General features: G+C 72.6%; 54 protein-coding genes and 6 tRNA genes (2 of these 60 running past the window's edge). 21 read left to right on the top strand and 39 right to left on the bottom strand.

Features of this window, described 5'->3' with window-relative positions; all coding sequences use genetic code 11:
- Positions 1-459: the start of a VWA domain-containing protein gene (locus AC2YHB_RS19680; protein ID WP_257027393.1), read on the bottom strand. 933 nt of this gene lie to the left of the window's left edge; the window shows 459 of its 1392 coding nt (coding positions 1-459); the start codon lies at positions 457-459; its stop codon lies beyond the left edge, outside the window.
- A gap of 32 nt (positions 460-491) precedes the next feature.
- A complete protein-coding gene (locus tag AC2YHB_RS19675) occupies positions 492-1328 on the bottom strand; it encodes an SDR family NAD(P)-dependent oxidoreductase (protein ID WP_179649024.1) in 837 nt (278 codons plus the stop codon).
- A gap of 76 nt (positions 1329-1404) precedes the next feature.
- On the opposite strand from AC2YHB_RS19675, the gene AC2YHB_RS19670 reads away from it, so the two are divergent.
- The 3 genes from AC2YHB_RS19670 to AC2YHB_RS19660 all read left to right on the top strand — a co-directional run bounded on the left by AC2YHB_RS19670 (position 1405) and on the right by AC2YHB_RS19660 (position 3278).
- The gene (locus tag AC2YHB_RS19670; protein WP_218864689.1) at positions 1405-2448 is read left to right on the top strand and encodes an enoyl-CoA hydratase/isomerase family protein; all 1044 of its coding nucleotides are present in this window, start codon (positions 1405-1407) and stop codon (positions 2446-2448) included.
- A gap of 75 nt (positions 2449-2523) precedes the next feature.
- Complete coding sequence (locus tag AC2YHB_RS19665) at positions 2524-2724, top strand: hypothetical protein (protein ID WP_487354503.1); 201 nt, start codon at positions 2524-2526, stop codon at positions 2722-2724.
- Between the two features lie 26 nt (positions 2725-2750).
- Complete coding sequence (locus AC2YHB_RS19660) at positions 2751-3278, top strand: gamma carbonic anhydrase family protein (protein ID WP_179649023.1); 528 nt, start codon at positions 2751-2753, stop codon at positions 3276-3278.
- Here the strand turns inward: AC2YHB_RS19660 and AC2YHB_RS19655 are convergent.
- The gene (locus AC2YHB_RS19655) at positions 3262-4176 is read right to left on the bottom strand and encodes an LLM class flavin-dependent oxidoreductase (RefSeq protein ID WP_218864688.1); all 915 of its coding nucleotides are present in this window, start codon (positions 4174-4176) and stop codon (positions 3262-3264) included. The two genes, AC2YHB_RS19660 and AC2YHB_RS19655, sit on opposite strands and share 17 nt — an antisense overlap.
- A gap of 7 nt (positions 4177-4183) precedes the next feature.
- Positions 4184-4918 (bottom strand): SDR family NAD(P)-dependent oxidoreductase, encoded by a 735-nt coding sequence (locus tag AC2YHB_RS19650; protein ID WP_179649022.1) that lies wholly within the window; start codon positions 4916-4918, stop codon positions 4184-4186.
- Between the two features lie 71 nt (positions 4919-4989).
- Between AC2YHB_RS19650 and AC2YHB_RS19645 the strand changes: the two genes are divergently transcribed.
- Entirely contained in the window at positions 4990-5808 is an 819-nt protein-coding gene (locus tag AC2YHB_RS19645) for an arylamine N-acetyltransferase family protein (protein ID WP_179649021.1), read from the top strand.
- On the opposite strand, the gene AC2YHB_RS19640 is transcribed toward AC2YHB_RS19645, so the two are convergent.
- Positions 5765-6586, bottom strand: a complete 822-nt coding sequence (locus AC2YHB_RS19640) for an IclR family transcriptional regulator (protein ID WP_308645553.1) — start codon at positions 6584-6586, stop codon at positions 5765-5767. The two genes, AC2YHB_RS19645 and AC2YHB_RS19640, sit on opposite strands and share 44 nt — an antisense overlap.
- 128 nt (positions 6587-6714) lie before the next feature.
- Between AC2YHB_RS19640 and AC2YHB_RS19635 the strand changes: the two genes are divergently transcribed.
- Both AC2YHB_RS19635 and AC2YHB_RS19630 read left to right on the top strand, forming a co-directional pair.
- Entirely contained in the window at positions 6715-7479 is a 765-nt protein-coding gene (locus AC2YHB_RS19635; RefSeq protein ID WP_036549897.1) for a CoA transferase subunit A, read from the top strand.
- A 1-nt stretch (position 7480) separates the two neighbouring features.
- Positions 7481-8113 carry a CoA transferase subunit B gene (locus tag AC2YHB_RS19630; protein ID WP_179649020.1) on the top strand — a complete coding sequence of 211 codons (633 nt, stop codon included), beginning with the start codon at positions 7481-7483 and terminating at the stop codon, positions 8111-8113.
- 2 nt (positions 8114-8115) lie between these two features.
- Here AC2YHB_RS19630 and AC2YHB_RS19625 read toward each other — a convergent pair whose 3' ends face one another.
- Positions 8116-8745, bottom strand: coding sequence for a GTP pyrophosphokinase (locus AC2YHB_RS19625; RefSeq protein ID WP_179649019.1), 630 nt, complete (start codon positions 8743-8745; stop codon positions 8116-8118).
- 112 nt (positions 8746-8857) lie between these two features.
- Here AC2YHB_RS19625 and AC2YHB_RS19620 point away from each other — a divergent pair, with 112 nt between their 5' ends.
- The 6 genes from AC2YHB_RS19620 to AC2YHB_RS19595 all read left to right on the top strand — a co-directional run bounded on the left by AC2YHB_RS19620 (position 8858) and on the right by AC2YHB_RS19595 (position 15814).
- Positions 8858-9538 (top strand): type 1 glutamine amidotransferase family protein, encoded by a 681-nt coding sequence (locus tag AC2YHB_RS19620; RefSeq protein WP_179649018.1) that lies wholly within the window; start codon positions 8858-8860, stop codon positions 9536-9538.
- 112 nt (positions 9539-9650) lie between these two features.
- On the top strand, positions 9651-10382 hold the full coding sequence (locus AC2YHB_RS19615; protein WP_179652227.1) for a prolyl oligopeptidase family serine peptidase: 732 nt from the start codon (positions 9651-9653) through the stop codon (positions 10380-10382).
- Entirely contained in the window at positions 10379-11557 is a 1179-nt protein-coding gene (locus AC2YHB_RS19610; protein ID WP_179649017.1) for an MFS transporter, read from the top strand. Before AC2YHB_RS19615 ends, AC2YHB_RS19610 begins: the two co-directional genes overlap by 4 nt.
- A gap of 4 nt (positions 11558-11561) precedes the next feature.
- Positions 11562-12749 carry a GAF domain-containing sensor histidine kinase gene (locus tag AC2YHB_RS19605; protein WP_179649016.1) on the top strand — a complete coding sequence of 396 codons (1188 nt, stop codon included), beginning with the start codon at positions 11562-11564 and terminating at the stop codon, positions 12747-12749.
- Between the two features lie 38 nt (positions 12750-12787).
- Positions 12788-14212: a pyruvate kinase gene (gene pyk, locus AC2YHB_RS19600; protein ID WP_308645552.1), complete on the top strand. Its 1425-nt coding sequence runs from the start codon at positions 12788-12790 to the stop codon at positions 14210-14212.
- Positions 14213-14572: 360 nt separating this feature from the next.
- Positions 14573-15814 carry an HNH endonuclease signature motif containing protein gene (locus AC2YHB_RS19595; protein ID WP_179649014.1) on the top strand — a complete coding sequence of 414 codons (1242 nt, stop codon included), beginning with the start codon at positions 14573-14575 and terminating at the stop codon, positions 15812-15814.
- Here the strand turns inward: AC2YHB_RS19595 and AC2YHB_RS19590 are convergent.
- Entirely contained in the window at positions 15801-16517 is a 717-nt protein-coding gene (locus AC2YHB_RS19590) for a hypothetical protein (protein WP_179649013.1), read from the bottom strand. The two genes, AC2YHB_RS19595 and AC2YHB_RS19590, sit on opposite strands and share 14 nt — an antisense overlap.
- A gap of 4 nt (positions 16518-16521) precedes the next feature.
- Positions 16522-16791: a hypothetical protein gene (locus tag AC2YHB_RS19585; protein ID WP_179649012.1), complete on the bottom strand. Its 270-nt coding sequence runs from the start codon at positions 16789-16791 to the stop codon at positions 16522-16524.
- Positions 16792-16940: 149 nt separating this feature from the next.
- Here AC2YHB_RS19585 and AC2YHB_RS19580 point away from each other — a divergent pair, with 149 nt between their 5' ends.
- Positions 16941-17960: a phosphatase PAP2 family protein gene (locus AC2YHB_RS19580; RefSeq protein ID WP_179649011.1), complete on the top strand. Its 1020-nt coding sequence runs from the start codon at positions 16941-16943 to the stop codon at positions 17958-17960.
- Here AC2YHB_RS19580 and AC2YHB_RS19575 read toward each other — a convergent pair.
- The 10 genes from AC2YHB_RS19575 to AC2YHB_RS19530 form a co-directional block, all read right to left on the bottom strand.
- Entirely contained in the window at positions 17902-18645 is a 744-nt protein-coding gene (locus AC2YHB_RS19575; protein ID WP_179649010.1) for an SDR family oxidoreductase, read from the bottom strand. The genes AC2YHB_RS19580 and AC2YHB_RS19575 overlap by 59 nt on opposite strands.
- A 24-nt stretch (positions 18646-18669) precedes the next feature.
- Positions 18670-19506, bottom strand: coding sequence for a bifunctional allantoicase/(S)-ureidoglycine aminohydrolase (locus tag AC2YHB_RS19570; RefSeq protein WP_179649009.1), 837 nt, complete (start codon positions 19504-19506; stop codon positions 18670-18672).
- A gap of 2 nt (positions 19507-19508) precedes the next feature.
- Complete coding sequence (allB, locus tag AC2YHB_RS19565) at positions 19509-20852, bottom strand: allantoinase AllB (protein ID WP_242530459.1); 1344 nt, start codon at positions 20850-20852, stop codon at positions 19509-19511.
- A 69-nt stretch (positions 20853-20921) separates the two neighbouring features.
- Positions 20922-21791, bottom strand: a complete 870-nt coding sequence (locus tag AC2YHB_RS19560; protein ID WP_487354502.1) for a fumarylacetoacetate hydrolase family protein — start codon at positions 21789-21791, stop codon at positions 20922-20924.
- A complete protein-coding gene (locus AC2YHB_RS19555) occupies positions 21788-22936 on the bottom strand; it encodes a glycerate kinase (RefSeq protein WP_487354501.1) in 1149 nt (382 codons plus the stop codon). Before AC2YHB_RS19555 ends, AC2YHB_RS19560 begins: the two co-directional genes overlap by 4 nt.
- Positions 22937-22947: 11 nt before the next feature.
- On the bottom strand, positions 22948-24723 hold the full coding sequence (gene gcl, locus AC2YHB_RS19550) for a glyoxylate carboligase (protein ID WP_487354500.1): 1776 nt from the start codon (positions 24721-24723) through the stop codon (positions 22948-22950).
- Position 24724: 1 nt separating this feature from the next.
- Positions 24725-25621 carry a 2-hydroxy-3-oxopropionate reductase gene (locus tag AC2YHB_RS19545; RefSeq protein WP_179649005.1) on the bottom strand — a complete coding sequence of 299 codons (897 nt, stop codon included), beginning with the start codon at positions 25619-25621 and terminating at the stop codon, positions 24725-24727.
- 25 nt (positions 25622-25646) lie between these two features.
- Positions 25647-26483, bottom strand: a complete 837-nt coding sequence (locus AC2YHB_RS19540; protein WP_179649004.1) for a hydroxypyruvate isomerase family protein — start codon at positions 26481-26483, stop codon at positions 25647-25649.
- A 140-nt stretch (positions 26484-26623) separates the two neighbouring features.
- Entirely contained in the window at positions 26624-28156 is a 1533-nt protein-coding gene (locus AC2YHB_RS19535; protein WP_487354499.1) for an NCS1 family nucleobase:cation symporter-1, read from the bottom strand.
- A 36-nt stretch (positions 28157-28192) separates the two neighbouring features.
- Positions 28193-28918 carry an aspartate/glutamate racemase family protein gene (locus AC2YHB_RS19530; protein WP_179649002.1) on the bottom strand — a complete coding sequence of 242 codons (726 nt, stop codon included), beginning with the start codon at positions 28916-28918 and terminating at the stop codon, positions 28193-28195.
- Between the two features lie 158 nt (positions 28919-29076).
- Here AC2YHB_RS19530 and AC2YHB_RS19525 point away from each other — a divergent pair, with 158 nt between their 5' ends.
- The 6 genes from AC2YHB_RS19525 (at position 29077) to AC2YHB_RS19500 (ending at position 38714) form a co-directional block, all read left to right on the top strand.
- Positions 29077-30609 carry a PucR family transcriptional regulator gene (locus AC2YHB_RS19525; RefSeq protein WP_179649001.1) on the top strand — a complete coding sequence of 511 codons (1533 nt, stop codon included), beginning with the start codon at positions 29077-29079 and terminating at the stop codon, positions 30607-30609.
- 147 nt (positions 30610-30756) lie between these two features.
- Complete coding sequence (uraD, locus tag AC2YHB_RS19520) at positions 30757-32697, top strand: 2-oxo-4-hydroxy-4-carboxy-5-ureidoimidazoline decarboxylase (protein WP_179649000.1); 1941 nt, start codon at positions 30757-30759, stop codon at positions 32695-32697.
- The gene (locus AC2YHB_RS19515; protein WP_179648999.1) at positions 32694-34160 is read left to right on the top strand and encodes a xanthine dehydrogenase small subunit; all 1467 of its coding nucleotides are present in this window, start codon (positions 32694-32696) and stop codon (positions 34158-34160) included. Before uraD (AC2YHB_RS19520) ends, AC2YHB_RS19515 begins: the two co-directional genes overlap by 4 nt.
- Positions 34157-36547, top strand: coding sequence for a xanthine dehydrogenase molybdopterin binding subunit (gene xdhB / locus AC2YHB_RS19510; RefSeq protein WP_487354498.1), 2391 nt, complete (start codon positions 34157-34159; stop codon positions 36545-36547). The genes AC2YHB_RS19515 and xdhB overlap by 4 nt, the downstream gene beginning before the upstream one ends.
- Before the next feature lie 5 nt (positions 36548-36552).
- Complete coding sequence (gene xdhC / locus AC2YHB_RS19505; RefSeq protein WP_051931956.1) at positions 36553-37401, top strand: xanthine dehydrogenase accessory protein XdhC; 849 nt, start codon at positions 36553-36555, stop codon at positions 37399-37401.
- A complete protein-coding gene (locus tag AC2YHB_RS19500; protein ID WP_487354497.1) occupies positions 37398-38714 on the top strand; it encodes a guanine deaminase in 1317 nt (438 codons plus the stop codon). The genes xdhC and AC2YHB_RS19500 overlap by 4 nt, the downstream gene beginning before the upstream one ends.
- Here the strand turns inward: AC2YHB_RS19500 and AC2YHB_RS19495 are convergent, their stop codons facing one another.
- The 9 genes from AC2YHB_RS19495 to AC2YHB_RS19455 form a co-directional block, all read right to left on the bottom strand.
- Positions 38715-39440, bottom strand: coding sequence for an IclR family transcriptional regulator (locus AC2YHB_RS19495; RefSeq protein ID WP_051931958.1), 726 nt, complete (start codon positions 39438-39440; stop codon positions 38715-38717).
- 21 nt (positions 39441-39461) lie between these two features.
- Positions 39462-40910 carry a nucleobase:cation symporter-2 family protein gene (locus AC2YHB_RS19490; protein ID WP_487354496.1) on the bottom strand — a complete coding sequence of 483 codons (1449 nt, stop codon included), beginning with the start codon at positions 40908-40910 and terminating at the stop codon, positions 39462-39464.
- 10 nt (positions 40911-40920) lie between these two features.
- Complete coding sequence (gene pucL / locus AC2YHB_RS19485; RefSeq protein ID WP_207008334.1) at positions 40921-41826, bottom strand: factor-independent urate hydroxylase; 906 nt, start codon at positions 41824-41826, stop codon at positions 40921-40923.
- A 1-nt stretch (position 41827) separates the two neighbouring features.
- Entirely contained in the window at positions 41828-42166 is a 339-nt protein-coding gene (uraH, locus tag AC2YHB_RS19480; protein ID WP_036543403.1) for a hydroxyisourate hydrolase, read from the bottom strand.
- Positions 42163-42675 carry a 2-oxo-4-hydroxy-4-carboxy-5-ureidoimidazoline decarboxylase gene (uraD, locus tag AC2YHB_RS19475; RefSeq protein WP_179648994.1) on the bottom strand — a complete coding sequence of 171 codons (513 nt, stop codon included), beginning with the start codon at positions 42673-42675 and terminating at the stop codon, positions 42163-42165. Before uraD (AC2YHB_RS19475) ends, uraH begins: the two co-directional genes overlap by 4 nt.
- A 125-nt stretch (positions 42676-42800) precedes the next feature.
- Positions 42801-43268 (bottom strand): helix-turn-helix domain-containing protein, encoded by a 468-nt coding sequence (locus tag AC2YHB_RS19470; RefSeq protein ID WP_036543408.1) that lies wholly within the window; start codon positions 43266-43268, stop codon positions 42801-42803.
- 61 nt (positions 43269-43329) lie between these two features.
- On the bottom strand, positions 43330-44583 hold the full coding sequence (locus tag AC2YHB_RS19465; protein ID WP_179648993.1) for a DUF6986 family protein: 1254 nt from the start codon (positions 44581-44583) through the stop codon (positions 43330-43332).
- Positions 44580-46178, bottom strand: coding sequence for a malate synthase A (gene aceB / locus AC2YHB_RS19460; RefSeq protein ID WP_179652225.1), 1599 nt, complete (start codon positions 46176-46178; stop codon positions 44580-44582). Before aceB ends, AC2YHB_RS19465 begins: the two co-directional genes overlap by 4 nt.
- A gap of 14 nt (positions 46179-46192) precedes the next feature.
- Positions 46193-47575 carry an NAD-dependent malic enzyme gene (locus AC2YHB_RS19455; protein ID WP_242530656.1) on the bottom strand — a complete coding sequence of 461 codons (1383 nt, stop codon included), beginning with the start codon at positions 47573-47575 and terminating at the stop codon, positions 46193-46195.
- Between the two features lie 140 nt (positions 47576-47715).
- Here AC2YHB_RS19455 and AC2YHB_RS19450 point away from each other — a divergent pair, with 140 nt between their 5' ends.
- Positions 47716-48504, top strand: coding sequence for an IclR family transcriptional regulator (locus AC2YHB_RS19450; RefSeq protein WP_036543420.1), 789 nt, complete (start codon positions 47716-47718; stop codon positions 48502-48504).
- A 37-nt stretch (positions 48505-48541) separates the two neighbouring features.
- Here the strand turns inward: AC2YHB_RS19450 and AC2YHB_RS19445 are convergent.
- The 12 genes from AC2YHB_RS19445 to gabT form a co-directional block, all read right to left on the bottom strand.
- Positions 48542-48612, bottom strand: a tRNA-Cys gene (locus tag AC2YHB_RS19445).
- 35 nt (positions 48613-48647) lie between these two features.
- Positions 48648-49097 (bottom strand): HNH endonuclease, encoded by a 450-nt coding sequence (locus AC2YHB_RS19440; RefSeq protein WP_179648991.1) that lies wholly within the window; start codon positions 49095-49097, stop codon positions 48648-48650.
- A 46-nt stretch (positions 49098-49143) separates the two neighbouring features.
- Positions 49144-49217 (bottom strand) — tRNA-Gly (locus AC2YHB_RS19435).
- 115 nt (positions 49218-49332) lie between these two features.
- A tRNA-Arg gene (locus AC2YHB_RS19430) sits at positions 49333-49404 on the bottom strand.
- A gap of 65 nt (positions 49405-49469) precedes the next feature.
- On the bottom strand, positions 49470-49832 hold the full coding sequence (locus AC2YHB_RS19425; RefSeq protein ID WP_179648990.1) for a WhiB family transcriptional regulator: 363 nt from the start codon (positions 49830-49832) through the stop codon (positions 49470-49472).
- Between the two features lie 158 nt (positions 49833-49990).
- Positions 49991-50073 (bottom strand) — tRNA-Leu (locus tag AC2YHB_RS19420).
- Between the two features lies 1 nt (position 50074).
- A tRNA-Leu gene (locus tag AC2YHB_RS19415) sits at positions 50075-50161 on the bottom strand.
- A gap of 167 nt (positions 50162-50328) precedes the next feature.
- A tRNA-Trp gene (locus tag AC2YHB_RS19410) sits at positions 50329-50401 on the bottom strand.
- A 123-nt stretch (positions 50402-50524) separates the two neighbouring features.
- On the bottom strand, positions 50525-50647 hold the full coding sequence (locus tag AC2YHB_RS19405) for a hypothetical protein (RefSeq protein ID WP_257026867.1): 123 nt from the start codon (positions 50645-50647) through the stop codon (positions 50525-50527).
- 237 nt (positions 50648-50884) lie between these two features.
- Positions 50885-52351 (bottom strand): NAD-dependent succinate-semialdehyde dehydrogenase, encoded by a 1467-nt coding sequence (locus AC2YHB_RS19400; protein WP_036543424.1) that lies wholly within the window; start codon positions 52349-52351, stop codon positions 50885-50887.
- Positions 52348-53634 (bottom strand): Glu/Leu/Phe/Val family dehydrogenase, encoded by a 1287-nt coding sequence (locus AC2YHB_RS19395; RefSeq protein ID WP_218864686.1) that lies wholly within the window; start codon positions 53632-53634, stop codon positions 52348-52350. Before AC2YHB_RS19395 ends, AC2YHB_RS19400 begins: the two co-directional genes overlap by 4 nt.
- Entirely contained in the window at positions 53631-54977 is a 1347-nt protein-coding gene (gene gabT / locus AC2YHB_RS19390; protein WP_308645551.1) for a 4-aminobutyrate--2-oxoglutarate transaminase, read from the bottom strand. The genes AC2YHB_RS19395 and gabT overlap by 4 nt, the downstream gene beginning before the upstream one ends.
- A gap of 83 nt (positions 54978-55060) precedes the next feature.
- Between gabT and AC2YHB_RS19385 the strand changes: the two genes are divergently transcribed.
- A protein-coding gene (locus AC2YHB_RS19385) for a LysR family transcriptional regulator (protein WP_179648989.1) crosses the window boundary here: on the top strand, positions 55061-55431 show its beginning. The gene runs 517 nt beyond the window's last position; the window shows 371 of its 888 coding nt (coding positions 1-371); the start codon lies at positions 55061-55063; its stop codon lies beyond the right edge, outside the window.

Genomic DNA, 55431 nt, shown 5'->3' with positions numbered 1-55431 from the left:
GATCTTCCACTCCCCGCCCCGGCGGTAGACCTCGGCGAAGACCATCGCGGTCTCGCTCGTGGCCGGGATCTCGCAGCGGACGGCGGCGGGCGCGCTCTCGTCGGCGGCGACCTCCACACCCAGGCCGGTCAGCGCGCCGAAGCTGCCGCTGCCGTCGAGGGAGGCGCCGATGACGACCTTGTCGACGTCGGCCGGCAGGGCGGACATGTCGACCTGGACGCGGTCGACCGTGCCGGACCCGCGAGGCCCCTTGCCGAGGTGGGTGACCGCACCACCGGCGCCGCGGGGCTGGTTGTAGAAGATGAAGTCGTCGTCGGAGCGGACCTTCCCGGCGGCGGTGCAGAGGAAGGCCGAGAGGTCGGCGTCGACCCCGTCCTTCGTGTCCCAGGTCAGGGTCACCACCACGCGGGCCGACAGCCCGGCCTGGGTCACTCCGACATTGCCGCCCCGGGTCAACATGTGGGTCACGGGTCACATCGTACGGACGGCGCCTACCCGAGCCACGAGGCCGTCGTACGGGCCAGCTCGGCCCGCGCGACCAGGTCGCCGGCCGCCTCCGAGGGCTCCGTCGCGTGCGCCTTGTGGTGGTACGACGACGGGGTGGCCGGGTCCGTCGCCAGCCCCACCAGCACCCGGGCCGAGGCGGTCGGCGTCATCAGGACGCGACGCTCGAGCGGCCGGGCGAGGTTGCGCAGCCGCCGCAGCACGGGCCGGGTCTCGAGGCCGCGGTTCGCGATATTGGTCGACACCGCGCCGGGGTGCACGGGGATCGCGCGCAGCCCCCGGTCGCCGTACTCCTCGACGAGGGAGGCGGCGTGGTGGACCAGCGCCAGCTTGGACGTGCCGTAGGCCGCCCACGAGTCGTAGTCGACCGGCCGGCCGAGCATCGCGTCGACCGTCCCCCGCTCGTGCAGCTGCGAGACGACGTGCAGCACGCGGGCGTCGCCGGTCGCGTCGGCGGCGGTCAGCAGGGCCGGCAGCAGCGCGGTCGTCAGGTCGACGGTGCCGAGGTAGTTGGTCCGCCAGTGGATCTCGTGGCCGTCGAGGAGCTGCGGCTCGGTCCAGCGCGACCCGAGGTCGAGATGGATCCCGGCGCTGTTGACGAGCAGGTCGAGGCGGTCCGACCGGTCGGCGTACCACCCGGCGAAGGCGGCGACGGAGGCCCGGTCGGCGAGGTCGAGCGGGTGCCAATCGCGGCCCGCGACGGGCGTGGCGCGGGTCGTCACCACGACGTCCCAGCCGTCGGTGGCGAGCCGGGCGGCGACGGCCTCGCCGATGGAGCCGGGACCGGCGCCGGTGACGACGGCACGACGGGCGGGAGCAGGCATGGCCCCACAGTAGAACCAGTTCTATTCGGTGGCCACGATGTCCGCCGCCGCCGGCGGCCTCGGCACAATGACCGCCATGACGAGCGAGCCCCCCGTCCTGCTGCGACGCGACGGCCACGCGGCCCACATCGTCCTCAACCGGCCGCGGGCCATCAACGCCCTCACCCACGAGATGGTCGGCATCATCACCGCCGCCCTCGAGGAGTGGAGGGACGACGACACGGTGCGGACCGTCGTGCTCACGGGCGCCGGTGAGCGGGGGCTCTGCGCGGGTGGCGACATCGTCGCGATGTGGCGTGACGCGAAGGCGGGAGGCACCGAGAGTGCGGGCTTCTGGGCCGACGAGTACCGCCTGAACGCGACCATCGCCGCCTACCCCAAGCCCTACGTCGCGGTCATGGACGGCATCGTCCTCGGCGGCGGGATCGGCCTGTCGGCGCACGCGCCGCAGCGGGTGGTGACCGAGCGTTCGTCGATCGGCATGCCGGAGACCGGCATCGGCTTCCTGCCGGACGTCGGCGGCACCTTCCTGCTCTCCCACGCGCCCGGCGAGACCGGCACCCATCTCGGCCTCACCGCAGGCTCGATCGGCGCGGGCGACGCGATCGCGATCGGCTTCGCCGACCACTACGTGCCCACCGACCGCCTGCCCGCACTGCTCGCGGCGCTGGCGACCGACGATGCCGACGAGGCGATCGCGGCGCTCGAGCAGCCGGCGCCGCCGTCCCCGCTGGCGGCGGCACGGACCTGGCTGGACGACGCCTACGCCGGCGACGACGTGCTCGTGATCCTCGACCGGCTGCGGGCGCTCGGCACCGAGGAGGCGACCAGGGCCGCCGCGACGATCGAGGCGAAGTCGCCGACGTCGGTCCGGGTCACCCTGCGCGCGCTGCGCGAGGCCGCCCGCTTCGAGACGCTGCCGCCCGCCCTCGACCTGGAGTACCGGCTCGCCCTTCGCTTCCACACCTCCCACGACTTCGTCGAGGGCGTGCGCGCGCAGGTGGTCGACAAGGACCGCAACCCGCGGTGGCAGCCGCCGCACGTGCGCGACGTCGACGACGCCACCGTGGCGTCGTACTTCGCGTCGGCCGGGGAGCGGGAGCTGGGGCTCTCGGGCTGAGCCCCTCCGGACGGAGGGGACCTTGGTCCCCCGAACGGACTATCCCGTCCACCGGTACGGGGGAGGTGGAACGGCGTGCGCGAGGTGCACCATCGAAGTGTGCTCGACGGCGAGCACAGGGACCGGAAGGAGGGGTGGGCGATGACCTGGCACACCTCGACGACGACCCGGGACCAGCTCCAGCTGCTGATCACCCACATCCGCCACTGCGGTGGGACCGTGGCCAGCTGCCAGCGCTGCTCCGAGGGCCTGCTCGTCACCTGGTTCACGCTGTGAAGACGCTCTGACCTAGCCTGCTGGGCGTGTTCGCGTACGAGTTCGAGGGCAAGTCCCCGCAGGTCCACCCCGAGGCGTTCGTCGCCCCGACCGCCACGCTGATCGGCGACGTACGGATCGAGAAGGGCGCCAGCGTCTGGTACGGCGCCGTCCTCCGCGGCGACATCTGCACGATCATCGTGCGCGAGGGCGCGAACATCCAGGACAACTCGGTCGTGCACGGCGGACCCGACGTCACCGTCGAGATCGGGGCCCACTCCACGGTCGCCCACGCGTGCGTCTTCCACGGCGACTCGCTCGGCGAGAAGGGCCTGATCGGCAACGACACCACAGTCCTCGACGGCGCCCGCATCGGCGCCGGCACCCTCGTGGCGGCAGGCTCGCTCGTCGCGCCCGGCACCGAGATCCCCGACGGCGTCCTGGCGGCGGGCAGCCCGGCGCAGGTCAAGAAGCCGATCGAGGGCACCGGAGCGGCCTTCTGGGTCGAGACGAACGCGCCCTACTACGCCGAGCTGGCGAAGCGGCACCGCGAGGGCATCACGCCCGTCGACTGAGCCGACCGGCGACGAGATCGGCGACCAGGTCCACCTGGCGCGGGTCGCCCCCGGTCGGGATCAGTTGCACCTCGTCGGTGCCGATCTCCGCGAACCGGTCCAGGAGCTCGTCGAGCTCGGCCAGCGTCCCGGCGAAGCCGGCCGTCGGCGCCAGGGCGTCGACCAGCTCGACGGGCAGCCAGTTCATGTAGTGCCGCAGGTGCGCGTGCACCTGCGCCCGCGGGTCGTCGCTCGCCTCGGCGAGCGCGAACCAGAAGGACGTCGTCAGCCGCGGCGCCGGTCGTCCGGCGTCCGCCCACGCGGCCCGGGCGACGTCGAAGAGCGCCGCCGTCTCGTCCACGTCGGCGCCGAGGGTCATCCCGGCCAGCCCGTCGGCCCATCGCGCCGCGTGCTGCGTCGTACGCTGCCCGAGCGTGCCGACCAGCAGCTCCGGCCCGTTCGGGCGGTGCGGCCGTGGGCCGACGGGGCGCGTGGCTCCGGTGAGGTTCTCGCCGGCCCAGACACGGCGCAGCACCGCGGCCCGCTCGGCCAGCCCGGCCATCGTGCGGGTGCCCCAGTCGGCGCCGACGGCGGCGTAGTCCTCCTCGCGCCCGCCGACGCCGAGGCCGACCGAGAGCCGGCCGCCGCACAGCCGGTCGGCGGTGGCGAGCGCCTTGGCGAGGTGCACCGGGTCGTGCAGCTGCGGTACGACGACCGTGGCGCTCAGCCGCACCCGCGAGGTCCACGCCGCGACCGCGCCGAGCAGGGTGAGGATGTCGGGGTTGTCGAAGGCGATCCGCTCGCCGAAGCACAGCGAGCCGTAGGGACCCGCGTCGATCCGCTCGGCCCACTCGCGCAGCAGCGCCGGGTCGACGTCCGGCTCCATCACCGGCAGCGTCATCCCGACGTCCATCGTCATCGCGGCGTCACCAGACCACGCCGCGGTCGACGACCAGGTTGGCGCCGGTGATCGACGCGGCCGCGTCGGAGGCGAGGAAGAGCAGCGACTCCGCGACGTCGGCGGGCGGCATGAAGCCCGGGATGACCGAGGTGCTCTTGGCGATCAGGTCCCAGTTCACGTCCTGCGGCAGGCCGGCCGCGGCCGCCTCGACCATCGGGGTCGCGATGCCGCCGGGCGAGACGCAGTTGACCCGCACGCCCTTGGTGCCGAGCTCGACGGCGAGCGAGCGCATGCCGAGGAGCAGTGCGGCCTTCGAGGCGCAGTACTGCGCGTTGTAGGGCTGCCCCATCACCGACGAGATCGACGCGACCGACACGACATTGCCCTTGCTCTCGACGAGCGCGTCGGCGAACGACTGCGCGAGCAGCAGCGGCGCGACGGCGTTGACGTCGAGGTGACGGCGCAGGCCCGCGGCGGTGATCCTCCCGATCTCCGCGAACTGCTGGATGCCGGCGACATTGCACAGCACGTCGAGGCCGCCGAGCTCGGCCAGCGCGTCCGCCACGAAGGCGTCGCGGGCGGCGTCGTCCGCAAGGTCGCAGGGTACGACGCCGTCCGCCGCGGCCACGTCGGTCGCGACCACGCGCGCCCCCTCCTCGCGGAACAGGTCCGCGACGACCTGGCCGACGCCGCCGGCGGCTCCGGTGACGACGACGCGGCGGTCGGTGAACCGCTGGGCGCGGGCGGGGGCGGTGGTCATGGGTCCTCCTGTGGATCGGCTGCCCCACAATAGAACGCGTTCTAGTTCCTGTCTGCTCCTACGCTCACCCCATGACCGACAACGGCTGGCAGGCCGAGGAGCTCGACCTCGACGGCTACCTCACCCGCCTGGGCGTCCCCGCCGGGCCGGCGCCCGACCGGGCCACCCTCGACGCGCTCCACGAGGCGCACGTGCGGACGTTCACGTTCGACAACATCGACGTCCTCCTCGACCAGCACCCCGGGGTCGGCATGGAGGCGCTCAACGCGAAGTTCGTCGAGCGGGGCCGCGGCGGCTACTGCTTCGAGCACGCGAGCGTCTTCGCGGCCGCCCTCGAGCGCCTCGGGTACGACGTCCGACGGCACCTCGGCCGCGTGGGCGACCCGGCCACCGGCACCGTCCAGGGCCGCACCCACATGACCGTCGAGGTGGCGCTCGACGGCGAGCGCCTGCTCTGCGACCCGGGCTTCGGGATGAGCCTGGTCCGCCCGGTCCCGCTGGCCGACGGCGCGGAGTCCGACCAGCGCGGGTGGCCCTACCGGGTGGTCGGCAATGCCGACGGCACCTGGGGCCTCCTCCGCCTGCGCGAGGCCGGCTGGGAGCTGACCCACACCACCGACGAGCTGCCCGTCCGCCCGGTGGACGTCGTCATTGGCCACCACTACACGAGCACCTTCCCCTCGTCGCACTTCCGCAGCGGCCTGATGGTCACCAAGCACGAGGAGGGCCGGCACGTGTCGCTCACCGCCACCACCGTGACCGTACGACGCCCGGGCGAGCCGACCGAGCACCGCGAGCTCGAGGACGGGGAGCTCGCGGGGTGGCTGCGCGCGCTCGCCGTACCGCTCACGGACGACGAGGAGCAGCGCCTGCTGGCCAGGCTGGCCTAGGAGCCTGGGGCCGGGCCATCCGCGCGCCCAGCAGGTGCGCCTCGCGCAGCAGCAGCTGGCCCAGGTCGTCCTGCCGCGGCGGCGCGATCCGGGCCTCGATGCCGTTGATGCTCAACGCCCAGCGCGGCTCCTCGTGCGCGTCGAAGACCGCAGCGCCGATGCCCCAGCTGCCGGCGACGATGAGGCCCGGGTTGACGGCGTACCCCAGCTCGCGGGTCTGCGCGACCCGGGCCCGCAGCGCGCGGCTGGAGTGCTGCCTGCCGTGCGCGGCGACGAGGTCCGCGCGCCGCAGGTAGGCCTCGCGCTCGCGCTCGGGGAGGAACGCGAGGATCACCTGGCCCGCCGAGGCGACGCCGAGCGGGAACCGGATGCCCTCGTGCAGCACGTGCGAGCGGATCGGGAAGCTGCCGTCCTCGCGGAGCAGGCAGACGGTCTCGTCGCCGCGACGGACGGAGAAGTAGGCGCTCTCGCCGGTCTCGCGGGCGATCCGCAGCACCGCCTCGCGGGCCACCGGCGCGATGTCGTGCCGGCTGGTCGCGGCCGCGCCGAGCAGGAAGCACTCCGGTCCCAGGTGCCAGGCCGCACTGGCCTCGTCACGCTCGACCATGCCCTCGTCGCGCAGCGCCGACAGCAGCCGGTGGACGGTCGGGCGCGGCAGGCCGACGGCGGCGGCGAGGCCGGTCGTGCTCCCCCCGTCCGGCTCACGCGCGGCGAGGGCGCGCAGCAGCGCGCCGACCCGGCCCACGACGGTCGCTCCACTCTCCACGGCACCGGCCACGCAGCCACTCTAGCGCTGCGTCCACTCAATGGACGTCCGCTGACATTACTGCCCGGACGCTGAGCAATCAGGCGGAGAATCGCGCTCACCTGTTGACCGCACCAGCGCGGCTGGAGGACCGTCGGGGCATGGACAAGGTCTTCTCCTCGGCCGCGGAGGCCGTGGCGGACATCCCGAACGGCGCCACCCTCACCGTCGGCGGCTTCGGACTGTGCGGCATCCCCTCCGTGCTCATCAACGCCCTGCTCGAGGCCGGCACGACCGACCTCGAGGTGGTCTCCAACAACGCCGGCGTCGACGACTGGGGGCTCGGCCTGCTGCTGTCCGCCGGCCGGCTGCGGCGCGTCGTGGCGTCGTACGTCGGGGAGAACAAGGAGTTCGCACGGCAGTACCTCTCCGGTGAGCTCGAGGTCGAGCTCACCCCGCAGGGCACGCTCGCCGAGCGGATGCGCGCCGGCGGCTCCGGCATCGCGGCCTTCTACACCCGCACCGGTGTCGGCACCCAGGTCGCCGAGGGCGGCCTGCCGTGGAAGTACGACGACGCGGGCAATGTCGTCAAGACCTCGCCCCAGAAGCCGGTGATGACCTTCGAGACCCGCGACGGCGAGCAGGAGTTCGTGCTCGAGGAGGCGATCGTCTCCGACTTCGGCCTGGTCCGCGCCTGGAAGGGCGACCGGCACGGCAACCTCGTCTTCAAGGCCTCCGCGCGCAACTTCAACCCCCCGGCGGCGATGGCCGGCCGGATCACGGTCGCGGAGGTGGAGGAGCTCGTCGAGCCCGGCGAGATCGCCCCGGACGACGTCCACCTCCCCGGCGTGTACGTCGACCGCGTCGTACCGCTCACGCCGGAGCAGGCAGCAGACAAGAGGATCGAGAAGAGGACGGTGCGCTGACATGGCGTGGGATCGTGAGCAGATGGCGGCGCGCGCCGCGGCGGAGCTCTCCGACGGCGACTACGTCAACCTCGGCATCGGCCTGCCGACGCTGGTACCCAACTACGTCCCCGACGACGTCGAGCTGGTGCTGCAGAGCGAGAACGGCATCCTCGGCACGGGCGCCTACCCGACCGAGGACCAGGTCGACCCCGACCTGATCAACGCAGGCAAGGAGACGGTCACCGTCCGCAAGGGCGCGAGCTTCTTCGACTCCGCGACCAGCTTCGGGATGATCCGCTCCGGCAAGATCGACGCCGCCATCCTGGGCGCGATGCAGGTCTCCGCCGGCGGCGACATCGCCAACTGGATGATCCCCGGCAAGATGGTCAAGGGCATGGGCGGCGCGATGGACCTCGTGCACGGCGCGAAGAAGGTCGTCGTGCTGATGGAGCACGTCGCGCGCGACGGCTCCTACAAGATCGTCGGCGAGTGCTCGCTCCCGTTCACGGGCCGGGGGGTCGTCCAGCGGATCATCACCGACCTGTGCGTCCTCGACGTCACGCCGGAAGGGCTGCGCCTCGTCGAGCTCGCACCGGACGTGACCCTCGACGAGGTGCGGGAGAAGACCGAGCCCGAGGTGCTGGCGGGCTGACGTCAGCCGTGCACGGTGCGGTGGAGCTCGCCCATCCGCTGGTCCAGGTCGTGCGCGACCCGGGCCGCGGCGGCGAGCTCGGCGACCAGCTCGCCGGGGACGTCCTTGGCGTACTTGTAGTAGATCTTGTGCTCGACGCTCGCCCAGAAGTCCATGGCGACGGTGCGGATCTGCAGCTCGATCGGCACCCGTCGTACGTCGTCGGACAGGAAGACCGGGATCTCGACGATCGCGTGCAGGCTGCGGTAGCCGTTGGGCTTCGGGCGCGCGACGTAGTCCTTGATCACCCGGACGGTGACGTCCGGCTGGGTCGTGAGCATGTCGAGGACCTGGTAGGCGTCGGCGATGAACGCGCACACGATGCGGACCCCGGCGATGTCGGTGATCTGCTCGGCGATGGCGTCGAGCTCGAGCGGGCAGCCGATCCGCTCGGCCTTGGCGCGGAGGCTCTCGATCGACTTGAGCCGCGAGCTGACGTGCTCGATCGGGTTGCCCGTGCCGCGGAACGCCAGCTCCTCGCGCAGGATGTTGATCTTGGTCAGCATCTCGTCGAGGCCGAACTTGTAGTTCAGCAGGAACTGCCCGATCTCCTGCGCGCGCGCCTCCTCGGGCAACGGGCTCACGGTGCTCATCGTGCTCCTGGCGGGTCTCGGCCGGCGGTGTCGTGCGGGGTACGGAGGGGTCGGCCCCACCAGTGTGCCGGGTCTCCGGTTGACGTCGGACGAGGGGACTAGGGTCGCGGCCATGGGTGAGGCGAGCATGCTGACGGTGCTGATCGGCGGGGGCCGCGACGAGGAGCAGGTACGCCGCCTGCTCGCGCCGTTCACGACCGCCGTGTCCGGTCGTGGCGGCGGCGAGGTCGCGAGCGTCGTCGTCGACGACGGCGAGGGCGTCGACCTCCCGCGCTGGCGCGGGCTGCTGGCGGACGCGGCCTCGGTCCGCGACGTGGTGCTCTCCCCGGGCCGGCCGCTGCAGGCCGCGGACCTCGACGGCGTGGCCGGCGTCTTCGTCGCCGGCGGGCTGACCCCGCTCTACGCCGAGCTCGTGGTCCCCCAGCGCGAGCTGCTGGCCGGCCTGCCCTACGCCGGCTTCTCCGCGGGCGCGGCGATCGCGGCCGAGCGGGCGATCGTCGGCGGCTGGCGTCTCGGCGGCCGGCCGGTCTGCGGCGAGGACGCCGGTGAGGACCTCGACGAGGTCACCGTCGTCCCGGGCCTGGGCCGGGTGCCGTTCGCCGTCGACGTGCACGCCGCCCAGTGGGGCACGCTGCCGCGCGCGGTCGCGGCGGTGGCCGCCGGGCTGGTGCCCGAGGCGCGGGCGGTCGACGAGCACACCGCGGTCGTCGTCAGCGACGGCGCGGTGGCGGTGCACGGCGCCGGCCAGGCGCTGGCGGTGACGCCGAGCGGCGACGGCGTGCTGGTGCGCTGAGGCCGTGCGCCGCCGGACCGTGCTGGGCCTGCCCGGCCTCGCCGCCCTCGGCGCCGCGGCGGCAGCGTGCGGTGGCCACGACGAAGCCAAGGAGACGGAGCGGAGAACGAGGATGAGTCGACACACCTACGGCGAGGACCCCAGCCAGTACGGCGACCTGCTCCTCCCCGACGGCACGCCCCGCGGCGTCGTGGTCGTGGTCCACGGCGGCTTCTGGAAGAGCGAGTACGACGCCGACTCGCTCGGCCTCCCGCTCGCCGAGGCGCTGGCAGCAGCCGGCTGGGCGGCCTGGAACCTGGAGTACCGCCGCGTCGGCACCGGTCCCGGCGGGGGCGGCGGCGCGCCGCGCACCTTCGACGACGTCGCCACCGGCATCGACCACCTCGCCCGCCTCGACGTCGACACCTCCACGGTCGTCACCCTCGGCCACAGCGCCGGCGGGCACCTCGCGACCTGGGCCGCCGCCCGCGGCCGGCACGGCTGGGCGGAGCAGGTCCCGGTGACGCACGTGGTCAGCCAGGCGGGCGTGCTCGACCTGCGCGCGGCCGACCGCGACGGCCTCGGCGGCGGCGCGGTCGCGCGGCTCCTGGGCCACCCGGCGACCAGCGCCGATGCGCGGTTCGACCCGGCGCAACAGCTCCCCCTCGACGTACCCGTCTGGTGCGTGCACGCCCGGGCCGACGCCAACGTGCCGTTCAGCCAGTCGGTGGACTACGTCGAGCGGGCGACCGCGGCCGGGGCGGAGGCGACGCTGGTCGAGGTCGACGGCGACCACTTCACGGTGATCGACCCGGGCTCGCAGGCGTGGACGCGACAGCTCGCGATCCTCGACACGATCGGATGAACCGGCCGAAGGGCCGGGAGCTGCGGGTCGTCCTCGTCGTCCTCCTCGTCGCCGGATGGGCGACCAACCACTTCGCGGCGGTCATCCCGGTGCTGCGCGAGACCGAGCACCTCTCGGCGACGGTGCTCGCGGGCGCCTTCGGCGTCTACGCGCTGGGCCTGCTGCCGGGCCTGCTCGGTGGCGGTGCCCTGTCGGACCGGATCGGCCGCCGGTCGGTGGTGCTCACCGGCAGCGTCGTCGCGGCCGCGGGCAACGCGCTCATGCTCGCCTGGCACCCGGCGGCCGGCGTCTACACGGGACGGCTCGTCGTCGGCGTGGGCGTCGGCCTCGCGATCAGCGGCGGCACGGCCTGGGCGGCCGACCTCGGCGGCGCGCGCGGCACGACCGTCGCCGGCGCCACCCTCACCGCCGGCTTCGCCTGCGGCCCGCTCGTGTCCGGCATCGTCGCGGAGGCGGTCCCGTCCGGCGCCGCGGTCAGGGCACCGTTCGCGGTCGCCATCGGCCTGTCGGTGGGATCCGTCCTCCTCGCCGTCGTCCGTACGACGCCGGCCGCTCCACCGACGCACGCCCCTGCCCCCACCCCGGCGGCAGGGGCGCCCGCGACCGTCGAGCGGAGCATCGGCCGCGCGCTGGTGCGCTCGGTGCCGATGGCCCTGTGGGTGTTCTCGGCGGTCACGGTCCCGGTTGTCGTCCTCGCCGGCCGGCTCGGCGGCGACCTCAGCGGACCGCTGGTCCCCGGGCTCGCCTCCGCCCTGGCGCTGGGGACCGGTGTCGCCGTCCAGGTCGCCGCCCGCCGCGCGGGCTGGGGTCCGCGGGCGGGCGTCGTCGGGGCGCTCCTCGCGGCCGCCGGCTTCGCGGTCGCGGCGCGCGTCGACGCCCACCCGGGCGTGGCGCTCTTCGTCGTCACGTCGGTGGTGCTCGGGTCGGCGTACGGGCTCTGCCTGCGCGCCGGCCTGGTCGACGTCGAGCGCCTCACCCCGCCGGAGCACCGGGGTGTCACGGTCGGCATCTACTACGTCTGCACCTATCTCGGGTTCGGGCTGCCGGTCCTGCTCGAGGCGCTGCGGGCCGGCGTGGGCACGACCGCCCCGCTGCTCGTCCTCACCGGCCTGGCCCTGGCGGCCGCGCTGCTGCGCGCGTTCCAGCTGCGCCCCGACCCGTCGCACCTACGCTGACCTCGTGGTGACTCCCTCTGCCGACCAGGCGATCGCCCGCTACCGGGTCCTCGAGGAGCCCGGCGGTCGCGACCTGCAGGCCCTCGCCGAGCTGGCGGCCCTCGTGTGCGGCGTGCCGAACGCCGCGATCAACCTGATCACCCGCGACCACCAGCACCAGGTCGCCGCGGCCGGGATCGACCCGTCGGTCTGCTCGCGCGAGGACTCGATGTGCGCCGTGGTCCTCGACGACCCCGCCCCCGTCGTGGCGCCCGACGCCAGCGTCGACCCGCGCTTCGCCGAGAACCCCTTCGTGTCCGGCGAGATCGACACCGTCAGGTTCTACGCCTCGGCTCCCCTCGTGACGCCCGAGGGGACGACGATCGGCCGGCTCTGCGTGTTCGACACCGAGCCGCACGAGCTGGCGGCCGAGCGCGCCGCCGTCCTCGAGGTGGTGGCGCAGCGCGTGGTCGACGTCCTCGAGCTCCGGTTGCGCAGCCGCCAGCTGGAGCTGTCCCAGGCCGAGCTCTCCCGCTCCAACGAGCTGCTGACCCTCTTCGCGGGCCAGGTGAGCCACGACCTGCGCTCGCCGCTGACCGCGATCCTCGCCAACACCGAGCTCCTGGCGTCCGAGCCGGCGGTGGTCGCCGATCCGGCCGTGAGCGAACTGGTGACCGCGACGTACGACGCCGGTCGCCGGATGGCCGGGCTGATCGACACGATCCTCGGCTACGCCCGGGTCGGGTCCGAGATCGAGCGCAGCGTCGTACCGCTCGACGAGGTGCTCGACCACGTCCTCGACGACCTCGGCCCGGTCCTCGCCCAGCGATCCGCGCGGATCGCGCGCGCCCCGCTCCCCGAGGTCGTGGGCGACCCGACCCTGCTCTACACCGTGCTGCAGAACCTCGTCGCCAACGCGGTGAAGTTCACCCCGCCCGACCGGACGCCGGAGGTGCAGGTCGCCGCGACACGGGACGGCGACGGGTGGCGGGTCACCGTCACCGACAACGGGCGGGGCATCCCGCCGGCCGACCGCGACCAGGTCTTCGCGCTCCACGCCCGCGGGGACCGGTCGGTGCAGGGCTCGGGGATCGGCCTCGCCACCGCACGCCGCGCGGTGGAGGCGCACGGCGGTCGGATCGGGGTGGACGACGCCCCGACGGGCGGCGCCGTGGTGTGGCTGGTACTGCCAGACATTCACGATAAGGAATAGTTCTTCCACATTCCGGAATGCTTTGCTACGGTTGCCCCGTGCGCAGAGCAAAGATCGTCGCGACCCTGGGACCCGCCACGTCCACGCCGGACGTGATCGCCGAGCTCGTCGAGGCCGGCATGGACGTGGCCCGGCTCAACATGAGCCACGGCAGCCAGGGCGACCACGCGAAGACCTTCCAGCTCGTGCGCGAGGCGGCCGAGCGGGCCGGGCGCGGCATCGCGATCCTCGCCGACCTCCAGGGCCCCAAGATCCGGCTCGGCAAGGTCCCCGGCGGCCCGGTCCGGCTCGAGGCGGGCGCCGACTTCACGATCACCACCGCGGACGTGCCCGGCGACGCGCGACGCTGCTCGACGACGTACGACGGCCTGCCGGGCGACGTCGCCGCCGGCGACCGCGTGCTGGTCGACGACGGCCGGGTGGTCCTCGAGGTCACCTCCGTCGACGGGCCCGAGGTGCACACCCGCGTCGTCGTCCCCGGTCCGGTCAGCGACAACAAGGGCCTCAACCTCCCGGGCGTCGCCGTGTCCGTGCCGGCGCTGTCGGAGAAGGACCGCGAGGACCTCCGCTTCGCGCTGCACCTCGGCGTCGACCTGGTCGCGCTGTCGTTCGTCCGCGACGCCGCCGACGCCGAGGAGGTGCGCGCGATCATGCGCGAGGAGGGCATCCACCGGCCCGTCGTCGCCAAGATCGAGAAGCCCCAGGCCGTCGCCAACCTCGCCGAGGTCATCGACGCCTTCGACGCCTTCATGGTCGCCCGCGGCGACCTCGGCGTGGAGTGCCCGCTCGAGGACGTGCCCTTCCTGCAGAAGCAGGTCATCGACGCCGCCCGCCGCGACAGCAAGCCGGTCATCGTCGCGACCCAGATGCTCGAGTCGATGATCTCCGCGCCCAGCCCGACCCGCGCCGAGGCCTCCGACGTCGCCAACGCCGTCCTCGACGGCGCCGACGCCGTGATGCTGTCCGGCGAGACCAGCGTCGGCGCCTGGCCCGTCGAGGCCGTGCGCACGATGGCGCGGATCATCGAGTCCACCGAGGACAACGGACTCGACCGGATGGCGCCGATCGACTGGCAGCCGCGCACCAACGGAGGCGTCATCGCCAAGGCCGCCGTCGAGGTCGCCGATCGCCTCGGCGCCCGCTGCCTGGTCGCCTTCACCACCTCTGGCGACACCGCCCGCCGCCTGGCCCGCCACCGCTCCCCGGTGCCGGTCCTCGCCTTCACGCCGATCCCGCTGGTCCGCGACCAGCTCGGCCTGACCTGGGGCGTGCAGACCCACGTCGTCGAGCACGCCGACCACACCGACGAGATGATCCGCCAGGTGGACCGGGCGCTGATCGCGAGCGGCGCCGTCGAGCGCGGCGACCTCGTCGTGATCATCGCCGGTACGCCGCCCGGCACCCCGGGGTCGACGAACACGTTGAAGGTGCACCGGCTGGGCGACGCGGTCGACGTCGACTGACAGGCCGCTCCCTCGGCTTCACGCGAGCCCGGGAGGGGTTGTCGTCACTGGGGGCGCGATCGGTGGTCGAGGAGGTCGCGCAGCGACCCGGTGGTCGAGGAGGTCGCGCAGCGACCGTCACGAGACCCCCTGCTCTGGTGCACCTGCTGTGCCCTGCGGTTGGTCGGCGGTCGGGTCTTCAAGCGCAGCGACGAGGACGGCGGGCAGGTAGCTGGGTTCGGTTGTCGGGTGCGGTCCGGCGGCCTCGTCGAGTCACTCCTTGCGCCAGTTGTCGTCCACAAGGCCCGGTGGGAGCGTGGTTGTTCACAGGCGGGTTCCGGGCCGGCTGGTTGTGTCGGCACCCCGTGATCCAATACACGTATGGCCACTCGGGACCGACGCCACCAGCTCGCGGACATGTCCGCCGATGCGGTGCTGTCCTTCGCCGAGCAGCGCCACGCAGTCCGGCTCGACGCCGAACGCGACATCCTGGAAGCGGCCTACCAGTGGGCCGTCCTGCACTCACCGGACGCGCTTCCTCCTGCTGACAAGCGTGGTCGGGAGCGGGCCAAGCCCGCCGGCGCAGCCGGTACGCCGCGGATCACCGAGCACGCCGCCGCAACCTTCGGCGCCCGGATCCAGACCAGCCCGTACGGCGCGAAACGGCTGATCGCCGACGCCGTCGACCTCGTTCACCGGCTCCCGAAGCTCTGGGCCGGCGTGAAAGCCGGCCAGGTGCGCTCCACCCACGCCCGGCATGTCGCCGACGCCACCCGCGAACTCACCGCGGACGAGGCCGCCTGGGTCGACGCCGAGGTCGTCGAGATCGCCGACGGCCGCCTGGCCTGGGCCCGGTTCGAGGCCGTGGTCGAGGGCAAGGTCGCCGCAGCCTCCCCCGAGCTCGCGAAGGCGAAGGAGGAAGCGGCAGCGAAGGACACCTTCATCCGCCGCTCCCGCGTCGACAAGCACGGCATCATGACGATGACCATCCGCAACCACGCCGCCGTGATCCTCGGCTCCGAGGCCGGCATCGACGCCACCGCCGACGGGCTGAAGGACCAGATGCCCGACGCCACCAAGACCGAACGACGCCTGGCGGCGTTCGCACTGCTGACCAACCCTGAGGCCCACGTCGATCTCTCGGTCGGGCCGGTGAAGCCGAAGGTCCTGATCCGGCTGCACTGCACCCCCGACTCGGCCATCGCCCGGATGGAGGGCCACGGCCCCCTGACGATCGAGTACGTCCGCCACCTGGTCGCCCACTTCGCTAGCCAGGTCAAGGTCCAGCCGGTCATCAATCTCAACCAGGGCGCCGCCGTCGACGCCTACGAGATCCCGCACCGGCTCCGCGAAGCGGTGCACCTGATCCACCCCGGCGACACGTTCCCCTTCGCCGCCAACACGACGAAGAACGTCGACCTCGACCACCAGATCCCCTACGCCGAGGGCGGACCGACGTCGACCGACAACCTGGGCCCCCTCACCCGCACCCACCACCGGATCAAGACCCACGCCGGCTGGCAAGTCCGACAACCCTTCCCCGGGATCGTCATCTGGCGAGACCCACACGGGGCCCACTACCTGGTCGACCAGACCGGAACACGCAAGGTCACCGCCGCCTAGAGGGCAGTCGGAGCCGTCTTCCTCGCAACGGTCCGTAGCGCGAGCGCGTCCCGGATGCGGACATCGTCGAGACCGGCGTCTCGTCGAGCAAGGTGCAGAGGAGCCGGTACCCTCCGCCGTGCTCCCACGTGCGGGTGCGGCGCACAGAGCGCCAGCTCTCCCGATCAGGGTCACGCATCGGCGACGGGCCTTCGTCGGGCCCGACGTAGTCCGGATGGGACGCGTCGATCCAGATGACAGGCGAGGTGTCGACCTGGATGTCATCGATGCGCCATGCGTGGATGAGAGGAGGCATGCCTGGCACCCGGGCAAGGACATCCATGTAGGTGAAGTGGTCGACATGGAGGGAGATCTCCCCCTGGAGCCACGAACCCGGCGGCGGCGGCTCCAGGTCATCGAGGACCATCCACTCGTCGTACGCGCGCAGGCCGAAGTCGAGGACGAACGCGTTGAGCTCACGCTCCCGCGGCGCACGGACGAGCTCGCCCGTTACGGCGTAGGTCATGCTCTGCCCGGTGTGCACGCAGGCCCGTTGACGGGCCTCGGTCACCGTGAGGCGAGCACCCCGCCGGTAGCCGAACTCGAGTGCGAACTGTCGACGCTGGCCGACCACGAAGTCGGTGTAGTTGCCGTCCTGCAGGACCCAGGAGTCCAGCCCGATCCACCACTGCGACCCCACGCTCGGCCGATTGCCGTCCTCCATTGGCCTAGCTGGTCATCATCATCGCGAGGAGCGCGAACATGCCGACGAGCACCGCACCCGCGCCGATCAGTGCCCCGACCAGGATCGACGTCGCCAGGTGGCGGTTCCGGCTCGCGACGACCACGGCGACGACGGCGGGGATCGCGAAGGGCACGAGGTACCACCAGGTCGGCCCGTCACCGCCCACCTGCAGGAGCACGACGAAGAGCGCCGCGCCGGACAGCGTGAGGGTGACGACGAAGCAGACCTTCTCGACCTCGGTCGAGTACCGCATGCCGTGACGGTACGACGGAGCACTCCTGACCGGCCGGGAAACAGCCGAACCCGAGCTCGAACTGGCAAACCCTCTCGCAACCTGTCGGCGGCGCCCGATACCCTCCCCTGCGGGAGGTCCGGATGACAGGCGGCGACGCGGAAGCGGCGGTGGTTCAGCCCGCCCTGGCGCGGATCGATGCCGCCCGCATCGCTGGAGCCCTGCTCTTCGTGGCCGGGTTGGCGACCTGGCTGGAGACCCGCGGGCTGCCCCGGCAGGGCTACCAGGTCGTGATCATCCTGTGGCTGGCGACGGTGGCGTGGGACGTGCGGCGGCCGGTGCGCGAGCACCTGGTGTTCCTGCGGGACTGGTGGCCGCCCTTCGCCGTACTGCTCCTCTACCTCTACAGCCGCGGCGTCTCGGACAACCTCGGCATCCTCAGCGTCAGCTACCAGTGGCCGATCGATGCCGACCGGTGGCTCTTCGGCGGGACCCTGCCGACGGAGTTCCTCCAGGAGCACCTCTGCGGCGTCCCGTGCCGGCAGTCCATGGCCCCCGCCTGGTACGACGTCGTGCTGACCACCGTCTACTACTCCCACTTCTTCGCGGCGCTCGCCATCGGCGCCGTGCTGTGGAAGCGCAACCGCACGGCGTGGACCGGCTACATGCGGCGCTACCTGGCGATCATGCTGCTCTCGGTCGCCGGCTACATCCTCTACCCGATGGCGCCGCCGTGGATGGCCGCGCGCGACGGGTACCTCACCAGCGACGTCGCCCGGATCACCGGGCGCGGCTGGTTCGACCTCACCGCCTCGACCCGCTCCACGACGGCGACCCACGCGACGACCGCGCAGCAGGACCTCTCGTCCATCGGCAACCAGGTCGCGGCGATGCCCTCGCTGCACTCCGCGCTCGCGATCTTCATCGCGTGGTGGGTGGTCAGCCACTTCCGCAGCCCGTGGCGCTGGACCGTGCTGCTCTACCCCGCGAGCATGCTGTTCTCGCTCGTCTACTACGCCGAGCACTATGTCGTCGACGAGATCGCCGGCGGGCTCCTCGTCGCGGTCGTGGTCGTCGGCTGGGCGCTGTGGGACCGACGGCGCAAGACGGCCCTGGCCGACGGGGAGGAGCTCAGCCCCGACCCGCGTACGGCATCCCCGTCGCAAGGATCGTCATCGCCGGCACGCTGACCCCGAGCGGCAGCCGTGCCATCGCGACCACCGCGTCGGCCACGTGCTGCGGGTCGAAGGTCGGCTCCGCGCGCACGGACCCGTCGGCCTGACGGGCACCGACCGCGATGCCGGCCGTCATCTCCGTGGCGGCGTTGCCGATGTCGACCTGCCCGGCCGCGATGTCGTGGGCGCGGCCGTCGAGCGCGAGGGCCTTCGTCAGCCCGGTGATCGCGTGCTTCGAGGTCGTGTACGCCGCACTGCCGGGGCGCGGCACGTGCGCGGAGATCGAGCCGTTGTTGATGATCCGCCCACCGCGAGGCTGTTGCCGCTTCATCTGCGCGAAGGCGGCCCGGGCGCAGAGGAAGGAGCCGGTGACGTTGACCGCCAGGGTCGCCGCGAAGTCCTCGACGGCGAGCTCGTCGACGTCCCCCGACGGCCCGAAGGTGCCGGCGTTGTTGACCAGTAGGTCCACGCGCCCCCAGGCCTCGACGACCGCCGCGAAGGCGGCGTCGACCTGGGCGGTGTCGGCGACGTCGGTGGGCAGCACCAGCGCCGACCCGCCCGACCCCAGCGCGGACGCCGTGCCCTCGAGCGAGTCGCGGGTGCGGCCGAGCAGCGCAACGTCGTACCCGGCCTCGCCGAGGGCGACGGCGATCACCCGGCCCAGGCCGGAGCCGGCCCCGGTGACGACGGCGACCGGCATCAGACGAGCACCCCCGGTCGACCGTCAGACGAACTGGCGCGAGAGCACCGCGTGGCGGTTGACGTCCTTGTAGAGCAGGTAGCGGAAGCGTCCCGGGCCGCCCGCGTAGCAGGCCTGCGGGCAGAAGGCGCGCAGCCACATGAAGTCACCCTCCTGCACCTCCACCCAGTCCTTGTTGAGCAGGTAGACGGCCTTGCCCTCGAGCACGTAGAGGCCGTGCTCCATGACGTGCGTCTCCGGGAACGGGATCGCGCCGCCGGGCTCGAAGCTGACGATGTTGACGTGCATGTCGTGGCGCACGTCGCCCGGGTCGACGAAGCGCTGCGTGCGCCAGGCGCCGTTGGTGCCCGGCATCTCGCCCCCGGGTACGTCGACCTCGTTGGTCACGAACGCCTCGGGCACGTCGATGCCGTCGACGCGCTGGTAGGCCTTGCGGATCCAGTGGAAGCGGGCGACCTGGTCGCTGGTGTTGTGCAGCGTCCACGCCGAGCCGGGCGGCAGGAAGGCGTAGCCGCCGGGCGCGAGCTCGTGCTTCTCGCCCTCGATCGCCAGCGTCAGCGCACCCTCGACGACGAAGAGCACGCCCTCGGCGCCCGGGTCGAGCTCCGGCCTGTCGCTGCCGCCGCCGGGCGAGACCTCGACGATGTACTGCGAGAAGGTCTCCGCGAAGCCGGACAGCGGCCGGGCGATCACCCACAGCCGGGTGCCCTCCCAGAAGGGCAGGTTGCTGGTGACGATGTCGCGCATCGTCCCGCGCGGGAGGACGGCGTAGGCCTCGGTGAAGACGGCGCGGTCGGTGGTCAGCTCACGCTGGTCCGGGTGGCCGCCGGTCGGTGCGTAGTAGCGGGGCTGGTCGGTCACGATCAGGCTCCTCCTCGGGTCAGCAGCCGGCCCTTCGGGGCGGCGTCGATGTCGATCCTCTCGCCACGCAGCCACGTCGAGCGGACGACGCCCGCGAGCGGCCGGCCGTGGTACGGCGTGACTGCGTTCTTGTGGTGCAGCTTGGCGACGTCGACCACGAAGGCGTCGTCGGGGGCGAAGACGCAGAAGTCGGCGTCGTACCCGAGGTCGATGCGGCCCTTGCCGCGCAGCCCGGCCTGGACGGCCGGCGCCTGGGACATCCACCGGGCGATGTCGACGAGGGTGAAGCCGCGGCGGCGCGCCTCGGTCCACACGGCGGAGAGGCCGAGCTGGAGGGAGGAGATGCCACCCCACGCGACACCGAAGTCGCCGGTGTCGAAGCACTTCAGGTCGGGCGTCGACGGCGAGTGGTCGGAGACGACGAGGTCGATGACGCCGTCGCGCAGGCCCTGCCACAGCAGCTCGCGGTTGGCGGCCTCGCGGATCGGCGGGCAGCACTTGTACTGCGTCGCGCCGTCGGGGATCTCCTCGGCCGAGAAGGTCAGGTAGTGCGGGCAGGTCTCGGCGGTGATCTTCACGCCGTCGCGGCGGGCCGAGGCGAGCATCGCGAGCACGTCGGAGCTGGAGACGTGGAGGATGTGGACCCGGCAGCCGGTCCAGCGCGCGAGCTCGATGACCTGTGCGACGGCGAGGTTCTCGGCGCCGCGCGGGCGGCTGTGCAGGAAGTCCTCGTAGGTCTCGCCGTGCGGGTCGGGCGCGCGCTCGATGGCGTGCGTGTCCTCGGCGTGCACGATCATCAGCCCATCGAAGGACTGGATCTCGCGCATCGCCTCCTCGAGCTGCTCGGGGTCGAGGTGCGGGAACTCGTCGACGCCCGAGTGCAACAGGAAGCACTTGAAGCCGAAGACACCGGCGTCGTGCAGCGCGCGCAGCTCCGGAACGTTGCCCGGGATCGCGCCGCCCCAGAAACCGACGTCGACGAAGGCCTGGCTCTCCGCGGTCTTCCGCTTCAGCTCCAGGGCCGGTACGTCGCAGGTCGGCGGGATGCTGTTGAGCGGCATGTCGACGATCGTCGTGACGCCGCCGGCGGCCGCGGCCCGGGTGGCGGACGAGAAGCCCTCCCACTCGGTGCGGCCGGGGTCGTTGACGTGCACGTGCGAGTCGACGACGCCGGGCATGAGCACCTCGTCGGGGCCGAGCTCGAGCACCTCGGGCGCGTCCAGGTCGGAGGTGATCGGCTCGATCGCGACGATCTTGCCGTCGCGCACGCCGATGCAGCGTGCGACCTCACCGTGCCGGGCCACCACCCGCTGCGCGCGGATCACCAGGTCCAGGTCGCGACCCACGTCCTCACCTCCGGACTCGTCATTCCGCATCATGGAAAGCCATTTCTGTTGTGAGAAAAGTTACGCCGGTCATTGCGCGCCGGTCAAGGCTGGTTCCACGACCGGCGTGCGCTGGCGCCCCAGGCCCTGGACCTCAGCCTCCACGACCTGCCCCTCCCGGAGGAAGGGCCGCGGCTCGGGCCGTCCGGCGGCGACGCCGCCGGGCGTGCCCGTCAGCAGCAGGTCGCCGGGCTCGAGGGTCATCAGGGTGCTCACGTAGGCGAGCAGGGCGCCCACGCCGTGGGCCATCCGGGCGGTCGAGCCGCACTGCCGGCGCTCGCCGTCGACCCACAGCTCCAGGCTGAGCGCCTGCGGGTCCGCGACCTCGTCGGGGGTCACCAGCCAGGGACCGATCGGCGTGAACGTGTCCGCACACTTGCCCTTCGCCCAGGTCGGGCCGGCCGCGATCCGCGAGCGCTCGCTGAGGTCGTCGGCGGTCAGGTAGCCACCGACCGCGGCAAGGGCCTCCTCGACGGAGGCGCACCGGGTCAGCCGCCGGCCGACCACGACGCCGAGCTCGACCTCGTGGTCGCTCGTCGTCGAGCCGGGCGGCAGCTCGACCGGGTCGTACGGACCGGAGACGGAGGTCGACGGCTTGAGGAAGACCACCGGCTCGTCGGGGATCTGCGCCCCGGCCTCCTCCGCGTGGTCCTCGTAGTTGAGCCCGATGCCGATGACCTTGCCGGGCCGCGCGACGGGGGGCCCGATCCGGGTCCCGTCCGGGACCAGCGGCAGCACGCCCGCCGCCAGCGCCTCCCGTACGACGCGCAGCCGCACCGGGTCGCCGAGCAGGTCGCCGTCGATCTCGGGCACGACCGGCGACAGGTCACGCAGCACGCCGTCGGCGTCGAGGCCCGCGGGCCGCTCACGGCCGGGCGGGCCCACTCGGAGCAGCTTCATGCGTTCTCCTTGGTCCGGAGGGCCGGGACGAGGTGCTCGGCGGCGATGCGCTCGCCGAGCTGGTGGAGCAGGGGGATGCCGTCGGTCAGGCAGCGCTGCAGGTCGGGCTCGATGTTCGCGAGCGCGTAGGCCGCCTCGATGCCCGCCGCGCGCATCCGGGCCGGGTCGAGCCGGTTGACCCCGCAGACGGCGACCACGGGCACGCCGGCCCGCCCGGCCGCGGCCGCGACACCCGCGGGCGCCTTGCCGTGCAGGGTCTGCTCGTCCAGGGCGCCCTCGCCGGTGACGACGAGGTCGGCCCCGGTGAGCAGGTTCTCGAAGCCCACCAGGTCGAGCACGAGCTCGATCCCGGAGCGCAGCTCGGCGCCGAGCACCGCGAGCGCCGCGAAGCCGACGCCGCCGGCCGCGCCGGCACCCGGGTGGTCGCGGACGTCGGCCCCGGTGGCAGTCGCCAGCAGGTCGGCCCAGTGGCCGAGAGAGGCGTCGAGGCGTCGTACGTCGTCGGGGGTGGCGCCCTTCTGCGGCCCGTAGACCGCGGCGGCGCCGCGGGGACCGGTGAGCGGGTTGTCGACGTCGCAGGCCACGGTGACGACCACGCCGGCGATCCGGCGGCGCACGTCGTCGAGCTCGACCCGCGCCACCTCGTGGAGGGACCCGCCGCCGTCGGCGACGTCCGCACCATCCGCATCGAGCAGCCGCGCGCCGAGTCCGCGCAGCAGGCCGGCCCCGCCGTCCGTGCTCGCGCTGCCGCCGATGCCGAGCACGACCTCGCGGCAGCCCGCGTCGACCGCGGCGGCCAGCGCCTCGCCGGCGCCGCGGCTGGAGGCCCGCAACGGGTCCGGGTCGCCGGGCAGGCGCACCAGGCCGGCGGCGTCGGCCAGCTCGACGACCGCGAGGTCGCCGCGGCGGGCGTACGACGTGCGGACCGGCTCGCCCGTCGGACCGGTGACGGTGACGGGCACCAGCGCGAAGCCCGCGGCCTCCGCCGCGGCGAGGGTCCCGTCGCCGCCGTCGGCGACCGGGGCCGCGTCGACGACGGCGTCGGGGAGGACGCGTCGTACACCCGCGCCCACCGCCGCCGCGACCTCGGCGGCGGTGAGCGATCCCTTGAACTTGTCGGAGGCGACCAGCACGCGCGGCTGCACGGGGACTCCGCTCAGTCCAGCGGGACCAGCGCGGTCGGGGCGTGCTCGCCGCGCTCGGCGAGGTCCTCGAACTCGACGACGCCGTCGATCTCCAGGCCCATCGACACGTTGGTGACGCGCTCGAGGATCACCTCGACCAGGACGGGGACGCGGTACTCCGCCATCAGCGCCTTGGCCTTCTCGAAGGCCGCGCCGAGGTCGGCCGGGTCGGTGACCCGCAGCGCCTTGCACCCCAAGCCCTCGGCCACCTTGAGGTGGTCGACGCCGTAGCCGTTGACCTCGGGGCTGTTGACGTTGTCGAAGGACAGCTGCACGCAGTAGTCCATCTCGAACCCGCGCTGGGCCTGGCGGATCAGGCCGAGATAGGAGTTGTTCACGACGACGTGGATGTAGGGGATGTTGAACTGGGCACCCACCGCCAGCTCCTCGACGAGGAACTGGAAGTCGTAGTCGCCCGACAGCGCGACGACCTGGCCCTCGGGGTCGGCGGTCGCGACGCCCAGCGCGGCGGGCAGGGTCCAGCCCAGCGGGCCGGCCTGGCCGGCGTTGATCCAGTGCCGCGGCTTGTAGACGTGCAGCAGCTGGGCCGCCTGGATCTGCGAGAGCCCGATGGTCGTGACGTAGCGGGTGCCGGCACCGAACGCGCGGTTCATCTCCTCGTACACGCGCTGCGGCTTGATCGGGATGTCGTCGAAGTGCGTCTTGCGCTGCAGCGTGCGCTTGCGCTCGGCGCAGTCCTCGGCCCAGTCGGAACGGTCCGCCATCGAGCCGGCCGCGGCGCGCTCGCGGGCGACCTCGACGAGCACCTCGAGCGCGGCCTTCGCGTCGGACACGATGCTGTAGTCGGGCGCGAAGACACGGCCGATCTGGGTCGGCTCGATGTCGATGTGCACGAAGGTGCGGCCCTTCGTGTACGTCTCGACGGACCCGGTGTGGCGGTTGGCCCACCGGTTGCCGATGCCCAGGACGAAGTCGCTCGCGAGCATGGTGGCGTTGCCGTAGCGGTGCGACGTCTGCAGGCCGACCATGCCGGCGTTGAGCGGGTGGTCGTCCGGGATGGTGCCCCAGCCCATCAGGGTCGGCACGACGGGGACGCCCGTGACGTCGGCGAGCTCGACGAGCAGGTCGGCGGCGTCGGCGTTGACGATGCCACCACCGGCGACGATCAGCGGCCGCTCGGACGCGGCGAGCAGGTCGAGCGCCTTCTCCGCCTGCGCCCGGCTGGCGGCCGGCCTCGAGACCGGCAGCGGCTCGTAGGTGTCGATGTCGAACTCGATCTCGGTCTGCTGGACGTCGATCGGCAGGTCGATCAGGACCGGGCCGGGGCGGCCCTCGCGCATCAGCTGGAAGGCCTTCTGGAAGGTGCCCGGGACCTGGGCGGGCTCCATCACGGTGACCGCCATCTTGGTCAGCGGCCGGGCGATGGAGGCGATGTCGACCGCCTGGAAGTCCTCCTTGTGCAGCTTCGCGACCGGCGCCTGGCCGGTGATGCACAGGATCGGGATCGAGTCGGCGGACGCCGAGTAGAGACCGGTGACCATGTCGGTGCCGGCCGGGCCCGACGTACCGATGCAGACACCGATGTTGCCGGCCTTCGCCCGCGTATAGCCCTCGGCCATGTGCGAGGCCGCCTCGACGTGGCGGGCGAGCACGTGCTTGAGCCCGCCGTGCTTGCGCATCGCGCTGTAGAAGGGGTTGATCGCGGCACCCGGCAGTCCGAAGAGCTGCGTGGCGCCCTCCTTCTCCAGGATCAGGACGGCGGCGTCGACCGCGCGCATGCGTGCCATGTCAGTTCTCCCCGTTCTCGGAGGTGCGGCCGCTGAGGCGCTCGACGCCCCGCAGCAGGCCGGAGTGGTCCAGGCCGCCGTCGCCGTTGGCCCTCGCGCTCGCCATCAGCTGGGCGACCAGCGCGCCGAGCGGAGCGACGACGCCCGCCTCGCGGGCGGCGGCGGTGACGATGCCGAGGTCCTTGTGGTGGAGCTCGATGCGGAAGCCCGGCTGGAAGGAGCGGGTCAGCATGTTCTCCTTCTTCTGGTTGAGCACGGCCGAGCCGGCGAGGCCGCCGCCCAGGACCTCGAGGGCGGCCTTCGTGTCGACGCCGTAGGCCTCGAGGAAGACGACGGCCTCGGCGAGCGCCTGGATGTTGGCGGCGACGATGAGCTGGTTGGCGGCCTTCACGGTCTGGCCGGCACCACTCGGGCCGACGTGGACGACGGTCTTGCCGACCACGTCGAAGACCTCGCGGGCAGCCTCGAAGTCGTCGGCCGACCCGCCGACCATGATCGACAGCGCGGCGTTGCGGGCGCCGGCCTCACCGCCCGAGACGGGGGCGTCGAGGAGGCGGAAGCCCTTGGCCGCCGCCTGCTCGGCGAGCGCGGCGGTGACATCGGGACGGATGCTGGAGAAGTCGATGACCAGCGCACCGGGAGCGGCGCTCTCGAAGACACCGCCCTCACCGGCGAGGACGGCCTCGACGTCCGGGGAGTCCGGCACCATCACGCAGACGACGTCGGCGCCCTGGACGGCGTCGGCGATCGAGTCGGCGGCGCGGCCGCCCGCCTCGACGAGCGGCTGAGCCTTGTCCGGGGTGCGGTTGTAGCCGGCGACCGAGTGGCCGGCGTTGGCGAGGTGGACAGCCATCGGGCTGCCCATGATGCCGAGGCCGATGAAGGCGATCTTGCTCATGGGAAGAGGTCCTCTCCTGAGGTGGTCAGCGGGTGGTGGCGGTGGCGGCGCGGCGCTCGCGCGGGAGCCACGCGAAGCTGTCGGCGGACGTCGTGGCGGGCTTGTACTCGAGGCCGACCCAGCCGTCGTACCCGACGGCCTCGAGGGCGGCGAGCTGGCGCTCGAGCGGGAGGCTGCCGGTGCCGGGCTCGTTGCGGCCGGGGGCGTCGGCGATCTGCACGTGGGCGACCCGGGCGGCGTGCTGGGCGATCACCGCGTCGACGTCGTCGCCGTTGACGGCCAGGTGGTAGAGGTCGGCCAGGAGGCCGATGTTCTCCTCGCCGGCTCCCGCGACGACGGCCCGGGCGATCACGGCCAGGGCGTCGGCCGCAGTCAGCAGCGGGTAGCGCTCGGCGCCACTCACCGGCTCGACCAGGACGGTGCCGCCGATCCGGGCGGCGGCTCGGGCGGCCAGGGCGAGGCTCTCCGCACCCAGCTCGTCCTGCGCCTCCGGGGCGACGCCCTCGAGCCGGTTGCCGTAGAGCGCGTTGAAGGCGGTGCAGCCGAGCCGCTCGCCGATGCCGACGGTGACGTCGACGTTGTCGCGGAACTCGGCCGACCGGGCCGGCCAGGACACGAGGCCGCGGTCACCGGCGGGCATGTCGCCGGCGAAGAAGTTGAGGCCGACGAGCTGGACGCCGGCGTCCCGGACGGCCGCGACGAAGGCGTCGACGTCCTTGTCGGCCGGCACGGCCTCGGCGAACGGCCACCAGAACTCGACGGCGTCGAAGCCGGCCGCCTTGACGGCCGCGGGGCGCTCGAGGAGGGGCAGCTCGGTGAACAGGATCGAGCAGTTCACCTCGTACCGGAGCTGGTGCGTCATCTCTCGTCCTTCCGTAATGCGGAATCTATTTTCTGATACACGGAATGTTACGGACGTGATCGCGATCACGTCAACCCCCGCAGGACGAAAAGAACCCCGCCCCCGCCGGGAGTCCGGCGAGGGCGGGGCAGCAGGGCGGATCAGCGTGCCGCCGGCACGGGCGCCCTCTCCTCGTTGCACCGGGAGGCGCCGGCGACGTCCATCGCCCGAGCGATGAAGTAGTACGCCGTGAAGCCGATGCCGCAGCCGATGAACCAGCTGTAGTTGGTGATCCAGTCGATCGGCGACGACCCGTCGCCCATGAGGCCCCAGAGCTTCGGCACGACCACCGAGCCGAGCGAGAAGGCACCGGCGATGAGCAGCGCGTAGACGGCGGCGAAGTTGGTGCCCCGGGTGTACCAGTACTCGCCGTCCTCCTCCATGGTGAACAGCTCGTCGACGGTGATCCTCTGGTTGCGGACCTGGTAGTAGTCGGCGATCAGGATGCCGAACAGCGGGCCGATCAGGGCGCCGAGGATGCCGAGGGTCCAGAAGATCGCCTCGTCGTTGTTGTACCAGTTCCAGGGGGTCAGGATCACCGAGCCGACCGCCGCGATCATGCCGCCCATCCGCCAGCTGATCCGCTGCGGGCTGACGTGGGAGAAGTCGAACGCCGGGCTGATGAAGTTCGCCACGATGTTGATGCCGATGGTGGCGATCACGAAGGTGGCGCCGCCGAGGACGATCGCGAAGGTGTTGTCGAGCTTCTCGACCGTGACGATCGGGTCGGTGATCAGCTCGCCGTACAGCGGGACGGTGGCGGCGGCGGTGAGCACGGTCAGCAGCGAGAAGACGATGAAGTTGATCGGCAGGCCGAGGAAGTTGCCGCGCTTCACCTTCTCGAACGAGCTGGCGTAGCGGGAGAAGTCACCGAAGTTGAGCATCGGGCCGGAGAAGTACGACACCACCGCGGCGACCGCGCCGAACATCGCCCACACCAGGGCCCAGCCGCTGAGGTGCGCCTCGGACAGGTTCAGGTCGATGTCGAAGTCGACCTTGAACAGCATGTAGACGCACATCACGAGCATCACGGCGTAGACGGCCGGGCCGGCGAAGTCGACGAAGCGCTTGATCATCTCCATGCCGCGCCAGAACAGCAGCGCCTGCAGCACCCAGAGGATCGCGTAGCTGAGATAGCCCAGCAGGGACAGGCCGAGGAACTCGTGCTCCGTCAGCGGCCGCGCGAACCCGGGCCACAGCTTGAGGAAGACGATGTTGAGCGACTGCGCGGCGAGGAAGGTCTGGACGCCGTACCAGGCGACGGCGATCAGGCCGCGGATGATGGCCGGGATGTTCGCCCCGAGCACGCCGAAGGACGCTCGGCAGGTCACGGGATAGGGAACGCCCGCGATCTGGCTCGGCTTCGCGACCAGGTTGCAGAAGAACTGGACGATCACGATGCCGACGATCAGGCAGACGAAGACCTGCCAGGCCGTCAGCCCGATCGCGAACAGGGCGCCCATCGTGACGTAGCCGCCGACGCTGTGCACGTCGGACATCCAGAAGGCGAAGATGTTGTAGGAGCCCCAGGTCTGCTTCTTCAGCGGGGCGAGGTCCTCGTTGGTCAGGCGCGGGTGGTAGTCCCGCTTGATGACACTCTCGCCGGCCGGGTGGTCGGTGGCGTCGTGGTTCATGTCTCTCCTCGGGTGGGGTGCCGGATCTCGGGAGGATCAGGGCTTCAGGGGCCAGCCGGTCAGCGGCTTCGGGCGCGGTGGGGCGTAGGTGCGGACCTTGCTGGTGCGCAGGCCGAGGGCGATCAGGCTCTCGGCGAGCTGGACGGCTGCGGCGACGCCGTCGACCACCGGGACCCCGGTGGCGGCGCGCACCGCCTCGTCGAGGCCGGCCATGCCGCCGCAGCCGAGGCAGATGACCTCGGCCTTGTCGTCCTGGACGGCCAGCTGGGCCTCCGCGACGATCGCCTTCACGGCCCGCTCCGGGTCCTCGTCGAGCTCGAGGACGGAGAGGCCGCTGGATCGCACGGAGGCGCACCTCCGGTCGAGGCCGGCGAGCATGAGCCGGTCCTCGATCAGGGGGACGGCGCGGTCGAGGGTGGTGACCACGGAGTACTTGTGACCGAGCAGCGAGGCCACGTGGCCGGCCGCCTCGGTGATGTCGACGACCGGTACGTCGAGGAGCTCCTGCAGGCCCTCGCGGCCGTGCTCTCCGAAGCCGGCCTGGACCACGGCGTCGTACGGGCCGTCGTACGCGACGACCTCGTTCATCACGGCCAGCGCCGCGAAGTAGCTCTCGAAGTTGCCCTCGCAGGACGCGGGGCCGACGCGCGGGGTGAGCGCGACGATCTCGGTGCCGGGACGCGCCGCCGCACGGGCGGAGGCGGCGATCGCGTCCGTCATCGTCGCGGTGGTGTTGACGTTGACCACGAGGATCGTCGGCATCGCGGGCCCTTTCCGGTGATTGATTCCGTATCGTGGAAGTCGGTTTCCGACTACAGGAAGTGTGGTCCGGGTCACACAGAAGTGTCAAGAGACCTGCCGCGGAAGGCGTCGCGCGTTGTACCTTCCTCCAAGAACCAGGCCGGCGAGGGGGTGGAGCGGTGCTGCTGGCGGAGCTGCTGGAGACACCCGGCCTCGGGCTGCGGGTGCTGCACGCGCCACCCGGCTCGCTGGAGCGGCCGGTCGGGCGCACGATCACCATCGACCTGCTCGAGCCGGGGCGCTTCCTGACCGGGGGCGAGCTCGTGCTGACCGGCCTGGTGTGGCGACGCGGCCCGGAGGACAGCGAGACCTTCGTGGCCTCGATCGCGTCCCGCGGCGCGGCCAGCCTGCTGGCCGGAGCCGCGCTGCTCGGCGGCATCCCCGACGACCTCGTCGAGGCCTGCCGGCGCCACGACCTGGCCCTGGTCGAGGTGCCGGTCGACGTCCCCTTCGCCGACATCACCGAGCACGTCGCCGCCGCGGGCGCAGCCGGTGCGAGCGCACGCCTGTCGGCCAGCCTGGTCCGCCAGCGGCAGCTGCTCTCGGCCATCGCGTCCGGCCGCAGCCTCGACGAGCTGGCCGCCCGCGTCTCGGCCGAGGTCGGCCACCCGTGCCGCGTGCTGACCGCCAGCGGCCGCCACGTCGTGCCCGGTCCCGGCGAGCTGGAGGCAGCCACCGTCGACGCCCTGACCCGCTGCTTCCTCACCGCCGACCTGCTGCCGGCCGTCGCCGAGTCAGCCGGTACGACGTACTCCCTGCTCTCCGTTGGATCGGGGCTCGCCGACCGGCTCACCGGCTGGGCCCTGGTGGTCGAGGGCGACCACCGCACCTGGCCGCAGGACGACCTCGACGCGATCCACGAGCTCGGCGCGATCGCCGCGCTGGACCGGTCGCGACGCGACGAGGGGCTGCGGGTGCTGCGACCGCTGGCGGCCGAGACCCTGGCGCAGGTGGAGGCCGGCGCGACGCCCACCGAGCTCGCGACGCGCCTGCGCCAGACCGGCCTCCACCCCGACCGTCCCCTCGTTCTCGCCGTCGCCGAGCTCGCGGGCGGCGGGTCCGCCGAGGTGGCCGCCGCCGTGCTGGAGGACGTCGCCCTCGGCGTCGGCGCCTCGGTGGTGGCGTCTGCGCGCGACGGCAGCGTGGTCGCCTTCCTGCCCGCCGGCCCCGGCCTGACCGAGCAGCTGCGCCGCTCGCTCACGCGGCTGGCGCCGGGCCTCCACCGCGGCTCGCTGTCGGTCGGGCTCAGCGGCGAGAGCGGTCTCGAGGCGCTGGCCGGCGCGCTCGAGGAGGCCCGCTTCGCGCACCGCGTCGCGCGCTCCGGGGGCGGTGCGGTCGCCCTGGTCGGCTCCGAGGAGGTCACCTCGCACGTGCTCCTCCTCGCCACGGTCCCCGACGACGTACGCCGCACCTACGCGCAGCGGGTGCTGGGCCAGGTGCTCGACCACGACCAGCGCGGCGGGGGCGAGCTGGTGGCGACGCTCGCGGAGTTCCTGGCGTGCTCGGGCTCGTGGACCCGGACGGCGGAGTCGCTCCACCTCCACGTGAACACGGTGCGCTACCGGATCGCCCGGGTCGAGGAGCTGACCGGTCGCGACCTGTCGACGTTGGAGGACCGGGTCGACGTCTTCCTGGCGCTGAAGTCGCTCTGACCTTGGAGGATCGCACAAGGCGATCGGGACGGACGGTCCCATCTTCGGAGGATCGGCGGGTGCCCCGGTGCCACCTTCCGGAGTGATGCTGTGTCGCGGATCACGGTGAGGGCCCGCCCCCGTGCGCCCCGAGAAAGGTCTGAGGCCATGAAGGTGTCGAAGAAGAAGGCTCCCCAGCCGGGTCGAGCCGCCGTCCACCCGGTCGACGAGGTGCTCCCCGCGGGCAGGCTCGCGGTCTACGGCATGCAGCACGTGCTCGCGTTCTACGCCGGCGCGGTGATCGTGCCGATCCTGCTCGCGAACTCGATCGGGCTCAGCACGGACCAGCTGGTCCACCTCATCAACGCCGACCTCTTCACGTGCGGTATCGCCTCGATCATCCAGTCGGTCGGCTTCTGGAAGGTGGGGGTCCGGCTGCCGCTGCTCCAGGGCGTCACGTTCACGGCCGTGTCACCGATGATCGCGATCGGCCTCGCCGCCGGCGGCGGCACCGACGGCCTGCTCGTGATCTACGGCGCCGTCATCGTGGCCGGCCTCGCGACCTTCTTCATCGCGCCCTTCTTCAGCCGCCTGATCCGGTTCTTCCCGCCGGTCGTCACCGGCTCGGTGATCACCATCATCGGCATCGCGCTGCTGCCCGTCGCGGCCGCGGACGCCACCGGCGGCGCCGGCCCGACGTCCGACCCGACCAGCGGTCGCAACATGGCCTACGCGCTCGGCACCCTCGCGCTGATCGTCGTGATCCAGCGCGTGTTCAAGGGCTTCATGGCCACCGTCGCGGTGCTCGTCGGCCTGGTCGTCGGCACCCTCGTGGCCTGGGCGCTGGGCGACGCGCACTTCGGCGCGGTCAGTGACTCCGGCTGGGTCGGCGTGACGACGCCCTTCCACTTCGGCTGGCCGCAGTTCTCCTTCGCCGCCATCGTCTCGATGATCGTGGTCATGCTGATCACGGCGGTCGAGACCACCGGCGACGTGTTCGCGACCGGTGAGATCGTCGAGAAGCGGGTCGGCCGCGAGGACATCGCCCGCGCCCTGCGCGCCGACGGCCTCGCCACCACGCTCGGCGGCACCCTGAACTCCTTCCCCTACACCTGCTTCGCCGAGAACGTCGGCCTGGTCCGGCTCACCCAGGTCAAGAGCCGCTGGGTCGTCGCGACGGCCGGCCTGATCATGGTCCTGCTCGGCCTGCTGCCGAAGGCCGGCGCCATCGTCGCCGGCATCCCGCACCCGGTGCTGGGCGGCGCCGCGCTCGCCATGTTCGCCACCGTGGCCGTCGTCGGCTTCCAGACGCTGACGAAGGTCGACTTCCACGACCACCGCAATGTCGTCATCGTCGCCACCAGCGTCGGCCTCGCGATGTACGTCACCGCGCAGCCCCAGGTCTCCCAGGCCGTCCCGGACTGGGCCGAGATCATCTTCGGCAGCGGCATCACCCTCGGCAGCCTCACCGCGATCGTGCTCAACATCGTCTTCCACCACGTCGGCAAGGACTTCGGCCCCGCCGTGGCCGGGATGCCCGGCGACACGATCCGCCTCGACCAGGTCAACGAGATGGGCCGCGCCGAGTTCGTCGAGACCTTCGCCGGCCTCTTCCAGGGCCCGCGCTGGATGGTCGAGCGGGCCTGGGACCAGCGCCCCTTCGCCGACACCCACGCGCTGCGCCGCGCCTTCCAGGAGGCCCTGTTCAGCGGCTCGCCGGAGGAGCAGCGCGAGCTGATCGAGGCCTACCCCGAGCTCGGCTCGCGGCTGGTGTCGGAGGGGATCGTGGGCGAGGAGTCGCTGCGCGACCAGTCCTCGCGGGGCCTCACCCACCTGGCCGAGCCGGACCAGGAGGCGCTGACCTCCCTCACCGACGCCTACCGCGAGCGCTTCGGCTTCCCGCTGGTGATCTCGGTGCGCGACGCGAGCTCTCTCGACCGAATCCTCGCCGAAGGCCGCGAGCGGCTGGGAAACTGTGAGCGGCAGGAGCACGCCGCGGCCCTGATCGAGATCGCCAAGATCGCCGGCCACCGCTTCGACGACTTCCTCCGCGAGGCCAACCCGATCCACAGCGCACGCACCCGCACCCCCTGGAGCAGCCAGCGATGAGCCAGCCCATCCCGTGTACGGCGAGCATCACCGTCAACGGCGACGAGGTGCCGCTCGACGGCATCGCCGCCCACACCACGACGCTCGACTGGCTGCGCGGCCGCGGCCTCACCGGCGCGAAGGAGGGCTGCGCGGAGGGCGAGTGCGGCGCCTGCTCGGTGCTCGTCGCCCGGCCGGGCACCGACCCGGAGTCCGGTGCCGCCACCGAGTGGACCGCGGTCAACGCGTGCCTCGTGCCGGTGGCCGCGCTCGACGGCCAGGAGGTCGTCACCAGCGAGGGCCTCGGCACCAGCAGCGAGCTGCACCCCGTCCAGCGGGAGCTGGCCGTGCGCGGCGGCTCGCAGTGCGGCTACTGCACGCCCGGCTTCGTGTGCAGCCTGGCCGCGGAGTTCTACCGCCCGACCCGTACGGGCGACGGCGCCTGCGACCACGAGCACGGCCCCAACGGCGTGGACCTGCACGCGCTGAGCGGCAACCTGTGCCGCTGCACCGGCTACCGACCCATCCGCGACGCGGCCTTCGCGCTCGGCTCGCCCGAGCCCGGCGACGCCTTCGCGGCCCGCCAGGCCGAGGCGCCGCCGGCACCGCGACCGACCCGGATCGCCGTCGGCGGTGCCGAGTTCGTCCGGCCGGAGACCCTGGCCGAGGCGCTCGACCTGCTGGTCGAGCGGCCCGAGGCGCAGGTCGTCGCCGGCTCCACCGACTGGGGCGTCGAGGTCAACATCCGCGGCGTCCGCGCACCGCTGGTGGTCGCGGTCGACCGGCTCCCCGAGCTCCGTGGGCTCACCCTCGCCGAGGACCACGTAGAGATCGGCGCCGCGCTGACGCTGACCGAGATCGAGCGCCGCCTCGACGGCCGGGTCCCGCTGCTGGCCGAGGTGTTCCCGCAGTTCGCGTCCCGCCTGATCCGCAACAGCGCGACCATCGGCGGCAACATCGGCACCGGCTCCCCCATCGGCGACACCCCGCCCGCCCTGCTCGCCCTCGACGCCGACGTCGTGCTCGCCTCCCCGCGCGGGGAGCGGGTCGTCGCCCTCGCCGACTACTTCACCGGCTACCGCCAGAGCGTCCGCGCCGACGACGAGCTGATCCGCGCGGTCCGCCTCCCCCTCCCGCTCGCGCCCGTCACCGGCTTCCACAAGATCGCCAAGCGCCGCTTCGACGACATCTCCAGCGTCGCCGTCGGCTACGCGCTCGACGTCACCGGCGGCACCGTGGTCCGCGCCCGGATCGGGCTCGGCGGCGTCGCGGCGACCCCCCTGCGTGCCGTCGCGACCGAGGACGCCCTCGTGGGCCGGCCGTGGTCCGAGGACACGGTGCGCCGCGCCGCGGCCGTGCTCGCCGGGGAGGGGACGCCGATGGACGACCACCGCGCGAGTGCGGCGTACCGCTCGGCGATGCTGGGCCAGTCGCTGCTGCGCCTCTTCCACGACCACGCCGACCGCGAGGAGGTGCCGGCATGAGCCACCTGTCCGAGCGTCCCGAGAACCCCGTCGTCGGGATCCCGCTCCCCCACGAGAGCGCCGCCCTGCACGTGACCGGCGAGGCGCTCTACACCGACGACCTCGTCGGCCGCACCGCGGGCGCACTGCACGCCTGGCCCGTCCAGGCCCCGCACGCGCACGCCCTGGTGACCGGACTGCGCCCCGAGCCGGCGTACGACGTCCCGGGCGTCGTGCGCGTGCTGACGGCCGCGGACGTGCCCGGTGTCAACGACGCCGGCGTGAAGCACGACGAGCCGTTGTTCCCGACCGAGGTGATGTTCCACGGCCACGCGGTCTGCTGGGTGCTCGGGGAGACGCAGGAGGCCGCCCGGCTGGGCGCCGCCGCGGTCGAGGTCGACTACGAGCCGCTGCCGTCGCTGGTGACGGTGCCGGAGGCGATCGCGGCCGAGAGCTTCCAGGGAGCCCGCCCGCACCTCGAGCGCGGCGACGTGACGGGGGCGCTCGACGACGCGGCCCACGTGTTCGAGGGCGAGTTCGAGTTCGCCGGCCAGGAGCACTTCTACCTCGAGACCCACGTCTCCCTCGCCCTCGTCGACGAGGGTGGGCAGGTGCTCGTGCACAGCAGCACCCAGCACCCCTCGGAGACCCAGGAGATCGTCGCCCACGTGCTCGGCCTGCCGAGCCACGCCGTCACCGTGCAGTGCCTGCGGATGGGTGGCGCGTTCGGCGGCAAGGAGATGCAGCCCCACGGGTACGCCGCCATCGCCGCGCTCGGCGCCACACTGACCGGCCGGCCGGTGCGGCTGCGCCTCAACCGCACCCAGGACATGACCATGTCCGGCAAGCGGCACGGCTTCCACAGCACGTGGCGGGTCGGCTTCGACGCCGACGGCCTGCTCGTCGCGCTCGAGGCCACCCTGACCGCCGACGGCGGCTGGAGCCTCGACCTGTCGGAGCCCGTCCTGGCGCGGGCGCTGTGCCACATCGACAACGCCTACTGGGTCCCGAACGTGCGGGTCGACGGCCGGATCGCGCGGACCCACAAGACCTCGCAGACCGCGTTCCGCGGCTTCGGCGGCCCGCAGGGGATGCTCGTCATGGAGGACCTGCTCGGCCGCTGCGCGCCCCTGCTGGGGATCGACCCGATCGAGCTGCGGCGGCGCAACTTCTACCGGTCCCACCACACCACGCCCTACGGCCAGCCGGTGCGCCACGCGGACCGGCTCGAGGCGTGCTGGGACCAGGTCGCGGAGTCGGGCGAGGTCGCCCGGCGTCGTACCGAGATCGCGGAGTTCAACCGTCAGAACCCCCATTCCAAGCGGGGTCTGGCGATGACGCCGGTGAAGTTCGGCATCTCGTTCAACCTCACCGCCTTCAACCAGGCCGGCGCGCTCGTGCACGTCTACAAGGACGGCTCGGTGCTCATCAACCACGGCGGCACCGAGATGGGCCAGGGCCTGCACACCAAGATGCTGCAGGTCGCCGCGACCACGCTGGGCGTGCCGCTGGAGCGGGTGCGGCTCGCGCCGACGCGCACCGACAAGGTGCCGAACACGTCGGCGACCGCGGCCAGCTCGGGGGCCGACCTCAACGGCGCCGCGATCAAGAACGCCTGCGAGCAGATCCGCGAGCGGCTGGCGCAGGTCGCCGGCGGCCGGCTCGGGATCAGCCCCAACGACGTGCGCTTCGAGGCCGGCACCGTGCGCGGCATCTCCGTCGCGTCCGGCTCGATCGGCTGGGACGAGCTGGTCAACACGGCCTACCACCAGCGCGTCCAGCTCTGGGCGGCCGGCTTCTACCGGACCGAGGGCCTGCACTGGGACGCCGCCAGCATGCGCGGCGAGCCGTTCAAGTACTTCGCCTACGGCGTCGCCGCCGCCGAGGTCGAGGTCAGCGGGTTCACCGGCGCCTACACGCTGCGCCGCGTCGACATCGTGCACGACGTCGGCGACAGCCTCAGCCCGCTCATCGACATCGGCCAGATCGAGGGCGGCTTCGTGCAGGGCGCCGGGTGGCTGACCCTGGAGGACCTGCGCTGGGACGCCTCCGACGGTCCGAACCGTGGCCGGCTGGCGACGCAGGCGGCGAGCACCTACAAGCTGCCGAGCTTCTCCGAGATGCCCGAGGTCTTCCGGGTGACCCTGCTGGAGAAGGCCCACGAGGAGGGTGCGGTCTACGGCTCGAAGGCCGTCGGCGAGCCGCCGCTCATGCTCGCCTTCTCGGTCCGCGAGGCGCTGCGCGAGGCCGCGGCCGCCTTCGGCCCGGCCGGCACGAGCGTCGAGCTCGCCAGCCCCGCCACGCCCGAAGCGGTCTTCTGGGCGATCGAGCGCGCCCGTACGCCGGCCACGCCCGAGCCCGGCACCGACACCGGCACCGCCGAGCCGGTGCTCGCCGGCGGGAGGTGACGGAGATGGAGTGGCTCAAGGCGGTGCAGCGGCTGCGCGAGCAGCGGGTGCCCGGCGTCCTGGTCACGCTCACGTCCGTGCGCGGCCACTCGCCGCGAGAGGCCGGCGCCAAGATGGTCGTCGCGGCCGACCGCACCTGGGCCAGTGTCGGCGGGGGCAACCTCGAGGCCGTCGCCATCGAGCGCGCCCGCGCGATGCTCGCCTCGGGCGCGACGACACCGGAGAGCGTCGAGTGCTCGCTCTCCGACAAGGCCCCCTACCAGCACGGCGTGCAGTGCTGCGGCGGCGAGGTCGAGCTGCTGCTGGAGCCGCTGCCCGTCGTACCCTCCGTCGCGATCTTCGGCATGGGCCACGTCGGCCTCGAGCTGGCACGCATCCTCGCGCGCCACGACATCGAGCTCCACCTCGTCGACTCCCGCGCCGACCAGCTCGAGCCCGCCCAGCTGCGCGCCCTCGACGACGCCGTGGCCGGGGTTCACGTGCACCGGGTGCCGGTGCTGCCCGAGCTCGTCGTCGGCGAGCTGCCCGCGGGCACGCACGTCCTGGTCATGACCCACGACCACGCCGAGGACGCCGCCCTGTGCGACGCGGCGATCCGGTCGAGCCACCTCGCCACGATCGGGCTGATCGGGTCGAGCGCGAAGTGGACCCGCTTCAAGGCCAAGCTCGCCGACGAGGGCCACTCCCCCGAGGCGATCGCCCGCATCACCACCCCCATCGGCCTGCCCGACCTGCCCGGCAAGGAGCCGGCCACGATCGCGGTCAGCGTCGCGGCCTGGCTGCTGCAGGCGTTCGCGCGCGAGGCCACCCCCTCCACCCGAACTTCCGCCACCCGACCCGAGGTGACCCAGTGACGCTCTTCCGGGGAACCTTCCTCGACACCCCCGCCGACCCCTTCGCCGGCGGCGCGCTGCGCGCCGAGGACGACGGCGCGATCGTCGTCCACGACGGGGTGATCGTCACCCGCGGCGCCTTCGCCGAGGTCCGCGCCCGGCACCGCGACGAGGAGGTCGTCGACCTGTTCGGTGGCGTCGTGCTGCCCGGCTTCGTCGACACGCACGTGCACTTCCCGCAGGTGCGCGTGATCGGCGGCCTCGGCATGCCGCTGCTCGACTGGCTCGAGCAGTGCGCCCTGCCCGAGGAGGCCAGGCTCGCCGACACGTCGTACGCCGCCGGCGTCGCGACGGACTTCGTCCGCGGGCTGGTCGGCGCGGGCACCACCACCGCGCTCGTCTTCGGCAGCCACTTCGCCGGCGCGGTCGACGCGGTCTTCACCGAGGCCGCACGGGTCGGCCTGCGGATCACCAGCGGCCTGGTCGTCAGCGACCGGCTGCTGCGCGAGGACCTGCTGACCTCACCGGAGCGTGCCCTCGAGGAGTCGGTCGCGCTCGCGAGGCGCTGGCACGGCACGGGGCGTGCCCGCTACGCCGTGACGCCGCGGTTCTCCCTCTCCTGCACCGACGAGCTGCTCGCCGCCTGTGCCGACGCGCTCGCCGCCGCGCCCGGCGCGATGCTCACCTCGCACGTCAACGAGAACGTCCGCGAGATCGAGACCGTCCGCGACCTCCACGGCTGCGACTACGTGGCGTCGTACGACCGGCACGGACTGGTCGGTCGCGGCACGGTGCTCGCCCACGACGTGCACCCGACGGACCCCGACCTCGCGCTGCTCGGCGAGCGCGGCGCCGCCGTCGCGCACTGCCCGACGAGCAACGCCGCCCTCGGCAGCGGGCTCTTCCCGCTCGCCCGGCACCGCGCGCACGGCGTGCGGGTCGCGCTCGGCTCCGACGTCGGCGCCGGCACCGGCTTCTCGCTGCTGAAGGAGGGCCTGCAGGCGTACTTCGTGCAGCAGCTCCTCGGCGAGCGCGGTGTGGCGCTGGCGCCCGCCCACCTGCTCCACCTCGCCACTGCCGCCGGCGCCGACGCGCTCGGCCTGGCCGACCAGGTGGGCGACTTCTCCGTCGGCCGCCGCTTCGACGCCCAGTGGGTGCAGCCCGCCGAGGGCACGCCGCTCGACGTCGGCCTCGCCCACGCCGCCTCGTCGGAGGACGCGCTGGCGCGAGTGTTCGCGCTCGGCACGCCGGCGGACGTGCGGGGCGTGTGGATCGACGGGGCGCTGGTCTCGGGCGAGACGCGCGACGCCGCGTCGGCGCTGCGCGTGGTCTGATCAGCGCACCACGCGCAGCAGTTCCTCCGCGATCTCCGGCACCCGCTCCCGCACGACCCGCGTCGTCGGCCCGGACACGGACACGGCCAGCGGGAAGGGGGCGGACAGCACGGGCACCGCGACGCAGCGGGCGGCGTACTCGTCCTCCTCGTCGTCCAGGGCGAACCCGCGGCTGCGGACGCCCTCGAGGTCGGTGATCAGCTCGTCGACGGTGCCGACGGTGTGGTTGGTGCGTCGCGGGAGTCCGGTACGACGGACCAGCTCCACGACCGTGTCGTCGGCCAGCTGCGCGAGCATCGCCTTCCCCACCGCCGAGCAGTGGGCCATCGTGCGGTGGTGCGGCGTCGTGGACGTGCGCATCGGGTGGGCGGACTGGACCTGGGCGACGTAGAGGACCGCGTCGCCGCACAGGGTGGCGGCGCTGGCGGTCTCGCCGGTCGCGCGCTCGAGGCGCTGCAGCCACGGCGTCAGCGCCGGGCCGACGGGGTGCAGCGCGAGGCCGCCGAGGGCGACCAGGCGGGGCCCGAGCCGGTAGCGGCGGTCGTGGTCCTGGTGGAGGTAGCCGGAGGCGACGAGCGAGCGCACCATCCGGTGCGCCGTCGAGACCGGGGTGCCGCAGGCGGCGGCGAGGTCGCTCAGCCCGATCGGCTCGCCGGCGTCGGCGACGTGCTCGAGAAGGCCGAGCGCCCGCCCCAGTGACTGGAGCGGGCGCTGCGTGGTGTCCATCGACTCTCCTGAACCCGGGGCCTAGACCTGGTGCTTCGCGGTGTCGTCGTGCCGGGCGATGTCGTCGTCGAGCCGGGCGCCGAAGCTGTCGCGCCGGTCCTCGGACGCGGCGAACACCGAGGCGCCGGACCGGTTGCCGACCGTGATCTCGTTGAAGAGCACGTTGAGCACGACGGCGACCAGGGCGGTCGCGCTGATGCCGGAGTGCATGATCACGCCGAACGACTCGGGGAACTCGTCCCAGAAGGTCGGCGCCGCGATCGGGATGATGCCGACCGCGATCGCCACCGAGACGATCACCATGTTGAGGTTGTCCTGGTAGTCCACCCGCGACAGGGTGCGGATGCCGCTGGCGGCGACCGAGCCGAAGAGCACGATGCCGGCGCCACCGAGGACGGGGTACGGGATCGCGGCGACGACCGCGCCGACCACCGGCAGCAGGCCGAGCAGCAGGAGCACGAGGCCGCCCGTGGCGACGACGAAGCGGCTGCGGACGCCGGTGAGGGCGACCAGGCCGACATTCTGCGCGAAGGCGCTGCACGGGAAGGTGCCGAACAGCGGCGCGACCGTCGTGGCCGCCATGTCCGCGCGCAGGCCGCCGGCGACGCGCTTCGCGTCGACGTCGGTCTCGACGATCTCACCGATCGCGAGGATGTCGGCCGTCGTCTCGGTCATGATCACGAGGATCACGATGGTCATCGAGACGATGGCGCCGATCTCGAACGTGGGGCTGCCGAAGTGCAGCACCGGCGGCAGCGCGACCGGGTCGGCGTCGCCGACCGACGAGAAGTCGGCCTTGCCGGCGAGGGCCGCGATGACCGTGCCGACGACGAGCCCGATGAGGATCGACAGGCGCGAGATCGCCCCTTGGAACACCCGGCTGATCACCAGGATGATGAGGAGCGTCAGGCCGGCGTACCCGATGTTGGCCATCGAGCCGAAGTCCGGCGCCTTGTCGTTGTTGCCCATCGCCCAGCGGAACGCCACCGGCATCAGCGACAGGCCGATGACCGTGATGATCGTGCCGGTGACGACCGCGGGGAACAGCCGCACCAGCTGGGCGAAGAACGAGGACAGCACCAGCCCGATCACGCCGGCGACGATGATCGCGCCGAAGACCGGCCGCAGCCCGTCCTCGCTGGCGATCGTGACCATCGTCGACACGCTGGCGAACGAGATGCCCTGCACGATGGGCAGCCGGCTGCCGAACGGGCCCAGGCCCAGGGTCTGCAGCAGCGTCGCGAGGCCCGAGACGAACAGGCCCGCCGTGACCAGCAGCGCCAGGTCCGTGCCCGACAGGCCCGCGGCGCCGCCGACGATGAGCGGGGGCGCGATCACGCCGCCGTACATCGTCAGGATGTGCTGCGTGCCGTAAGCGAGGAGCTGCGCGGGCGGGTGCCGCTCGTCCTCCGGCCGGGTGGAGACCGGCGTGCCGTCCTTCTTCCTGCGCCCGAGTCGCAGTCCGAGCATGGCCGCCTCCTCAGCAGAATCCCGGGATCGCGTGCCAGGCGTTCCCTGCGTCGGGTGCCTCGTCGCGGACGACGGACGCCTCGATCAGGCCGTAGGGACGGTCGGCGGCGAAGAAGACCTCGCCCGGGTTGTCGAGCCCGAACGGCGAGAGGTCGGAGAGGAAGTGGTGCTTGTTGGGTGCGGAGAACTTGATCTCCGCGACGTCCGGGTGCTGCTCGAGCACCGCGGTGCCCATGCCGTACAGGGTCTGCTGCAGCGCCAGGCTGTGGATCTCCGCGAACCGCTGCAGCAGCAGGGCGCGGATGGAGTCGTAGGCCTTGTCCCAGTCGACCGACGTGCCGTCGTAGCGCCAGCGGGCGACGAGCGAGGTCGCCAGGATCCGGTCGGTGGTCTCCTGCAGGGTCGTGTACTCGTCCTTGAGGAAGCCGTGGAACTCCGAGCCGGTCGACTTGAGGACGACGAGGTCCTTGATGCCTGACACGACGTGGGCGACCCGGTCGGCGCCGCGGCCGTCGACGTTGACCACGGTGGTGCGTACGCCGCCTCCCGAGCGGACGAACGAGTGGTCGTGGCCGGTGCCGTCGACCTGGATGCGGTCCCAGGCGTACTCGTCGACCTCGACGCGGGCGCCGTCGGCGGCCGGGCAGGCCTCCAGGTAGCGGTCGGCGAGGGCGAGGGCGAACTCCTCGATCGACGCGACGCCGATCTTCTTGGCGTAGGCGAAGACGGTGTTCTTCTGCGTGTCGGTCGGCAGGACGTCCTTCTGGTCGCCGGTGGTGTGGGCGTCCTCGAAGCGGCCGCGGAGCGCGGTCGAGACGTTCAGGTCGCGGATCTGGTGGCGGGGCGTGTCGCGGACGATCCGGACGACGCGGTTCTCGGCCTTGCCGTACTGGTTCGGTCCAAGTCGGATGGGCATGTCAGCTCCCTCGGTAGGTGGAGTAGGCGAACGGGCTCAGCAGGAGCGGCACGTGGTGGTGGCGCTGGTCGGTGACGGCGAAGGTGACGGTCACCTCGGGGTAGAAGCACTCCTGACCGGACGCCGCGCAGTAGGCGGCGGTGTCGAACCGGAGCTGGTAGGTGCCGGCGGGGACCTGGTCGGGTCCCAGCTCGGCCACCCGGCCGTCGTCGTCGGTGGTGGCCTCGGCGAGGACGGCAGGTTCGTCGTCGATCCGGCTGAGCCGGACCGGGACACCGGCGGCCGGGCGGCCGAGCGCGGTGTCGAGGACGTGGGTGGTGATGGCGCTGCGGTGGCTCATGCGGAGATCTCCTCGTCGGCGGTGAGGACCCGCTCCAGGCGCAGCAGCGCGATCTTGCGCAGCTCGTCGGCGACGACGGCCGCCTCGGTGGCCGGGTCGTTGTCGAGGCGCTCGCGCAGCGAGGCGAGGACCCGGTCGGCGGAGAGGCCGGACGCGCAGATCAGGAAGACCCGGCCGAAGCGCTCCTCGTAGGTGCGGTTGCCCTCGGCGAGGGCCTGCGCGGTGGCGTCGACGGTGCTGACACCGGCCTGCTCGCGGCGCGACCACGCGGCCTCGGCGTGCTCCCCCTCGGCGCGCTCGCCGATGCGCGGGTGGGCGGCCAGGGCCCGCTCGACGTCGGCCGGGGTGAACCGCCGCGCGGCCTCGTCAGCCGTGCGCAGGACCGCCGCCCGGTCGTCGTACGGACGGGCCGTGAGGACGGCCTCGACCCAGCTCGGCACGTCGCAGCAGGCCTGCAGCGCGGGCCGGACGACGTCCGTCGGTGCGGTGTTGAACAGTTCGAGGTCCATGTCCCCTGCTCTCTCGCTGTGCGGAAAAGTGATTCCGTATGCGAGGAGCGTGACATTGTGACCCGGGTCACGTCAACAGTTTGTTGAAAACTTCTTGTTGCGATCGCATGACCGCGACGGGAGCGTCAGTCGCGCTCGCGGTTCAGGTAGTTGTAGACGGTGAACCGGGTGACGCCGAGGGCCTCGGCCACGATCTCGGCGCTCTTGCGGAACTCGAACGCACCGCGTTCCTCGAGCACCCGCACGGCGCGCTGCTTGGCGGGGCGGTCGAGGGTGCGCAGGTCGCCGCCGAGCTCGTCGGCGACGTCGGCGAGGAGGGCGTCGAGGCCGGAGGCGGTACGACGGGGGGCGGCCCGGCCCTCGAGGCGGACCTGGAAGGTGATCTGGTCGGCGCCGTGGTCGAGGCCGGCGGCGGCGATGGCGGCGAGGGTCGCCAGGACGGCGTCGCGCTCGCCGCGCACGGACGTGCCGAGTGGGCCGAACTCGCACTCCAGCCCGGCCTCGCGGGCCGCCTCGAGCGCGGCGGTCGCGTGCTCGGGCGGCTCGCCCTCGCCCTTGAAGGGCTCGGTGGTGAACTCGGCTTCGACGCGCATGGCGGCAGGCTACCCACGGCGGGCAGAGCCCGCCGCCACGCGCGCAGGAACAGCCGTCGGGTCAGGCGACGGGACGCCGGGCCAGCTCGGCCAGCTTGCGCTGGTCGACGCCGGCGAGCTTGTCGACCTCCTCGACGGTGACCGCGCCGCACTCGACGCCGCGCAGGACGAAGGCGGCCAGCGCCGCGGCCGTGGCCGGCTCGTCGAGATAGCTGGACTGGCCACCGTGGACGTAGGCCCGCAGGCGCGCGGCCGCGCTCTCGAGCCCCTCCCGGAAGAAGGAGTACGTCGCGACGTATCGGCTGGGGAGCTGGGCCGGGTGGAGGTCCCAGCCCTGGTAGATCCCGCGGGCGAGCGACCGGCGCACCAGCCGCAGGTGCAGCTGCCAGGCGGCGCGGACGGCCTCGCGGTCGCCGACGGGCAGCACGTTGGTCGAGCCGTCGGACACGAAGACGCCCGTCCCGGCGGCCGCGACCTGCATGACGTCCTTGGCGTGGTCGGCGACCGGGTGCTCCATCGACTGGTACGCCGCAGCCACGCCGAGCGAGGCCGAGTAGTCGTAGGTCCCGTAGTGCAGCCCGGTGACCCGCCCGCCGCCGGCGGTGATCATGCGGGCGACGAGGGCGGTGCCGTCGGGCCCGAGGATCGCCTGCGGCGTCTCGACCTGGATCTCGAAGGAGAGGCTGCCTGCGGGGATGTCGTGCGCGGCCTCGAGCGTCTCGAGGGCGGTGACCATGGCGGTGACCTGCTCGACGGAGGTGACCTTCGGCAGCGTGATCACGAAGCCGTCGGTGATCCCGCCCTCCCGGGCGAGCTCGCCGAGGAAGAGGTCGAGGGTGCGCAGCCCGCGGTGGCGGGTGGGCGCCTCGAACGACTTGATCCGCACGCCGTGGAAGGGCGGCGCGCTGCCGTCGCGGACGGTCGCGGCGAGCACCCGCGCGGCGGCGAGCACCGCGGCGTCCTCGTCGGCGTCGGGCCGGACGCCGTAGCCGTCCTCGAAGTCGATGCGCAGGTCCTCGATCGGCTCGGCCTCGAGCTTCGCGGTGACCCGGTCGTAGACCTCGGCGGCCAGGCTGGGGCGCAGGTCGAGCGCCTCGGCCACCTCGATCGCCGAGCGGCCGTGGAGGGCCAGCACGCTGCGGGCGTCCTCGGACCACTCGGCCACGGTGTTCGCGCCGTAGCGATCGCCGGGGACGTAGACGGTGTGCACCGGCTGGCGCACGCCGCGGTCACCGGGGTAGCCCGCGGCGAGGGCGGCGTCGGCGTCCGCGAGCGAGCCGTCGAGCTGCGTCACCAGGTCGTCGAGGTGGCTCATGAGGCCACCACGGCGTCGTACGCGGGGAGGGTGAGGAAGTCGACGTACTCGTCGGCGAGAGCGACCTCCTCGAAGATCCGCCGCGCGTCGGCGAAGCGGTGGTCGGTGCCGTCGGCACCGGCGAGGATCGTGGCCATCTCCTCGTCGAGCACCTGCCGCACGAGGTCGGCGGTGACGACGGTGCCGTCGTCGAGCTTCGACTCGTTGTGGACCCACTGCCAGATCTGCGAGCGCGAGATCTCGGCCGTGGCGGCGTCCTCCATCAGGTTGTGGATGCCGACGGCGCCGAGGCCGCGCAGCCACGCCTCGAGGTAGAGGAGCGCGACCTCGACGTTGTCGCGCAGCCCCTCGGCCGTGATCGAGCCGGGGGTGGAGGCGACGTCGAGCAGGTCGTCGGCGGACACCTCGACGTCGTCGCGCTGGCGCTCGACCTGGTTGGGCCGGTCGCCGAGGACGCCGTCGAAGACCTCGCGGCACACGGGCACGAGGTCGGGGTGGGCGACCCACGAGCCGTCGAAGCCGTCGCCGGCCTCGCGCTCCTTGTCCTCGCGGACCTTCGCGAAGGCGCGGGCGTTGACCTCCTCGTCCTTGCGGCTCGGGATGAACGCCGCCATGCCGCCGATCGCGTGCGCGTTGCGGCGGTGGCAGGTCTTCACGAGCAGCTGCGCGTAGGCGCGCATGAAGGGCGACGTCATGCCCACCGACGCCCGGTCGGGAAGCACGAACGACGGGCCCGAGTCGCGGAAGTACTTGATGACGCTGAAGAGGTAGTCCCAGCGGCCGGCGTTGAGCCCGGAGATGTGGTCGCGCAGCTCGTAGAGGATCTCGTCCATCTCGAAGGCGGCCGGGATGGTCTCGATGAGCACGGTCGCGCGCACGGTGCCGTGGGGGATGCCGAGCTCGGCCTGGGCGAAGGTGAAGACGTCGTTCCAGAGGCGCGCCTCGAGGTGGCTCTCCATCTTCGGGAGGTAGAAGTACGGCCCGCTGCCGCGCTCGACCAGCTCCTCCGCGTTGTGGAAGAAGTAGAGGCCGAAGTCGACCAGGGCGCCGACGACCGGGGTTCCGTCGACGAGCAGGTGCTGCTCGTCGAAGTGCCAGCCGCGCGGGCGCATCAGGATGGTCGCCAGGCGCTGGTCCTGCTTCAGCTCGTAGGTCTTGCCCTGGGGCGAGGTGAACGAGATCTGGCGGCGGATGGCGTCGTACAGGTTGACCTGGCCGCCGACCACGTTGGACCAGTGCGGGGTGCTGGCGTCCTCCATGTCGGCGAGCCACACGCGGGCGCCCGAGTTGAGGGCGTTGATCGTCATCTTCCGGTCCGTGGGGCCGGTGATCTCGACGCGGCGGTCCTGCAGGTCCGCCGGCGCGGGCGCGACCTTCCAGTCACCGGCGCGCACGTCGGCGGTCTCCGGCAGGAAGTCGAGGCGACCGGTCCGGACCACCTCCTCGCGGCGCGCGCGGCGGGCGGCGAGCAGCTCGTCGCGGCGGGCGCCGAACTGCCGCTGCAGCGACGCCACGAACGCGAGGGCCTCGGGCGTCAGGATCTCCCCGCCGCGCTCGACCTCGTCACCGGCGATCTGAATGTCCACGGGTTCCATCTCCTTCGTTGCGTTCATCGTGCGGCCTCCCGCACCCCCGCGGCCACGGCCGGCGCCACCGCCGGGTCGAAGACCGAGGGCACGATGTAGCTGGCGTTCACCTCGTCGGGATTCACCGCGTCGGCGATCGCCCGGGCCGCGGCGAGCATCACCTCGTCGGTGATCTCGTGCGCGCCCGCGTCCAGCATCCCGCGGAACAGCCCCGGGAAGGCAAGGACGTTGTTGATCTGGTTGGGGTAGTCGGACCGGCCGGTCGCGACGATGGCCGCGTGCTCGCCGGCCGCCGCCGGGTCGACCTCGGGGTCCGGGTTGGCGAGCGCGAACACGATGGCGTCGGCGGCCATCGTCGCGATGTCGTCGCCGTCGAGGATGTCGGGCGCGGACACGCCGATGAACACGTCGGCACCGGCTAGCGACTCCTTGAGGGAGCCGGTGAAGCCCGCCTGGTTGGTGTTCGCCGCGAGCCAGGCACGGTCGGGGTCGAGGCCCTCCCGGCCACCGTGCACCGCACCGTGCCGGTCGCACGCGACGACGTCCTTGGCGCCCTGGGCGAGCAGCAGCTTGATGATCGCGTGGCCCGCGGCACCCACGCCGCTGACCACGATCTTCACGTTGCCGAGGTCCTTGCGCACGACGCGCAGGGCGTTGGTCAGCGCGGCCAGGACGACGATCGCGGTGCCGTGCTGGTCGTCGTGGAAGACGGGGATGTCGAGCTCGGCGCGGAGCCGCCGCTCGATCTCGAAGCAGCGCGGTGCGGCGATGTCCTCGAGGTTGACGCCGCCGTACGACACGGCGATCGCCTTGACGATGCTGATGATCTCCTCGGTGTCCTGGGTGTCCAGGCACACCGGCCAGGCGTCGACGTCGGCGAACTGCTTGAACAGCGCCGCCTTGCCCTCCATCACCGGCAGGGCCGCGCCGGGGCCGATGTTGCCGAGGCCGAGGACGGCGGAGCCGTCGGTCACGACGGCGACCGTGTTGCGCTTGATGGTGAGCCGGCGCAGGTCGTCGGGGTTCTCCGCGATGGCGCGGCAGATCCGCGCGACGCCGGGCGTGTAGGCGCGGGACAGGTCGTCGCGGTGCTTGAGAGGGACCTTCGGGACGACCTCGAGCTTGCCGCCGAGGTGCATGAGGAAGGTGCGGTCGCTGACCTTGCGCACGGTGACGCCCGGGACCGCGGCGAGCGCGTCGGTGACCGTCTCCCCGTGGCCGACGTCGACGACGTCGCAGGTGAGGTCGACGACGAGCGTGTCCGCGTGGGACTCCGCGACGTCGAGGGCGGTCACCGATCCGCCCGCAGCGGCGACCGCCGCCACGAGGCTGCCGGTGGCACCGGCGGAGGACGGGGTCTCGACACGGACCGTGAGGGCGTAGCCGGGGCTCGGAGTCGCCACGATTTTCCTCTCCATGGATGCTTACTTTCGCATTGTGGATAGTAGTCCCCGTCACACTGCTCGTGCAACCACCCGCGACTTTCCTCTTTTCGACGCTAGACTTCCGTCATCCGGAAGTGATGCCGGACCAACGAGGAGTGCAGATGAGCGACACCGACAGCGTCACCCCCGAAGCCGCCACCGCGACCAAGGGACGTGCGGGCGGCGTGCAGTCGATCGAGCGGGCCTTCGGCCTGCTCGAGACCATGGCCGACGCCGGCGGGATGATGGGGCTGTCCCAGCTCGCCACCGCCTCCGGGCTGCCGCTGCCCACGATCCACCGGCTGGTCCGCACGCTCGTCGACCTCGGCTACCTGCGCCAGGAGCCCAACCGGCAGTACGTCCTGGGCCCCAAGCTGATCCGCCTGGGCGAGAGCTCGTCGCACATGCTGAGCACGTGGGCGCGCCCGCACCTCGCGCGCCTCGTCGACGAGCTCGGCGAGTCCTCCAACCTGGCCATGCTCGACGGCGACCAGATCGTGTACGTCGCCCAGGCGCAGTCGCGCCAGTCGATGCGGATGTTCACCGAGGTCGGCCGGCGGGTCTCCCCGCACTGCACGGCCGTCGGCAAGGCGATCCTCGCCGGGATGGCGCCGGACCAGGTGCGCGACATCCTCAAGCGCACCGACATGGTGCGCCACACCGACACCACGATCACCGATCCCGACGCCTACCTCGAGCAGCTCGAGTGGGTCGGCGAGCACGGCTACGCCCTCGACGAGGGCGAGCAGGAGGAGGGCGTGCGCTGCGTCGCCGTCACCGTGCCGGGCTTCGGCTCGCGGCTGGCGATCTCCGTCAGCGGCCCGACCGGGCGGATGAGCGACGAGCTGATCGGGCGCGCGGTGCCGCTCCTGACCGAGGCCGGCAAGCAGCTCGCCGCCGACCTCGGCTGAGGACCGGTCCGACGCCGACAGCGGACAGCACCGGGAGACGCCCCTGCCGGACTCGAACCGGCGTTGCGCGGGTTGCAGCCGCGTGCCTCACCACTCGGCCAAGGGGCGGTGCCGACGGGCCCGACCACCGAGGTCCTCGGCGGTCAGGCCCGCGCGGCGAGCTGTGCGCGGGTGGGCACGAACGGCTGGAAGCGGAGCTTCATCCGCGCCTCCTCCGGCGTCCGGTTGCCCTTCCGCTCGTTGCACGAGCGGCAGGCCGCGACACAGTTGAGCCACGACCACTCGCCGCCTCGCGAGCGCGGCAGGACGTGGTCGATCGTGGTCGCCTTCGCGCCGCAGTAGGCGCACCGGTGGCCGTCGCGGATGAACACGCCACCGCGGTGCCAGCCGGCCGGTCGGTAGAGCCACTTCGGGCTGATGTAGCGCAGCAGCCGGATCACGCGCGGCCACGGCCAGGGCCCGGCCATCCGGCCCTCGACGGCCTCCTCGACGGCGGCCACCTTCCGGGCGACCATCCGGACGGCCTGCTGGAAGGACACCTTGCCGAGCGGCTCGTAGGAGGCGTTCAGCAGGGTGACGGTCGTTGCGGTCATCGCTGACACCTCCTCTCTGGTCGGGTACGTCGGGCGTCGTCGATGCTGGTGCGGGCGGCGGGAGTCGAACCCGCGCGACCTGGGTGGAAGCCAGGGGTGCTGCCGTAACACTTCACCCGCAGGGAGCCGGTGGCGCGCGCCACCGGCGGAGGGCGACCGGCGGGAGTCGAACCCGCTGCACCGCGAGGGAACCAGGGCCACGTCCTGGCGAGCAGCCGTTGCCCATCGGTCACCGTCCCACCGGGAGGAGTCGAACCTCCGTCTCGACGTTCGTAGCGTCGCGTCGTGTCCGTTGGACCACGGCGGGTCTGGCTGCCGGGCTCGGGCCCTTCGACGCCTCGGGCGTCCCGCACGCAGCCGGTGCGGTGGTGGTCAGGCGGCGACGACCTTCTTCGGCCGTCCGCGCTGCCGGACCTTGTCGACGGCCTTGCCGCCCTCGAGGAGCACGCCGCCCCACACACCCCACTCGGCGCGGCTCGTGCCGAGTCGGAGGCAGAGGCTGCTGACCTCGCAACCGCCGCAGAACGCCCGCGCCTCGGCGAGGGTCGCCTCGTCGACCGGGTCGAAGAGCTCCGGGTCCTCGTGGTCGGCGCACCGCCACCGCAGGGTGGCATCGAGCGGCGTCGGGTGCGCGTAGGCGACGGTGACGCCCTGGGTGGTGAGGATGCGGTCCGCAACCTCGTCCTTCGGGACCGCGACCGTCTCGGCACGCATCCGTCCGTTTCGCTTCTCCATGTGCTGTCACCTCCTCCTCGTCGTGGTGTGCCGGCAGCACTCCGGCAGGCCGTGCGGCCAGTAGCGGGGCCACGAGTCGAACGTGGGCCGTCGGGCTCATGAGGCCCAAGGCGTCTCCCGACACCCGCTTCGTGCGACGTCGTACGACGTCGGCTGCGTACCCGCCCCCGGACTCGAACCGGGACCCCCCGAAGGGACACGGTCCTGAGCCGTGCGCGTCTACCTGTTCCGCCAGGCGGGCGTGGTGCTCACCGAGGGAGTCGAACCCTCACGTCCCGCAGGACACCGCGCCCTCAACGCGGCCCGTCTACCTGTTCCGGCAGGTGAGCTTGATGCTGTCCACTGTTGAGTTCGCCCCCACTCCGCCCGCCGTCCGGCGGGAGGTCTGGGTCGGGAGAGGTGCCCCACGGCCGAGTGACCGTCAGCCCGGTGCCATTGCGCCCTGGCCTCTCGGCGAGGGCGCTGGTCCGGTGCCCGTGGGACCTTCCACGGTTCGCATGGGTGGAGGGACTCGAACCCCCAACCGCCGGTTTTGGAGACCGGAGCGCTTGACGTTGCGCCACACCCATTCGGTTGCTGCTGTTGAGTTGAGGACGGTCCGGAACGGTCCGGACATGCAGAAGGGCCGCCCCGCGAGACGTCTGCCTCGGCTGGAGCGGCCCTTGCCCGTACGGGTCCAGGTGCGGGTGCACCTAGGTCAGGAGCGGCTCCTTGGCGGCCGGCAGCAGCCACGCGTGGCGCTTGCCCTGCTCACCGCCGAGGACGATGGTCGGCGACGGCAGTTCGTTGGCGGGGCGCGCGAGGGCAGCACACATCGCACGATCCGCGAACCTGCGAATCGTGGCGCTGGAGCTGCTGCGATGGCTGCGCACGGGTCCGTCCTTCATCTGCTCGGGCCGGTCGCTCCGGCCCTGTCGGTCGTCAACGGTAGGTGCCGGCACGCGAACCGGCCAAGCGCTTTTCCGGATGGGTCGGAAAAGCGGAACGGGACCGATCACTGACGAATGCCGTCAGTGATCGGTCCCGATCACGCTGCCTTGGGTCCCGCTCGATCAGCTCCAGTCGACGCTGAAGTACTGCGTCTCCTGGTACTCCTCGATGCCCTCGTGCGCACCCTCGCGCCCGAGGCCGCTCTGCTTGAAGCCGCCGAAGGGCGCGGCCGGGTCGGAGACGAGGCCGCGGTTGATGCCGATCATGCCGCTGTCGATCCGCTCGGCGAGCTGCAGCGCGCGCTTGAGGTCTCCCGAGTAGAGGTAGCCGGCGAGGCCCATCTCGCTCTCGTTGACCAGCGCGAGCAGCTCCGCCTCGTCGGTCCAGGTCACGATCGGCGCGACCGGCGCGAAGATCTCCTCCTGCACCACCCGGGCATCCGGTACGACGTCAGCGAGCACCGTCGGCGCGAAGAAGTAGCCGCTCAGGTCGGCCGGCAGCTCGGCCTGCGCGACCACGCGGGCGCCGCCGGCGACGGCGTCGTCGACGAGGCCGGCGACCCGGTGCACGGCGCGCTCGTTGATGAGCGGGCCGATCTGCGTGCTCGCGTCGGCACCGCGGCCGACGACCAGCGCGTTGACGCGCTCGGCCAGCAGGCGGGTGAACTCCTCGGCGACGTCGGCGTGGACGTAGAGCCGGTTGGCGGCCGTGCAGGCCTGCCCGCCCCCGCGGAACTTCGCGATCATCGCGCCCTCGACGGCGGCGGCGACGTCGGCGTCCTCGGTCACGATGAAGGGCGCGTTGCCGCCCAGCTCCATCGAGGCGTTGAGGACCCGGTCGGCGGCCTGGCGCAGCAGGTGGCGGCCGACGCCGGTGGACCCGGTGAAGGACACCTTGCGCACCCGCGGGTCGGCCAGCCAGGTGCCGACGACCTCCTCCGGCTCCGTGGTCGGTACGACGTTGACGACGCCCGCCGGGACACCGGCCTCGGCGAGCAGGCGGGCCACGGCGAGCGCGGTCAGCGGGGTCTCCGCCGCCGGCTTGAGCACCACCGTGCAACCGGCGGCCAGGGCCGGGGCGATCTTGCGGGTGGCCATGGCGGCCGGGAAGTTCCACGGCGTGACGAGCGCGGCGATGCCGACCGGACGACGGGTGACGACGGTGCGGACGCCGCCGGCCGGCGCCGAGCCGTAGCTGCCGTCGATGCGCACGGCCTCCTCGGCGAACCAGCGGAAGAACTCCGCCGCGTAGCCGACCTCGGCGCGGGCGTCGGTGGCGGACTTGCCGTTCTCGGCGCAGATCAGGGCGGCGAGGTCGTCGGCGTCGCGGTGCATCAGTTCGAAGACCCGGTGCAGGATCTCGGAGCGGCGGCGCGGGCTGGTCGCGGCCCACTCCGCAGCGGCGGCCTCGGCGGCGTCGACCGCGGCCGTCGCCTGAGCGGCACCGGCGTTCGCCACCGCGGCGAGCACCGCCTTGTCGGCGGGGTCGTCGACGTCGTACGTGCCGAGCTCGCCGGCCTCCCAGCGGCCACCGACGTGGATGCCGTTGGCGGGGGCGAGCGAAGCGATGAGCTGGTCGAGCGATGTCACGGGTAGAGGCCTCTCTGCTGGTGGGCTGCGGCGACCCGCTCGACGGCGATGCAGGTCGCCGCCTCGCGGAGGGTGGTCTGGTCGGTGGTGGCGCGCTCGTGGACGCGCTGCCAGGCGAGGAGCATCCGCTCGGCGAGGCGCTGGTTCACCTCGTCCTCGGACCACCAGTACGCCTGGTTGGCCTGCACCCACTCGAAGTAGGAGACGACCACGCCGCCGGCGTTCGCCAGGATGTCCGGTACGACGAGCACGCCCCGCTCGCGCAGGAGCTCGTCGGCGCGGGTGCTCGTCGGGCCGTTGGCGCCCTCGACGACGAGGCGCGCGCGGATCCGGTCGGCGTTGCCCTCGTGGATCACGCCCTCGACGGCGGCCGGCACGAGCAGGTCGACGTCGAGCTCGAGCAGGTCCTCGTTGCTGATCTCGGTGAGCCGGCCGAAGCCGACCACGCTGCCGGTGGCGTCCACGTGGGCGCACAGGGCCGCGATGTCGAGGCCCTGCGGGTCGCGCACGCCGCCGTACTGGTCACTGACGGCGACGACCCGCACGCCGGCCTCGGCGAGCAGGACCGCGCTGCCGCGGCCGACCTTGCCGAAGCCCTGGACGGCGGCCGTCGTGCCGCGCGGGTCGAGTCCGGTGCTGGAGATCGCGGCGAGCGCGACCTCGACGACGCCCCGGGAGGTCGCCATCGCGCGGCCGAGCGAGCCGCCGAGGCTGATCGGCTTGCCGGTCACGACACCGAGGACGGTGTGCCCGCTGCTCACCGAGTAGGTGTCCATGATCCAGGCCATGGTGCTCTCGTCGGTGCCGATGTCGGGGGCCGGGATGTCGTGCGCCGGGCCGATGATCGGGCTGATCTCGCTGGCGTAGCGGCGGGTCACCCGCTGCAGCTCGGCCTGGCTGTAGTCGCGCGGGTCGATCCGCACGCCGCCCTTCGCGCCGCCGTACGGCACGTCGAGCAGGGCGCACTTCCAGCTCATCCACATCGCCAGGGCGCGGACCTCGTCGAGGTCGACCTCCGGGCTGTAGCGCAGGCCGCCCTTGGCCGGGCCACGGGAGAAGTTGTGCTGCACCCGGTGGCCGATGAGCACCTCGACCTCGCCGCTGTCGCGGCGCAGGGGGATGCTGACGGTCATCTCGCGGCGCGGCGTGGCGAGCATCGCGAAGGTGCCCTCGTCCAGGCCGAGCCGGTCGCAGGCAGCGCGCAGCTGCCGGTGGGCGTCGCCGAGCGGGTCCTTGCGGACCTCCTCGGTGGTCGACGTCCCCGGCAGGACGTCGACGCTCACTGCCCGGCCGCCGCGAGCGCTGCCTCGACCACGTCGAACGCCTCGTTGAGCTGCTCGTCGGTGATCGACAGGGGCGGGAGGAAGCGCAGCACGTTGCCGTAGGTGCCGCAGGTCAGGACGATGACGCCCTCGGCGTGGGAGCGGGTCGCGATCTCCTTGGCCAGGACGGGGTCGGGCGTGTCGGTGCCGGCCTCGACCAGCTCGACCGCGAGCATGGCGCCCCGGCCGCGGACGTCGCCGATCCGGCTGTCGCGCTCGCCGATCGCGCGGAGCCGGCCGACGACGAGCTCCTCGATCTGCCGGGCGCGCTCCACCAGGCCGTCGGCCTCGATGGTCTCGATGACCGCGAGCGCCGCGGCGCAGGCGATCGGGTTGCCGCCGTACGTGCCACCGAGGCCGCCGACGTGGACCGCGTCCATCATCTCGGCGCGGCCGGTGACCGCGGAGAGCGGCAGGCCGCCGGCGATGCCCTTGGCCGTCACGATCAGGTCGGGTACGACGCCGTCGTGCTCGCACGCGAACATCGCACCGGTGCGGGCGAAGCCGCTCTGCACCTCGTCGGCGACGAAGACGACGCCGTTGGCGGTGCACCACTCGGCCAGCGCGGACAGGAAGCCGGCGGCGGGGACGATGAAGCCGCCCTCGCCCTGGATCGGCTCGATCACGACGGCGGCGAGGTTGTCGGCGCCGACCTGCTTCTCGATCACGTCGATGGCACGGGCGGCGGCCGTGGCGCCGTCGAGCCCGCCGTCGCGGTAGGGGTAGGACAGCGGCGCGCGGTAGACCTCGGAGGCGAACGGGCCGAAGCCGTGCTTGTAGGGCATCGACTTGGCGGTCATCGCCATCGTCAGGTTGGTGCGGCCGTGGTAGGCGTGGTCGAAGACGACGACCGCGTCCTTGCCGGTGTGGTGGCGCGCGATCTTGACGGCGTTCTCGACCGCCTCGGCGCCGGAGTTGAAGAGCGCGGTGCGCTTCTCGTGGTCGCCCGGGGTGAGCCGGTTGAGGTGCTCGGCGACGGCGACATAGCCCTCGTAGGGCGTCACCATGAAGCAGGTGTGGGTGAACGCCGCGACCTGCTCCTGCACGGCCGCGACGACGCGCGGCTCGGCCGCACCGACGGTGGTGACGGCGATGCCGGAGCCGAGGTCGATGAGGATGTTGCCGTCGACGTCCTCGAGCAGGCCGCCGCCGGCGTGGGCGGTGAAGACCGGCATCGTCGTACCGACGCCGGAGGCGACGGCCGACGTCTTGCGGGCCATCAGCTCGACCGACTTCGGGCCGGGGATGGGGGTGACCAGGCGGCGTGCCTGGCGTACGGCGGGGGCGGAGGTCTCGGTGGTCACCCTCCTATCGTGCTCCGCGCCCTGCATGTCGTCCAATGCCTTTCTGTTGGGATTTGGATGCCGCTGCGGCATACAGTGGGCGGGTGGACCTGCGCCTCCTGACCACCTTCAGCACGGTGGCCGAGCTGGGCTCGGTGAGCGCCGCCGCGGAGGCGCTGCACGTCACCCAGCCGGCCCTGTCGCGCCAGCTCCAGCAGCTCGAGCGGCAGACCGGTGTCACCCTCTTCCACCGCCACCACCGGCGACTCAGCCTGACCGCCGCCGGCCACACCTTCCTCGCCGCGACGCGCGACGTGCTCACCAGCGCCGAGGCGGCCCGCTCGCTCGCCGAGGCGCTCGCCGCCGGCCGCCTCGAGCGGGTCCGCGCGGCCGCGCCGACCACCACGCTGACCGACGTGGTCGCGCCCTTCCTCGCCACCCTCGGCCCCGACGACCCGCTCATCACCGTGCACGA

This window comes from Nocardioides sp. SRI_004 (assembly GCF_057586415.1).
Note: the sequence above shows the minus strand (reverse complement) of the source record. Positions and strands in the feature narration are given on the sequence as shown.

Bases quoted from the DNA above. Each gene is read 5' to 3' on its own strand.
- AC2YHB_RS19675 (WP_179649024.1), bottom strand. From the start codon at position 1,328: ATGCCTGCTCCCGCCCGTCGTGCCGTCGTCACCGGCGCCGGTCCCGGC.
- AC2YHB_RS19670 (WP_218864689.1), top strand. From the start codon at position 1,405: ATGACGAGCGAGCCCCCCGTCCTGCTGCGACGCGACGGCCACGCGGCC.
- AC2YHB_RS19655 (WP_218864688.1), bottom strand. From the start codon at position 4,176: ATGACGATGGACGTCGGGATGACGCTGCCGGTGATGGAGCCGGACGTC.
- AC2YHB_RS19650 (WP_179649022.1), bottom strand. From the start codon at position 4,918: ATGACCACCGCCCCCGCCCGCGCCCAGCGGTTCACCGACCGCCGCGTC.
- AC2YHB_RS19645 (WP_179649021.1), top strand. From the start codon at position 4,990: ATGACCGACAACGGCTGGCAGGCCGAGGAGCTCGACCTCGACGGCTAC.
- AC2YHB_RS19635 (WP_036549897.1), top strand. From the start codon at position 6,715: ATGGACAAGGTCTTCTCCTCGGCCGCGGAGGCCGTGGCGGACATCCCG.
- AC2YHB_RS19630 (WP_179649020.1), top strand. From the start codon at position 7,481: ATGGCGTGGGATCGTGAGCAGATGGCGGCGCGCGCCGCGGCGGAGCTC.
- AC2YHB_RS19625 (WP_179649019.1), bottom strand. From the start codon at position 8,745: ATGAGCACCGTGAGCCCGTTGCCCGAGGAGGCGCGCGCGCAGGAGATC.
- AC2YHB_RS19620 (WP_179649018.1), top strand. From the start codon at position 8,858: ATGGGTGAGGCGAGCATGCTGACGGTGCTGATCGGCGGGGGCCGCGAC.
- AC2YHB_RS19615 (WP_179652227.1), top strand. From the start codon at position 9,651: ATGAGTCGACACACCTACGGCGAGGACCCCAGCCAGTACGGCGACCTG.
- AC2YHB_RS19610 (WP_179649017.1), top strand. From the start codon at position 10,379: ATGAACCGGCCGAAGGGCCGGGAGCTGCGGGTCGTCCTCGTCGTCCTC.
- AC2YHB_RS19595 (WP_179649014.1), top strand. From the start codon at position 14,573: ATGGCCACTCGGGACCGACGCCACCAGCTCGCGGACATGTCCGCCGAT.
- AC2YHB_RS19590 (WP_179649013.1), bottom strand. From the start codon at position 16,517: ATGGAGGACGGCAATCGGCCGAGCGTGGGGTCGCAGTGGTGGATCGGG.
- AC2YHB_RS19585 (WP_179649012.1), bottom strand. From the start codon at position 16,791: ATGCGGTACTCGACCGAGGTCGAGAAGGTCTGCTTCGTCGTCACCCTC.
- AC2YHB_RS19575 (WP_179649010.1), bottom strand. From the start codon at position 18,645: ATGCCGGTCGCCGTCGTCACCGGGGCCGGCTCCGGCCTGGGCCGGGTG.
- AC2YHB_RS19560 (WP_487354502.1), bottom strand. From the start codon at position 21,791: ATGAAGCTGCTCCGAGTGGGCCCGCCCGGCCGTGAGCGGCCCGCGGGC.
- gcl (WP_487354500.1), bottom strand. From the start codon at position 24,723: ATGGCACGCATGCGCGCGGTCGACGCCGCCGTCCTGATCCTGGAGAAG.
- AC2YHB_RS19545 (WP_179649005.1), bottom strand. From the start codon at position 25,621: ATGAGCAAGATCGCCTTCATCGGCCTCGGCATCATGGGCAGCCCGATG.
- AC2YHB_RS19540 (WP_179649004.1), bottom strand. From the start codon at position 26,483: ATGACGCACCAGCTCCGGTACGAGGTGAACTGCTCGATCCTGTTCACC.
- AC2YHB_RS19535 (WP_487354499.1), bottom strand. From the start codon at position 28,156: ATGAACCACGACGCCACCGACCACCCGGCCGGCGAGAGTGTCATCAAG.
- AC2YHB_RS19530 (WP_179649002.1), bottom strand. From the start codon at position 28,918: ATGCCGACGATCCTCGTGGTCAACGTCAACACCACCGCGACGATGACG.
- uraD (WP_179649000.1), top strand. From the start codon at position 30,757: ATGAAGGTGTCGAAGAAGAAGGCTCCCCAGCCGGGTCGAGCCGCCGTC.
- AC2YHB_RS19515 (WP_179648999.1), top strand. From the start codon at position 32,694: ATGAGCCAGCCCATCCCGTGTACGGCGAGCATCACCGTCAACGGCGAC.
- xdhB (WP_487354498.1), top strand. From the start codon at position 34,157: ATGAGCCACCTGTCCGAGCGTCCCGAGAACCCCGTCGTCGGGATCCCG.
- xdhC (WP_051931956.1), top strand. From the start codon at position 36,553: ATGGAGTGGCTCAAGGCGGTGCAGCGGCTGCGCGAGCAGCGGGTGCCC.
- AC2YHB_RS19495 (WP_051931958.1), bottom strand. From the start codon at position 39,440: ATGGACACCACGCAGCGCCCGCTCCAGTCACTGGGGCGGGCGCTCGGC.
- AC2YHB_RS19490 (WP_487354496.1), bottom strand. From the start codon at position 40,910: ATGCTCGGACTGCGACTCGGGCGCAGGAAGAAGGACGGCACGCCGGTC.
- pucL (WP_207008334.1), bottom strand. From the start codon at position 41,826: ATGCCCATCCGACTTGGACCGAACCAGTACGGCAAGGCCGAGAACCGC.
- uraH (WP_036543403.1), bottom strand. From the start codon at position 42,166: ATGAGCCACCGCAGCGCCATCACCACCCACGTCCTCGACACCGCGCTC.
- uraD (WP_179648994.1), bottom strand. From the start codon at position 42,675: ATGGACCTCGAACTGTTCAACACCGCACCGACGGACGTCGTCCGGCCC.
- AC2YHB_RS19470 (WP_036543408.1), bottom strand. From the start codon at position 43,268: ATGCGCGTCGAAGCCGAGTTCACCACCGAGCCCTTCAAGGGCGAGGGC.
- AC2YHB_RS19465 (WP_179648993.1), bottom strand. From the start codon at position 44,583: ATGAGCCACCTCGACGACCTGGTGACGCAGCTCGACGGCTCGCTCGCG.
- aceB (WP_179652225.1), bottom strand. From the start codon at position 46,178: ATGGAACCCGTGGACATTCAGATCGCCGGTGACGAGGTCGAGCGCGGC.
- AC2YHB_RS19450 (WP_036543420.1), top strand. From the start codon at position 47,716: ATGAGCGACACCGACAGCGTCACCCCCGAAGCCGCCACCGCGACCAAG.
- AC2YHB_RS19440 (WP_179648991.1), bottom strand. From the start codon at position 49,097: ATGACCGCAACGACCGTCACCCTGCTGAACGCCTCCTACGAGCCGCTC.
- AC2YHB_RS19425 (WP_179648990.1), bottom strand. From the start codon at position 49,832: ATGGAGAAGCGAAACGGACGGATGCGTGCCGAGACGGTCGCGGTCCCG.
- AC2YHB_RS19405 (WP_257026867.1), bottom strand. From the start codon at position 50,647: ATGTGTGCTGCCCTCGCGCGCCCCGCCAACGAACTGCCGTCGCCGACC.